At 68.2% G+C, this 57,190-nt stretch carries 54 protein-coding genes and 5 tRNA genes (2 of these 59 cut by a window edge); 9 read left to right on the plus strand and 50 right to left on the minus strand.

Annotation, left to right across the window (positions count from 1 at the left end; genetic code table 11):
* The 7 genes from rpsJ to IPL89_08895 all read right to left on the minus strand — a co-directional run.
* Positions 1-200, minus strand: partial view of a 30S ribosomal protein S10 gene (gene rpsJ, locus IPL89_08865; protein ID MBK9063294.1) — the 5' portion only. 118 nt of this gene lie to the left of the window's left edge; 200 of the gene's 318 nt are visible here — the first part of the coding sequence; the start codon lies at positions 198-200; its stop codon lies beyond the left edge, outside the window.
* 106 nt (positions 201-306) lie between these two features.
* Positions 307-1,509 (minus strand): elongation factor Tu, encoded by a 1,203-nt coding sequence (tuf, locus tag IPL89_08870; protein MBK9063295.1) that lies wholly within the window; start codon positions 1,507-1,509, stop codon positions 307-309.
* Between the two features lie 30 nt (positions 1,510-1,539).
* On the minus strand, positions 1,540-3,615 hold the full coding sequence (gene fusA, locus IPL89_08875) for an elongation factor G (protein ID MBK9063296.1): 2,076 nt from the start codon (positions 3,613-3,615) through the stop codon (positions 1,540-1,542).
* Between the two features lie 161 nt (positions 3,616-3,776).
* Complete coding sequence (gene rpsG, locus IPL89_08880; protein MBK9063297.1) at positions 3,777-4,247, minus strand: 30S ribosomal protein S7; 471 nt, start codon at positions 4,245-4,247, stop codon at positions 3,777-3,779.
* A gap of 9 nt (positions 4,248-4,256) precedes the next feature.
* Positions 4,257-4,631, minus strand: a complete 375-nt coding sequence (locus IPL89_08885; GenBank protein ID MBK9063298.1) for a 30S ribosomal protein S12 — start codon at positions 4,629-4,631, stop codon at positions 4,257-4,259.
* Positions 4,632-4,823: 192 nt separating this feature from the next.
* Positions 4,824-6,767, minus strand: coding sequence for a 1-deoxy-D-xylulose-5-phosphate synthase (locus IPL89_08890; GenBank protein ID MBK9063299.1), 1,944 nt, complete (start codon positions 6,765-6,767; stop codon positions 4,824-4,826).
* Positions 6,764-7,696, minus strand: a complete 933-nt coding sequence (locus IPL89_08895) for a squalene/phytoene synthase family protein (GenBank protein ID MBK9063300.1) — start codon at positions 7,694-7,696, stop codon at positions 6,764-6,766. Before IPL89_08895 ends, IPL89_08890 begins: the two co-directional genes overlap by 4 nt.
* 31 nt (positions 7,697-7,727) lie before the next feature.
* Here IPL89_08895 and IPL89_08900 point away from each other — a divergent pair, with 31 nt between their 5' ends.
* From IPL89_08900 to IPL89_08910, 3 genes are all read left to right on the plus strand, one after another.
* Positions 7,728-9,485 (plus strand): hypothetical protein, encoded by a 1,758-nt coding sequence (locus IPL89_08900; protein ID MBK9063301.1) that lies wholly within the window; start codon positions 7,728-7,730, stop codon positions 9,483-9,485.
* A gap of 52 nt (positions 9,486-9,537) precedes the next feature.
* Entirely contained in the window at positions 9,538-9,795 is a 258-nt protein-coding gene (locus tag IPL89_08905) for a hypothetical protein (GenBank protein ID MBK9063302.1), read from the plus strand.
* Positions 9,796-9,943: 148 nt separating this feature from the next.
* A complete protein-coding gene (locus IPL89_08910) occupies positions 9,944-10,207 on the plus strand; it encodes a type II toxin-antitoxin system VapC family toxin (protein MBK9063303.1) in 264 nt (87 codons plus the stop codon).
* A 990-nt stretch (positions 10,208-11,197) separates the two neighbouring features.
* Here the strand turns inward: IPL89_08910 and IPL89_08915 are convergent.
* The 24 genes from IPL89_08915 to rplM form a co-directional block, all read right to left on the minus strand.
* Positions 11,198-11,386: a hypothetical protein gene (locus IPL89_08915; GenBank protein ID MBK9063304.1), complete on the minus strand. Its 189-nt coding sequence runs from the start codon at positions 11,384-11,386 to the stop codon at positions 11,198-11,200.
* A 289-nt stretch (positions 11,387-11,675) separates the two neighbouring features.
* Positions 11,676-12,026, minus strand: a complete 351-nt coding sequence (locus IPL89_08920; protein MBK9063305.1) for a hypothetical protein — start codon at positions 12,024-12,026, stop codon at positions 11,676-11,678.
* 141 nt (positions 12,027-12,167) lie between these two features.
* Positions 12,168-16,391, minus strand: a complete 4,224-nt coding sequence (gene rpoC, locus IPL89_08925) for a DNA-directed RNA polymerase subunit beta' (protein ID MBK9063306.1) — start codon at positions 16,389-16,391, stop codon at positions 12,168-12,170.
* A gap of 15 nt (positions 16,392-16,406) precedes the next feature.
* Complete coding sequence (gene rpoB, locus IPL89_08930; GenBank protein MBK9063307.1) at positions 16,407-20,681, minus strand: DNA-directed RNA polymerase subunit beta; 4,275 nt, start codon at positions 20,679-20,681, stop codon at positions 16,407-16,409.
* A 132-nt stretch (positions 20,682-20,813) separates the two neighbouring features.
* Positions 20,814-21,191: a 50S ribosomal protein L7/L12 gene (gene rplL / locus IPL89_08935; protein MBK9063308.1), complete on the minus strand. Its 378-nt coding sequence runs from the start codon at positions 21,189-21,191 to the stop codon at positions 20,814-20,816.
* A gap of 24 nt (positions 21,192-21,215) precedes the next feature.
* Entirely contained in the window at positions 21,216-21,758 is a 543-nt protein-coding gene (locus IPL89_08940) for a 50S ribosomal protein L10 (GenBank protein ID MBK9063309.1), read from the minus strand.
* Complete coding sequence (locus tag IPL89_08945; protein MBK9063310.1) at positions 21,758-22,465, minus strand: 50S ribosomal protein L1; 708 nt, start codon at positions 22,463-22,465, stop codon at positions 21,758-21,760. The genes IPL89_08940 and IPL89_08945 overlap by 1 nt, the downstream gene beginning before the upstream one ends.
* Before the next feature lie 133 nt (positions 22,466-22,598).
* Positions 22,599-23,024 carry a 50S ribosomal protein L11 gene (gene rplK, locus IPL89_08950; GenBank protein ID MBK9063311.1) on the minus strand — a complete coding sequence of 142 codons (426 nt, stop codon included), beginning with the start codon at positions 23,022-23,024 and terminating at the stop codon, positions 22,599-22,601.
* Between the two features lie 9 nt (positions 23,025-23,033).
* Entirely contained in the window at positions 23,034-23,561 is a 528-nt protein-coding gene (gene nusG / locus IPL89_08955) for a transcription termination/antitermination protein NusG (GenBank protein MBK9063312.1), read from the minus strand.
* Between the two features lie 84 nt (positions 23,562-23,645).
* Positions 23,646-23,858 carry a preprotein translocase subunit SecE gene (gene secE, locus IPL89_08960; protein MBK9063313.1) on the minus strand — a complete coding sequence of 71 codons (213 nt, stop codon included), beginning with the start codon at positions 23,856-23,858 and terminating at the stop codon, positions 23,646-23,648.
* Positions 23,859-23,925: 67 nt separating this feature from the next.
* Positions 23,926-24,003: transfer RNA gene (locus IPL89_08965), tRNA-Trp, on the minus strand.
* A gap of 29 nt (positions 24,004-24,032) precedes the next feature.
* Positions 24,033-24,107: transfer RNA gene (locus IPL89_08970), tRNA-Gly, on the minus strand.
* 27 nt (positions 24,108-24,134) lie between these two features.
* Positions 24,135-24,210 (minus strand) — tRNA-Thr (locus IPL89_08975).
* A gap of 17 nt (positions 24,211-24,227) precedes the next feature.
* Positions 24,228-24,315 (minus strand) — tRNA-Tyr (locus IPL89_08980).
* Between the two features lie 47 nt (positions 24,316-24,362).
* A tRNA-Thr gene (locus tag IPL89_08985) sits at positions 24,363-24,438 on the minus strand.
* A gap of 138 nt (positions 24,439-24,576) precedes the next feature.
* Positions 24,577-25,308, minus strand: a complete 732-nt coding sequence (rlmB, locus tag IPL89_08990) for a 23S rRNA (guanosine(2251)-2'-O)-methyltransferase RlmB (protein ID MBK9063314.1) — start codon at positions 25,306-25,308, stop codon at positions 24,577-24,579.
* Between the two features lie 6 nt (positions 25,309-25,314).
* Complete coding sequence (gene ispF / locus IPL89_08995; GenBank protein MBK9063315.1) at positions 25,315-25,791, minus strand: 2-C-methyl-D-erythritol 2,4-cyclodiphosphate synthase; 477 nt, start codon at positions 25,789-25,791, stop codon at positions 25,315-25,317.
* Positions 25,792-25,795: 4 nt separating this feature from the next.
* Complete coding sequence (gene ispD, locus IPL89_09000; GenBank protein MBK9063316.1) at positions 25,796-26,488, minus strand: 2-C-methyl-D-erythritol 4-phosphate cytidylyltransferase; 693 nt, start codon at positions 26,486-26,488, stop codon at positions 25,796-25,798.
* The gene (gene frr / locus IPL89_09005; protein MBK9063317.1) at positions 26,485-27,048 is read right to left on the minus strand and encodes a ribosome recycling factor; all 564 of its coding nucleotides are present in this window, start codon (positions 27,046-27,048) and stop codon (positions 26,485-26,487) included. The genes ispD and frr overlap by 4 nt, the downstream gene beginning before the upstream one ends.
* Before the next feature lie 30 nt (positions 27,049-27,078).
* The gene (locus tag IPL89_09010) at positions 27,079-27,801 is read right to left on the minus strand and encodes a UMP kinase (GenBank protein ID MBK9063318.1); all 723 of its coding nucleotides are present in this window, start codon (positions 27,799-27,801) and stop codon (positions 27,079-27,081) included.
* Positions 27,802-27,805: 4 nt separating this feature from the next.
* Complete coding sequence (locus IPL89_09015) at positions 27,806-28,726, minus strand: elongation factor Ts (GenBank protein ID MBK9063319.1); 921 nt, start codon at positions 28,724-28,726, stop codon at positions 27,806-27,808.
* A gap of 75 nt (positions 28,727-28,801) precedes the next feature.
* Positions 28,802-29,605, minus strand: a complete 804-nt coding sequence (gene rpsB, locus IPL89_09020; protein MBK9063320.1) for a 30S ribosomal protein S2 — start codon at positions 29,603-29,605, stop codon at positions 28,802-28,804.
* A 10-nt stretch (positions 29,606-29,615) separates the two neighbouring features.
* Positions 29,616-30,008, minus strand: coding sequence for a 30S ribosomal protein S9 (rpsI, locus tag IPL89_09025; GenBank protein MBK9063321.1), 393 nt, complete (start codon positions 30,006-30,008; stop codon positions 29,616-29,618).
* Positions 30,009-30,033: 25 nt separating this feature from the next.
* Positions 30,034-30,468, minus strand: coding sequence for a 50S ribosomal protein L13 (rplM, locus tag IPL89_09030; GenBank protein MBK9063322.1), 435 nt, complete (start codon positions 30,466-30,468; stop codon positions 30,034-30,036).
* A gap of 218 nt (positions 30,469-30,686) precedes the next feature.
* Here rplM and IPL89_09035 point away from each other — a divergent pair, with 218 nt between their 5' ends.
* Both IPL89_09035 and IPL89_09040 read left to right on the plus strand, forming a co-directional pair.
* The gene (locus IPL89_09035) at positions 30,687-31,604 is read left to right on the plus strand and encodes a bifunctional 5,10-methylenetetrahydrofolate dehydrogenase/5,10-methenyltetrahydrofolate cyclohydrolase (GenBank protein MBK9063323.1); all 918 of its coding nucleotides are present in this window, start codon (positions 30,687-30,689) and stop codon (positions 31,602-31,604) included.
* Positions 31,601-32,251 (plus strand): dephospho-CoA kinase, encoded by a 651-nt coding sequence (locus tag IPL89_09040; GenBank protein MBK9063324.1) that lies wholly within the window; start codon positions 31,601-31,603, stop codon positions 32,249-32,251. The genes IPL89_09035 and IPL89_09040 overlap by 4 nt, the downstream gene beginning before the upstream one ends.
* Here the strand turns inward: IPL89_09040 and rdgB are convergent.
* Genes rdgB through IPL89_09065 form a run of 5 tightly spaced genes read right to left on the minus strand, consistent with a single transcriptional unit; the run spans position 32,238 to position 37,720 of the window.
* Complete coding sequence (rdgB, locus tag IPL89_09045) at positions 32,238-32,810, minus strand: RdgB/HAM1 family non-canonical purine NTP pyrophosphatase (GenBank protein MBK9063325.1); 573 nt, start codon at positions 32,808-32,810, stop codon at positions 32,238-32,240. The two genes, IPL89_09040 and rdgB, sit on opposite strands and share 14 nt — an antisense overlap.
* A gap of 5 nt (positions 32,811-32,815) precedes the next feature.
* Complete coding sequence (locus IPL89_09050; protein MBK9063326.1) at positions 32,816-34,444, minus strand: GAF domain-containing protein; 1,629 nt, start codon at positions 34,442-34,444, stop codon at positions 32,816-32,818.
* Positions 34,445-34,472: 28 nt separating this feature from the next.
* Entirely contained in the window at positions 34,473-35,462 is a 990-nt protein-coding gene (locus IPL89_09055) for a TonB family protein (protein ID MBK9063327.1), read from the minus strand.
* 41 nt (positions 35,463-35,503) lie between these two features.
* A complete protein-coding gene (argF, locus tag IPL89_09060) occupies positions 35,504-36,427 on the minus strand; it encodes an ornithine carbamoyltransferase (protein ID MBK9063328.1) in 924 nt (307 codons plus the stop codon).
* Between the two features lie 12 nt (positions 36,428-36,439).
* Positions 36,440-37,720 carry an arginine deiminase gene (locus IPL89_09065; protein ID MBK9063329.1) on the minus strand — a complete coding sequence of 427 codons (1,281 nt, stop codon included), beginning with the start codon at positions 37,718-37,720 and terminating at the stop codon, positions 36,440-36,442.
* A gap of 60 nt (positions 37,721-37,780) precedes the next feature.
* On the opposite strand from IPL89_09065, the gene IPL89_09070 reads away from it, so the two are divergent.
* The 4 genes from IPL89_09070 to IPL89_09085 all read left to right on the plus strand — a co-directional run bounded on the left by IPL89_09070 (position 37,781) and on the right by IPL89_09085 (position 42,117).
* On the plus strand, positions 37,781-37,945 hold the full coding sequence (locus IPL89_09070; GenBank protein ID MBK9063330.1) for a hypothetical protein: 165 nt from the start codon (positions 37,781-37,783) through the stop codon (positions 37,943-37,945).
* Positions 37,942-39,396, plus strand: coding sequence for an adenylosuccinate lyase (locus IPL89_09075; GenBank protein MBK9063331.1), 1,455 nt, complete (start codon positions 37,942-37,944; stop codon positions 39,394-39,396). The genes IPL89_09070 and IPL89_09075 overlap by 4 nt, the downstream gene beginning before the upstream one ends.
* A gap of 97 nt (positions 39,397-39,493) precedes the next feature.
* A complete protein-coding gene (locus IPL89_09080; protein MBK9063332.1) occupies positions 39,494-40,198 on the plus strand; it encodes a septal ring lytic transglycosylase RlpA family protein in 705 nt (234 codons plus the stop codon).
* A 2-nt stretch (positions 40,199-40,200) separates the two neighbouring features.
* Positions 40,201-42,117, plus strand: a complete 1,917-nt coding sequence (locus tag IPL89_09085; protein MBK9063333.1) for a hypothetical protein — start codon at positions 40,201-40,203, stop codon at positions 42,115-42,117.
* Here IPL89_09085 and IPL89_09090 read toward each other — a convergent pair whose 3' ends face one another.
* From IPL89_09090 to IPL89_09155, 14 genes are all read right to left on the minus strand, one after another.
* On the minus strand, positions 42,118-43,221 hold the full coding sequence (locus IPL89_09090) for a D-alanine--D-alanine ligase (GenBank protein MBK9063334.1): 1,104 nt from the start codon (positions 43,219-43,221) through the stop codon (positions 42,118-42,120). It lies immediately after the preceding gene.
* 19 nt (positions 43,222-43,240) lie between these two features.
* A complete protein-coding gene (locus IPL89_09095) occupies positions 43,241-44,824 on the minus strand; it encodes a phosphoglycerate dehydrogenase (protein MBK9063335.1) in 1,584 nt (527 codons plus the stop codon).
* A complete protein-coding gene (locus IPL89_09100) occupies positions 44,821-45,951 on the minus strand; it encodes an alanine--glyoxylate aminotransferase family protein (protein MBK9063336.1) in 1,131 nt (376 codons plus the stop codon). Before IPL89_09100 ends, IPL89_09095 begins: the two co-directional genes overlap by 4 nt.
* Before the next feature lie 9 nt (positions 45,952-45,960).
* Positions 45,961-46,617, minus strand: a complete 657-nt coding sequence (locus IPL89_09105; GenBank protein ID MBK9063337.1) for an HAD-IA family hydrolase — start codon at positions 46,615-46,617, stop codon at positions 45,961-45,963.
* Complete coding sequence (locus IPL89_09110; protein MBK9063338.1) at positions 46,617-47,570, minus strand: NAD(P)H-quinone oxidoreductase; 954 nt, start codon at positions 47,568-47,570, stop codon at positions 46,617-46,619. The genes IPL89_09105 and IPL89_09110 overlap by 1 nt, the downstream gene beginning before the upstream one ends.
* 22 nt (positions 47,571-47,592) lie before the next feature.
* Positions 47,593-49,263, minus strand: coding sequence for a molybdopterin-guanine dinucleotide biosynthesis protein MobB (locus IPL89_09115; GenBank protein ID MBK9063339.1), 1,671 nt, complete (start codon positions 49,261-49,263; stop codon positions 47,593-47,595).
* Positions 49,260-50,156, minus strand: coding sequence for a SpoIID/LytB domain-containing protein (locus IPL89_09120; protein MBK9063340.1), 897 nt, complete (start codon positions 50,154-50,156; stop codon positions 49,260-49,262). The genes IPL89_09115 and IPL89_09120 overlap by 4 nt, the downstream gene beginning before the upstream one ends.
* Positions 50,153-50,767, minus strand: a complete 615-nt coding sequence (locus tag IPL89_09125) for a GNAT family N-acetyltransferase (GenBank protein MBK9063341.1) — start codon at positions 50,765-50,767, stop codon at positions 50,153-50,155. Before IPL89_09125 ends, IPL89_09120 begins: the two co-directional genes overlap by 4 nt.
* Positions 50,764-51,669, minus strand: coding sequence for a ChbG/HpnK family deacetylase (locus IPL89_09130; protein MBK9063342.1), 906 nt, complete (start codon positions 51,667-51,669; stop codon positions 50,764-50,766). The genes IPL89_09125 and IPL89_09130 overlap by 4 nt, the downstream gene beginning before the upstream one ends.
* On the minus strand, positions 51,669-52,697 hold the full coding sequence (locus IPL89_09135; GenBank protein MBK9063343.1) for a FemAB family PEP-CTERM system-associated protein: 1,029 nt from the start codon (positions 52,695-52,697) through the stop codon (positions 51,669-51,671). Before IPL89_09135 ends, IPL89_09130 begins: the two co-directional genes overlap by 1 nt.
* A gap of 86 nt (positions 52,698-52,783) precedes the next feature.
* Positions 52,784-53,599, minus strand: coding sequence for a class I SAM-dependent methyltransferase (locus tag IPL89_09140; protein MBK9063344.1), 816 nt, complete (start codon positions 53,597-53,599; stop codon positions 52,784-52,786).
* Positions 53,600-53,713: 114 nt separating this feature from the next.
* Positions 53,714-54,754 (minus strand): glycosyltransferase family 2 protein, encoded by a 1,041-nt coding sequence (locus IPL89_09145; protein MBK9063345.1) that lies wholly within the window; start codon positions 54,752-54,754, stop codon positions 53,714-53,716.
* A gap of 41 nt (positions 54,755-54,795) precedes the next feature.
* Complete coding sequence (locus IPL89_09150; GenBank protein MBK9063346.1) at positions 54,796-55,158, minus strand: VCBS repeat-containing protein; 363 nt, start codon at positions 55,156-55,158, stop codon at positions 54,796-54,798.
* A gap of 8 nt (positions 55,159-55,166) precedes the next feature.
* Positions 55,167-57,190 carry the 3' portion of a hypothetical protein gene (locus IPL89_09155; protein ID MBK9063347.1) on the minus strand. It continues 685 nt past the right edge of the window, so 2,024 of the gene's 2,709 nt are visible here — the last part of the coding sequence; the start codon falls outside the window, past its right edge; the stop codon is at positions 55,167-55,169.

The raw sequence follows: 57,190 nt of genomic DNA on the forward strand, positions 1-57,190 counted from the left end.
ATCTCGAACTGCTCGCGCGACTTCTTGTCGACGTGCGGCGAGCGGTTGACCGTCCAGCGCGCGATGGTCGTCGGCAGCGGGATCGGCCCCGCGACCTTGGCGCCCGAACGGCGCGCCGTGTCGACGATCTCGGTCGTCGACTGGTCGAGGATCCGGTAGTCGTAACCCTTGAGGCGGATGCGGATTCTGTCGTTGGCCATAAAAGTCTTTTGCTTTCTTTGGAAGGGATCGGGCCCCCGGAAGAGGACCGGGGAATTTCTTAGAAGGTAAGAAACCCCGGCCCATCCGGAACCCTCTCTCTATCTCCTAAGCAAGAATCTCCGTGACGGTGCCCGCTCCGACCGTGCGGCCGCCCTCGCGGATGGCGAACTTGAGGCCCTTCTCCATTGCGATCGGCGAGATGAGCGTGATCTCGAGCTCGACGTCGTCGCCGGGCATGACCATCTCGACGCCGGCCGGCAGCGCGGCCGAGCCCGTGACGTCCGTCGTGCGGATGAAGAACTGCGGGCGGTAGTTGTTGAAGAACGGCGTGTGGCGGCCGCCCTCGTCCTTGGACAGGATGTACACCTTGCCCTTGAACTTCGTGTGCGGCTTGATCGAGCCGGGCTTGCAGAGAACCTGCCCGCGCTCGACGTCCGTCCGCTCAACGCCGCGGAGCAGGACGCCGACGTTGTCGCCCGCCTGGCCCTGGTCGAGGAGCTTCTTGAACATCTCGACGCCGGTGACCGTCTTCTTCTGCGTGTCGCGAAGGCCGACGATCTCGATTTCGTCGCCTACCTTCACGATTCCGCGCTCGACGCGGCCCGTGACGACCGTGCCGCGGCCCGAGATCGAGAACACGTCCTCGATCGGGAGGAGGAAGTCCTTGTCCGTGAGGCGCGTGGGCTCGGGAATGCTCGCGTCGAGGGCGGCGGCGAGATCCCAGATGGACTGTGCGTCCGGGCCGGTCGGATCGTTGAGGGCCTTGATGGCCGAACCGCGGATGACCGGAATCTTGTCGCCGGGGAAGCCGTACTTCGAGAGGAGCTCGCGCACCTCGAGCTCGACGAGGTCGAGGAGCTCGGGGTCTTCCATCATGTCGCACTTGTTGAGGTAGACGACCATCGCGGGCACGTTGACCTGGCGGGCGAGGAGGACGTGCTCCTTCGTCTGCGGCATCGGGCCGACCGGCGCCGAGACGACGAGGATCGCGCCGTCCATCTGCGCGGCGCCCGTGATCATGTTCTTGATGTAGTCCGCGTGGCCCGGGCAGTCGATGTGGGCGTAGTGACGCTTTTCGGTCTCGTACTCGACGTGCGCGAGGGCGACCGTGAGGATCTTGGTCGCGTCGCGCCGGAACGTCTTCGCGTCGGCCTTTGCGACGTCGTCATAGGACTTCGAGACGGCGAACCCCTTCGTCGAGAGGACCTTCGTGAGAGCCGCCGTCAGCGTCGTCTTGCCGTGGTCGACGTGACCGATCGTGCCGACGTTGACGTGGGGCTTCGTGCGCGCGAATTTCTCCTTGGCCATCTGTCTCTCCTTCGCTCCTGGCGGCTTTCTCTAGACCGAGACCTTGGCGATGATCCCCTCGGCGATCGCCTTCGGGACCTCGTCGTATCTCTCGAACTGCATCGTGTAGTTGGCACGGCCCTGGGTGAGGGACCGCAGTGTGGTGGCGTAGCCGAACATCTCGGACAGCGGCACGCTGGCCGTGATGACCTGGAAGTTCAGGCGGGGCTCCATGTGGTTGATCCGGCCGCGGCGGGAGCTCAGGTCGCCGTTGACGGGCCCGAGGAACTCGTCCGGCGTGACGACCTCGACCGCCATCATGGGCTCGAGGATGACGGGGTTCGCCTTCTTCGCGGCGTCCTGGAACGCCATCGAACCGGCGATCTTGAACGCCATTTCCGACGAGTCGACGTCGTGGAAAGAGCCGTCGTACAGCTCGACCTGGATGTTGACCGTCGGGTAGCCGGCGAGGACGCCCGTCAGGATCGCCTCGCGGATGCCCTGGTCGATCGGCTTGATGAATTCCTTGGGGATCGAGCCGCCCGAGATGGCGTTGACGAACTCGTAGTCCTTGCCTTCCGGGTGCGGGCGCAGGCGGATCTTCGCGTGGCCGTACTGACCCTTGCCGCCCGACTGGCGGATGAACTTGCCCTCGCCCGGCGTCTCGCGGCGAATCGTCTCGCGGTAGGCGACCTGGGGCTTGCCCACGTTCGCGCCCACGTTGAACTCGCGCACCATGCGGTCGACGATGATCTCGAGGTGGAGCTCGCCCATCCCGGCGATGATCGTCTGGTTCGTCTCCTTGTCCGTGTGGACGCGGAACGTCGGGTCTTCCTGCATGAGCTTCGCGAGCGCCATGCCCATCTTTTCCTGGTCGGCCTTCGTCTTCGGCTCGATCGAGAGCGTGATGACGGGCTCGGGGAACTTCATGGACTCGAGGACGACGATGTGGTCGCGCTCGCAGATCGTGTCCCCGGTCGTGACGTTCTTGAGGCCCACGGCGGCGCCGATGTCGCCCGCCCAGATCTCCTTGATCTCCTCCCGCTTGTTCGCGTGCATCTTGAGGATGCGGCCGATGCGCTCGTTCGTCTGCTTCGTGGCGTTGTAGACGCCCGAGCCCGCGTCGAGGTGGCCCGCGTAGACGCGGAAGAAGGCGAGCTGGCCGACGAAGGGGTCGGTCATGATCTTGAAGACGAGGCCCGCGAACGGCGCGTCGTCCCGCGTGTCGAGAGCGACCTCGTTGCCGTCCTCGTCCACGCCGCGGATCGCGGGAATGTCGAGCGGCGAGGGAAGGTACTCGACGACGGCGTCGAGAAGCTGCTGGACGCCCTTGTTCTTGAAAGCCGAGCCGCAGACGACCGGATGGAGCTTGCCCGTGACGGTCGCCTTGCGCAGCGCCGCACGCATCTCGTCCGGCGTCGGAATGTGCCCGTCCATGAACTTCTGCATCAGGACGTCGTCGGTCTCCGCGAGAAGCTCGATGAGCCGCTCGCGGTACTTGTCGTACATGGCCTTGTGGTCGGCCGGGACCTCGACTGTCTCGAATTCCGCGCCGAGCGCGTCGTCCTTGAAATCGTAGGCCTTGCCCTCGATGAGGTCGATCACGCCCTCGAACGTCTCGGCCGAGCCCCACGGGATCTGGACGGGCGTGGGCTTGGCGGCGAGCTTCGTGACCATCATGTCGACGCAGCGGTCGAAGTCCGCGCCGACGCGGTCCATCTTGTTGATGAACGCGATGCGCGGGACGCCGTAGCGGTCGGCCTGGCGCCACACGGTCTCGGACTGCGGCTCGACGCCGGAGACGCCGTCGAACACGGCCACGGCGCCGTCGAGAACGCGCAGCGAGCGCTCGACCTCGGCCGTGAAGTCGACGTGGCCGGGCGTGTCGATGATGTTGACGCGGATGCCCTTCCAGTGACAGGTCGTCGCGGCCGACGTGATCGTGATGCCGCGCTCCTGCTCCTGAACCATCCAGTCCATCGTCGCGGTCCCGTCGTGGACCTCGCCGATCTTGTAGTTGACGCCGGTGTAATAGAGGACGCGCTCGGTGGTCGTCGTCTTGCCCGCGTCGATGTGGGCCATGATGCCGATGTTTCGGCACATCTCGAGGGGGTGATTTCTCGGCATGAGCTTGTATCCCGTTCCGGGCTGACTGCGCCGTCAAATGAGAGGGGCGCGCGAGCGTCGCGCTCTCCCTCCATTTCGCACGCTTAAGGCGTGTTCCGGGTCTCCGAAAGGACCTGTCCGGTTCGCACCGGCCGGTTTCCCCTCACCCGGGTGTGGCAGTTCTACCAGCGGTAATGGGCGAAGGCCTTGTTGGCCTCGGCCATTTTGTGGGTGTCCTCCTTCTTCTTCACGGCGTTGCCCCGGTTGTTGGCGGCGTCGAGAAGCTCGCCCGCGAGCTTGTCCCGCATCGTCTTCTCGCCGCGCGCCTGCGCGTACGAGATGACCCAGCGGATCGCGAGCGAGGTCCGTCGGTTCGGCTTGACCTCGACAGGAACCTGGTACGTCGAGCCGCCGACGCGGCGCGACTTGACCTCGAGAACCGGCTTGACGTTCTCGAGAGCCTTCTTGAATGTCTTGAGCGGATCGTCCGACGTCTTCTGCTCGATCTGCTTCATCGCGCCGTAGAAGATCGACTCGGCGGTGGACTTTTTGCCGCGCTCCATGACGCAGTTGATGAACTTCGTCACGAGCTGGGACTGGTAGAGCGGGTCCGGGAGGACTTCGCGTTTCGGGACTTCACGGCGACGCGGCATGTCGTTTCCTTAAGCCTTCGGACGCTTCGCGCCGTACTTGGAGCGCGACTGCTTGCGGTTCGCGACGCCGACGGCGTCGAGCGTCCCGCGGATGATGTGGTAGCGCACGCCGGGAAGGTCCTTCACGCGGCCTCCGCGGATCATGACGATGGAGTGCTCCTGGAGGTTGTGCCCGATGCCGGGGATGTAGGTCGTGACCTCGATGCCGTTCGTGAGGCGCACGCGCGCGATCTTCCGGAGAGCCGAGTTCGGCTTCTTCGGGGTCGTCGTCTTCACCTGGGTGCAAACGCCGCGGCGCTGCGGGCAGGACTGCAGGGCGGGCGACTTCGTCTTGTAACGGACGGCTTCGCGGCCCTTTCTCACGAGCTGGCTGATCGTCGGCATGGGACTTTCGAGACTCCTTCGGAACGCTTGGCGAGTCGAATGACGGACTATCGAGTGGCGAACCGGCCACGAGGAGGCCGTTTTCCGGGCGCGACACGGCGGATAACGCCGGGCCGGTCCCCGGGGAAACCCGCGAATCATAGTGACCCCCCGGTGGGCTGTCAAGCGACAAACCCCTCGGCAGAGTGAGTATCAGGTCCAGTGAACGGGCTCGGCGGCCGCCTGGGAGCCGGCAGGCGCCGGAGCGGCCGAACCGTCCGCCGCCAGGAGGCCCGGATAGACCTCGCGGGCCCGGGCCACCACGCCTTCCGGGTCCAGCCGGAAGTGCTGCCGCTGAAAGGCCTGGGGGCCATGCTCGACGAACTGGTCCGGGATCGCATGCGAACGGACTCCCGAGGACGGCAGGCCGGCGGCGTGGACGGACTCGAGGACCGCGCTCCCGAAGCCTCCCTGATGGAGGTGCTCTTCCAGCGTGAGAAGACGGGGACAGGCGGCCAGTAGAGTCCCCACGAGCGCCACGTCCAAAGGCTTGACGAATCGAGCGTTAGCAACGCCGCAGTCGACGCCGAGGGTCTTCAGGGCAGCAGCGGCCTTTTCGGCTACGGGCACCATGGAGCCGTAGGCAAGGAGGTTCAGGTCCTTGCCGATCGACAGAATCTCACCCTTCCCCGCCGGAATCGTCCTCAGGACGGGGTCGAGCGGGGCGCCGAGTCCGGCGCCCCGGGGATAGCGAATCGCGAAGGGCCGGCCGGACCCGATGGCCGTGAAGAGGAGGTGCTGGAGCTCGTTCTCGTCTTTCGGCGCAGCGACCGTCATGTTCGGGATGCCCCGCGTATAGGCGATGTCGTAGATCCCCTGGTGGGTCTTGCCGTCGTCTCCGACGAGGCCGGCCCTGTCGATGCAGACGGTCACGGGCAGGTTCTGCAGGCAGACGTCGTGGATGAGCTGGTCGTAGCCGCGCTGGAGAAACGTCGAATAGATCGAGACGACGGGCTTCAGGCCGGCCTTTGCCATGCCTGCCGCCATGATGATGGCGTGCTCCTCGGCGATTCCGACGTCGAAGACCCGGCCCGGGTACACCTTCTGGACCTCGCCGAGCCCGGTGCCCTCGAGCATCGCGGCCGTGATCGCGACGATCTTCGGGTCCTTCTCCATCATCGCGAGGAGCGTCTTCGCGAAGACCTGCGAGTACGTGGGCGCCGCGCCCGTGGAGGCGGCCGGCGAGGGCGTGCCGGGCTGGTGGAAGCGCGACGGGTTCTCCTCGGCCTTGTCGTAGCCGCGCCCCTTGTGCGTGAGGGCGTGGATCACGACGGGCGTCCCGTCCTTCGAAACTTCCTTCGCCCGCGCGAGCGCCTCCTCGAGCTCCTTGAAGTCGTGGCCGTCGATCGGCCCGACGTAGTGGAAGCCGAGCTCGTCCCAGACGAGGTTCGGGAAGAAGAGCCCCTCGACGGAGTTCTTGATCTTCTTCGCAAGGCCCCAGGCTTCCTCCCCCTTCGGGAGCTTCTTGAAGAGGCCGTGCCCCTTCTCGGTCAGGCGCTTGTAGGCCGGGTGGAGCTCGAAGCGGTTGCGCCAGTGCGCGAGCCAGCCGACGTTCTCCGAGATGGACCAGCCGTTGTCGTTCAGGATGACGACGAGCCGCTTCGGCTTGATGTGGACGATGTTGTTGAGCGCCTCGTAGCTCGTCCCCGACGTCATCGCGCCGTCGCCGACCACGACGACGACGTGCGGATCGTTCGGATCCCCCTGGAGCGCGACGGCGAGGCCCATCCCGAAGGAGAGGCCAGTCCCCGCGTGCCCGGCGGCGAACGTGTCGTGGTCGCTCTCCATCGGTTCCGCGAAGCCGGAGAGGCCGCCCGGCTTGCGGATCGTCGCGAAGCCGCCCGCGCGCCCGGTGACGAGCTTGTGCGTGTAGCACTGGTTCGACGTGTCCCACACGAAGCGGTCCTTCGGGCTGTGGAACGCGCGGTGCATCGCGAGCGTGAGCTCGACGACGCCGAGATTCGAGGCGAGGTGGCCGCCCGATCTCGTGATCGTCTCGACGATCACCTCGCGACATTCGGCCGCGAGGCGGGCGAGCGATTCGTGGTCGAGGCTCCGGAGGTCGTCCGGCCCGCCGATGGTGTCGAGAAGGGTCATCGAGGCTCCCCCGAAAGCGTTCGATCATACAGGGGCGGGCGCTCGCCTCGCGCGATCGCGCTGCGCACGCCGCGCGCGATGCGGAAGACCTCCGGACGACCCACCTTCGCTCCCGGCCCCCGTTCCTCCACCTTTGCGAGGGCCGCCCAGGCGAGCGCCACCGGCAGCGCGGTGAACTCCAGGATCCCGGCCGGCGCGCCGGCGGCGTGCAACGCGTCGATGTACTCCCCCGCCGTGTCGAGGTCCCGCCGGGCGAGCGCGAAGACCTCGGCGCGCGGGACGTCCGCGGGCAGGTAGCGGCGTCCCTCGGCAGCGTCCTCGTCGGAGTCCTTCAGAATGTTCACGAGCTGGAGCGCCTCGCCGAAGGTTCGGGCTCGCGCGCGGAGATCGAATGCCGCGGGTCGAAGAGAAGATGAAGATTCTTCGAGTAGGAAGAGCTCGGTGAGAAGTTCGCCCACGATTCCGGCTACGGTGTAGCAGTAGCCCCGAAGATCCTCGAAAGACTCGAGTGTCAGGCCCTGCTCATTCGTTCGTGCGACGAACCCGGCCATTCCGTCCGCCGACCGGACCACGTGGGTGCGGAGAATCGCCGCCGCTTCCGGGCGCAGCGCGGCGAACGCGTCGAAGACGAACGGCGTCTCGGCAATCAGCTCGCGGTAACCCGCGTGACGCGAAACGCCGGCCTGCGTCCAGGCCTGCCCGAGCCGCTCCGCCTCCGCCCGTGTCCCGTTCTTCAGAAGAAATCCGAAATCTCTCAGAGCCGCGATCCGGTCCGCGGGCGCCCAGTGCGTCGCGTCCTCGAACGTGTCGGCGATCCGGAAGAGGAGGTACGCGACCGTCACCTGCCGCCGCACGGGCTCGGGCAGCGGCGGGATCGAGAGCGCGAACGTGCGGCTCGTCTTCTCGAGGAGGTCGAGGAGGTCGGCCACGCGCCCATGTTACCGGGGTACTCTCGTCCGCATGAAAGACGTCAGGCTCCCGCTGTCCCTGCTGCTGGCCCTCGGCCTTTCTACGACCGCGACGGCCGCGCCGCCGGCGTCCGTCGCGCCATCCGTCGCCCCGCTGCGATTCGCAATCTCCTATTCGAAGGATCTCTTTCCCGGCCCCCTCGACGGCCGGGTCCTCCTCATCCTCTCGAAGGACGACAAGGCCGAACCGCGCAAGCAGATCGACATCGGCTTCAAGACGCAGCAGATCTTTGGAGTGGACGTGGACGGGCTCGCCCCCGGCGCCCCGGCCGTCGTCGACTCGGCGGTCCTCGGCTACCCGCTGGAGTCCCTCGCGGCGATCCCGAAGGGCACGTACGTCGTGCAGGCGGTCTTCCACAGGTACGAAACGTTTCGCCGGGCCGACGGCCACGTCGTGAAACTGCCGATGGACCGCGGCGAGGGCCAGCACTGGAACCTCGCGCCCGGAAACTTGTTTTCGACGCCGAAAAAGGTCGAGTTGGACCCGTCCCGGGCCGCGACGGTCCCGATCCTCTTCGATCACGTGATCCCGCCGATCCCCGAGCCGAAGGCGACGAAGTTCGTCCGGCACGAGCGTATTCGGAGCGAGCGGCTGTCGAAGTTCTGGGGGCGCGACATGGTTCTCGGCGCCCATGTCCTCCTCCCGCTCGGGTTCGACGAGCACCCGGACGCCCGCTACCCGCTCGTCATCTTCCACGGGCACTTTCCGGAGACGATTTCGGGCTTCCGCGAGGAGCCGCCCGACCCGAACCTGAAGCCGGAATACAGCGACCGTTTCCGCCTCGAGGGCTACAACCGGATCCAGCAGGAGCAGGCCCACCAGCTCTTCAAGGATTGGACGTCGCCCGGCTTCCCGCGCGCGATCGTCGTCGAGATTCAGCACGCGAACCCCTACTACGACGACTCGTACGCCGTGAACTCGGCGAACCTCGGCCCGTACGGCGACGCCATCGAGTACGAGCTCCTCCCCTACCTCGAGAAGAAGTACCGCGCGCTCGGAGCCGGGTGGGCGCGCTTCGCGTACGGCGGTTCGACGGGAGGCTGGGAGGCGATGGCCGTCCAGGTCTTCTACCCCGACCACTACAACGGGATCTACGCGGCCTGCCCCGACCCGATCGACTTCCGCGCGAACACGGTCTTCGACCTCTACGCGGAGTCGAACGCGTACTTCCCCGACGCGCCGTGGAAACGGGTCCCGCGCCCCGGCCACCGCGACTCCTTCGGCCGCATTGCCGCGACGGTCGAGGACACGAACCGGCTCGAGCTCGTCCTCGGGACGAAGGGCCGCTCGGGCGAGCAGTGGGACATCTGGCAGGCCGTGTACTCCCCCGTCGGCGCGGACGGCTACCCGAAGCCGATCTGGGACAAGAGGACCGGCGTCATCGACAAGGAGGTCGCGGCGTACTGGAAGGAGCACTACGACCTGACGGCGATCCTCGCGCGCGACTGGGACAAGGGGCTCGGGAAGAAGCTCGAAGGCAAGCTGAACATCTTCGTCGGCGAGGCGGACAACTACTTCCTCAACAACGCCGTCGTCCTCGCCGAGGAGGTCCTGAAGTCCGTGAAGAACCCGCCGTCCGGCGCGTTCATCGACTACGAGCCGCGCGCGGAGCACTGCTGGAACGGCGACCACACACGCCCGAACGCGATCTCCCGCCTGAGGTACCACCAGTTCTTCCTGCCGAAGATCGTCGAGCGCATCCGGAAGACGGCGCCGCCGGGGGCGGACCTTAAGAGCTGGGATTACTAGCAGGTGCTTGCATAATGCTTGCGTTTTGCAGCCACCGGCCTAGACTTTCCGCATGGCGACGCTCCACGTCCGCGACGTTCCCGACGACGTCTACGCGAAGATCCGCGCCCTCGCCCGGTCGGAAGGGCGGTCGCTGAACGCCCAGGTCATCCGCCTCCTGGCGTCCACGGCGCGCGGCGTGGCGACCGCCCTTTCCGTCGAGGACGCGCTCGGGTCCGCCCGGAAGATCCGCGAGGCCGGGAAGACGCGCCGCGGAGCCTCGAGCCTCTCGCTCCTCCACGAAGCCCGCCGGTCCCGCGAGCGCCGATGAACTTCCCGGACACGCTCGTCGTGGACGCGAGCGTCGGCGTCAAGCTGTTCCTCGAGGAAGAGGGATCGCGGGAGGCGGAGGCGATCTTCGCTCTCCTCGCGGGCGTCTCCCCGCGGACGCTCGCCGTCCCGGACCTCTTCTTCGTCGAGTGCGCCAACGTCTTCAGGAGCCGCGTCCACCGGCGCCTCATGAAGCCCGCGGCGCGCGACGCGTCGGATCCTGGCGCGCGCCCGCCCGTGCGCCGGGGAACTGCGCGGCCGCCCTCGACCTTGCGCTCGACCACGGTCTCTCGGTCTACGACGCCGTCTACGCCGTCCTCGCCCGCACGCTCGCGGCCCCGCTCGTCACGGCCGACGGCCGCCTCCTCGCGGCGCTCCGCAAGGCCGGCATCGCCGCGCTGCCCTTGGCCTGACTCTTCGGCTTCGGCGCGGCAGCCGGCCGGCCTCGACCACTCGGCGAGCAACACAGCTCCAGCCTCGTCCGAAGTAACGCCGCGCACCTCGTGCCCCATCGACGAGCCGGTACCACCGCCGGCGGCACGCACGAGGTACGGCCATCGTCACTTCCCTCCACCCCCACGGGGGTCCTGCCGAGCTTCCGTCCGCAGCACCGATCCACATCGGCAAGGAGCTGGAGTGCGCCTCCCGTGAGCGACTCGGCATGCCCTCGGTGGGAGCACCGCGAGAAGGCGAGCGGTCAGGTCGACGTTGAGCCCATTCCCTCCACGCGCTGGAGAGCCGCCAGGCCCCCACCAGCCGACGCCTTCGAGCGACCCTTCCCGCACCGCCGACACGGGTCACGACAGAGAGCGCGAGGAGTACCGCTGGCGGAGCACCTTCTGACTTCCCGAGGGTCCCAGCGCTTCCTCGAGCGCGTCGGCCCGCGCGCGCCTCCGCGAGCCCCTGCTCGCTCGCGCTCGGCAAGTTGAAATCGGAAGACCGGAACGGAACCCGGCAGCCGCGAGCGCGAAGCCGCGGTTGCCCGCATCCGCAGGGTCGCACGCGCCGGGGCGCCACTCCGCGCGGGCAGTCGAGAAAGAGACCATGCAGCGCTTGAGGTGGTCCGGGCGTCTTCCGGCACCTGCGGAACGGAGCCGTATTCGAGAAAGAACGGCCTGACCTGGGACACCTGGAGGAGCGCCGGTCGCCGCCCCGGCGACACCGGCGCAATCGGTCGGCGAGGTTCTTCGACATCACGTCCAGACCGAGTTCCTGCCGGTAGTAGTGCAGCGATGCGGAACGGCAGACGCGCGGCAGGTTGGAGAAGAGAACGGAGGCCGCGGCGTCATTGCGAAACAGCCGGGCCCACGCGGACGCGCATGGGTCGAGTCCAGGGTGGCTGTCCCCGACCCTGCGGCGGAGCATCGGGTCGGATCGTGGGGGTGTCCCGGCGTGGGCGGCGATCAGACCCGGCAGGTCGTCGCAAGGCGGCCCTGCGGTACGCACCAGATCGTCATGGCCCTCCAGCTCGAGACCTCGAGGATTCGGAACTTCAGAGCCGTCTCCGCGAACACGGTACCGCCGGAAAGGAGGGCTTCCCAGCGGTCGGCGTCGTATTCCATCTGCCTGTTCAAGAAGGCGCTGAGAGCCACGCCGATTTGGAGTTCGACGAGAACCCACGGCACGCCGCACCAAGCGCCGCCAACGCAAGGGAGTCGAACGAGGACGGCGGGATCGTCTTCGAGGACGCCGAGAGCCGGCGTCCCACGGTCCCCTCGAGGGGCCGGTAGAACCAGCGGTTCACGCCCTCACGATCCGGAGGCGCGCCCGACCCCTGCCGGAAGTCCGAACTCGTGCGCAGACCCAAGGGCCTCCACGGGAGCCCAGCGTGAGCTCAGACGCCCTGGCGAAGGCTGAGGAGATTCAGGTGCCCGCGACGCGTTACGCCCGTGTCCGCGACATGCGATCGGGGTCTTGCCCCAGAGCCGCGCAGGCGGCGACGTACGCGAAGAGAAGCGGCTCGTCGCCGTGGAGCGCCCACCGTTCGTCCCCAAACGCACGCAAAACCGGCTTCAACAGGAAAAGAGCGACCGTGGCGCCGAACGCGACGCAGCCCAGGGCGAAGGCGAGCTCCCAGAGGCCCTTCGCGTGTGGCACCCAGAACCCGCCGAGGACCGCAACGCCGGCAAAGAAGGCGACGAGGGACATGTAGAGGGCGACAAGGACGCCCCAGGCCAACAGAACGGCGACGAGGCTCAGCAGATAGCCGAACGGCGGCCGCTGAAACGGCAATTCCAGATCGAGAGATGCAAGAATCGCCTCGGCGGAATTGATGGCCGGTCAGTCTCCGAGGCCGAAGGCATCGCCGAATTGACCACAAGAAGAAAAGGGCCGGCTTGCGCCGGCCCTTGAGGGAACGATGGGATCGAAGGATCAGACTTCGTCGTCGAGATCCGCCGCGATGACCGGCGTCTCGTCGTCGAAGTAGAGCTCCTCCGTCTCCTCGGGCGCGGGCGGGATCTCTTCCCGTTCGAGGACGACGTTGCGGTAGTAGTCCATGCCGGTGCCGGCGGGGATGAGCCGCCCGACGATGACGTTCTCCTTGAGGCCGCGGAGGAGGTCCACCCTGCCCGCGATGGACGCCTCCGTCAGGACGCGCGTCGTTTCCTGGAACGACGCGGCCGAGACGAACGAGTCCGTCGAGAGCGACGCCTTCGTGATCCCGAGGAGCAGCGGGCGGCCCTGGGCGGCCTTGCCGCCGGCGTTCAGGATGCGGTCGTTCTCCTCGTTGAACCGGAAGCGGTCGACCTGCTCGTCGACGAGGAACTCCGTGTCGCCGACCTCTTCGATGCGGACGCTCCGCATCATCTGGCGGACGATGACCTCGATGTGCTTGTCGTTGATGCCGACGCCCTGCGAGCGGTAGACCTCCTGGATCTTGTCGGTCATGTACCGCTGCAGCTCCTTCTCGCCCTTGACCGCGAGGATGTCGTGCGGCGACGGATCGCCCTCGGTGAGCGGATCGCCCGCCTCCACCCTCTCGCCGTCCTGGACCATGACGTGCGCGCCGCGCGGGACGAGCATCTCGCGCTTCTGGCCGTCCTCGGACTCGACGACGATCTTCTGCTGGCCCTTCACGGTGCCCGCGTGGTGCACGACGCCGGAGATCTCGGTGATGACGGCCGGCTCCTTCGGGCGCCGGGCCTCGAAGAGCTCGACGACGCGCGGGAGACCGCCGACGATGTCGCGGGTGCGCTTCTTCTCGACGGGCTTCTTCGCGAGGGCGTCGCCCGGGTACACCGAGTCGCCGTCGGCGATCATGAGGTGCGACGGGATCGGCAGCGCGTACTTGCGCTCCTCCCCGTTCTTGCCCGTGACGACGAGAGTCGGCGAGCGCTTCTCGGTCGTGCCGGTCGTCTCGACGACGATCTTCTGCGTGAGGCCCGTGACCTTGTCCGTCTCCTCGCGCAGGTTCTCGCCTTCGAGGATGTCCTTGTAGGCGACCTTGCCCGCGATCTCCGAGAGGATCGGCGACGCGAACGGGTCCCAGCTCACGAGGAGCTGGCCGGGCTTCACCTCTTCGCCGTCGACCACCTTGAGGGCGGAGCCGTAGGCGAGCGAGTAGCGCTCCTTCTCGCGCCCCTTGGCGTCGAGGAGGACGAGCTTCGAGTTGCGGTTGACGACGACCTTCGTGCCGTCCTTCTTGCTGACCAGGTTCGCGTTGAGCAGCTTGATGATGCCGGGGTTCTTCGCGACGTGCTTCGCCGCTTCAGACACTCGAGCCGTTCCCCCGTAGTGGAACGTACGCATCGTCAGCTGCGTGCCCGGCTCGCCGATGGACTGGGCGGCGATGACGCCCACCGCCTCGCCGATGTCGACGAGGTCGCCCGTGGCGAGGTTGCGCCCGTAGCACTTGCGGCAGACGCCGCGGCGCGTCTCGCACGTGAGGACCGAGCGGATCTTGACGCGCTCGATGCCGGCTTCCTGGATCTTGCCGGCCAGCTCCTCCGTGATCGTGTCGTTCGCGGCGACGAGGGCTTCGTCGTTCGCCGGGTCGAAGACGTCTTCCTGGACGATCCGGCCGACGATGCGGTCGCGGAGCGGCTCGAGGATCTCGCCGCCCTCGACGATGGCGGACACCACGATCCCGTCGACGGTCTCGCAGTCTTCCTGCGTGATGATGACGTCCTGGGCGACGTCGACGAGGCGGCGCGTGAGGTAGCCGGAGTCGGCCGTCTTGAGCGCCGTGTCGGCGAGGCCCTTGCGCGCGCCGTGCGTCGAGATGAAGTACTCGAGCACGGTGAGGCCTTCGCGGAAGTTCGAGATGATCGGCTGCTCCATGACCTCGCCCGAGGGCTTGGACATGGGGCCGCGCATGCCGGCGAGCTGCCGGACCTGCTCCTTCGAGCCACGCGCGCCGGAGTCGGCCATCATGTAGATGGGGTTGAACTCCCCGCCGCCGACGCCGTCCGACGCCTTCATCTCCTTGAACATGGCTTCCGCCACGGTCTCGGTGATGCGGTGCCAGATGTCGATGATCTTGTTGTGGCGCTCGCCGTCGGTGATGGCGCCCTGCTGGCGCTGGTTCTCGACCTCGAGGACTTCCTTGCGCGCGCGGTTCACGAGCTCGGTCTTGTTGCCCGGGATGCGCATGTCGTCGACGCCGATCGAAATGCCGGCCTGGGTCGCGACCGTGAAGCCGAGAGCCTTGACGATGTCGAGGATCTCGACCGTGCGCTCGAGGCCGTAGGTCACGAAACAGTAGTTGACGAGGTCCTGCAGGCCCTTCTTCTTCAGCGTGCCGTTCAGGAACGGCAGCTCGGGCGGCAGGTTCGCCGAGAGCAGGACGCGTCCGACCGTCGTCTCGATGCGCGTGCGGTTGCAGGCGATCGGGTCCGTGTGGACGATGTCCTGGTCGTTGAGGACCTGGCTCTCGAGGTCGATGAGGCTGCCCGTGAAGCGCACCGCGATCCCGGCGTGCGTGTCGACCTCGCCGGCGTCGTGCGCGAGGGTGACTTCGTCGAAGCTCGAGAAGACGCGGCCTTCGCCCTTGCACCCTTCCTTGCGGCGGGTGAGGTAGTAGAGGCCGAGCACGAGGTCCTGCGACGGCACCGTGAGGGGCTTGCCGTGCGCGGGCGACAGGATGTTGTGCGAGGACAGCATCAGGACCTGCGCCTCGACCTGCGCCTTCGGCGAGAGCGGGACGTGGACGGCCATCTGGTCGCCGTCGAAGTCCGCGTTGAACGCCGCGCAGACGAGCGGGTGGATCTTGATCGCCTTGCCCTCGATGAGGACCGGCTCGAACGCCTGGATGCCGAGGCGGTGGAGCGTGGGCGCGCGGTTCAGGAGCACCGGGTGCTCCTTGATGACCTCTTCGAGGGCGTCCCACACCTCGTTCGGCGCCTGCTCGACGAGCTCCTTGGACGCCTTGATGGTGGAGGTGATCCCCTTCTGCTCGAGCCGGTGGTAGATGAACGGCTTGAAGAGCTCGAGGGCCATCTTCTTCGGCAGGCCGCACTGGTGGAGCTTGAGCTCCGGCCCGACGACGATGACGGAGCGGCCCGAGTAGTCGACGCGCTTGCCGAGGAGGTTCTGGCGGAAGCGGCCCGACTTGCCCTTGAGCGTGTCGGACAGCGACTTGAGGGGGCGGTTGTTCGAGCCCTTCAGGACGCGGCCGCGGCGGCCGTTGTCGAACAGGGCGTCGACGGCCTCCTGGAGCATGCGCTTCTCGTTGCGCACGATGACTTCCGGAGCGCGGAGCTCGAGGAGCTTCTTGAGCCGGTTGTTGCGGTTGATGACGCGGCGATAGAGGTCGTTGAGGTCCGACGTCGCAAACCGTCCTCCGTCCAGGGGGACGAGAGGGCGAAGCTCGGGGGGAATGACCGGAATGACGTTCAGGATCATCCATTCGGGCCGGTGGCCCGAACGGCGGAACGCGTCGACGACCTTGAGACGCTTGGCCGCCTTGAGGCGCTTGAGCGCGGACGTCTCCGTCTTCATGACGAGACGCAGCTCCTCGGCCAGGTCGTCGATGTTGACGCTCTGGAGGAGCTCCTGGATCGCCTCGGCGCCCATCTTCGCGACGAACGCGTCGACGCCGTACTTGACCTTGAGCTCGCGGAACTTCTCTTCCGTGATGAGGCTCTTGACCTCGAGGTTCTCGTCCTCCGAGAGCGGGCCCGGGTCGATGACGACGTACTGCTCGAAGTAGAGGATCCGCTCGAGGTCGCGGAGCGTGAGGTCGAGCAGGTGCCCGATGCGGCTCGGCAGCCCCTTGAAGAACCACACGTGCGACACGGGAGCCGCGAGCTCGATGTGGCCCATGCGCTCGCGCCGGACCTTCGACTTCGTGACCTCGACGCCGCACTTGTCGCAGACGACGCCGCGGTGCTTCATCCGCTTGTACTTGCCGCAGAGGCATTCCCAGTCGGTGATCGGGCCGAAGATCTTCGCGCAGAACAGGCCGTCGCGTTCCGGCTTGAACGTGCGGTAGTTGATCGTCTCGGGCTTCGTCACCTCGCCGAACGACCACGAGCGGATCTTCTCGGGGCTGGCGAGGGCGATCTTGATGGCGTTGAAGTCACGGGGGCCCGGGTTGCGGAACGGAGACACCGTGCCGGCGCCGGGGAAACCGGAAGAGGGCGAAAAGGCTTCCATGTATTCCTCTTCTCCTTAAACCTTCAGCAGCTCGACGTCGAGGCAGAGCGACTGCAGCTCGCGGACGAGGACGTTGAAAGATTCGGGCAGGCCCGGCTCGTCCGGAACCTCGCCCTTGACGATCGCCTCGTACACCTTGGAGCGGCCCTCGACGTCGTCGGACTTGACGGTGAGGAGCTCCTGGAGCGTGTACGCCGCGCCGTAGGCCTCGAGGGCCCAGACCTCCATCTCGCCGAAACGCTGGCCGCCGAACTGGGCTTTGCCGCCCAGGGGCTGCTGCGTGATGAGCGAATAGGGGCCGATCGAGCGCGCGTGGATCTTGTCGTCCACGAGGTGCGAGAGCTTGAGCATGTAGATGTAGCCGACGGTGACTTCCTGCTCGAAGCGCGAGCCCGTCATGCCGTCGTAGAGCACCGTCTTGCCGCCCACGGGGAGGTCCGCCTTGCGCAGCAGGGCGCGGATCTCCTCCTCGGAGCAGCCGTCGAAGACCGGCGTCGCGATGTTCATGCCGAGCGCCCGCGCGGCCCACCCGAGGTGGGTCTCGAGGATCTGCCCGACGTTCATGCGCGAGGGAACGCCGAGGGGGTTGAGGACGATCTCGACCGGCGTGCCGTCCGGAAGGTACGGCATGTCCTCCTCGGGGAGGATCCGGCTGATGACGCCCTTGTTGCCGTGGCGTCCGGCCATCTTGTCGCCGACCTGCAGCTTGCGCTTCATCGCGACGAAGACCTTGACCGTCTTGTTGACGCCGGGCGCGAGCTCGTCGCCCTTGGCGAGGAGAGCCACGCGGTCGGCGCTGACCTTCTTGATGACGTCGATCTGCGAGTCCGTGCGCTGGAGGATGAGCCGCACCTGGTCGCGGATCTCCTCGTCCTTCAGCTTGAGCCCCTTGAGCATGCGGGGCGTCATCATCCCGATCTTCTCGACCGTGAGCTTGCCGCCCTCCTTGACGAGAACGTTGCCCTGCGAGTCGGACACGTCCTCGAGGACGGTCCGGCCGGCGAGGAGCGATTCAATCTTCTCCTTCGCCTCGGTGCGGATGATGCGGATCTCGTCGTCGGCGTTCTTCGTGAGGCGCCCGATCTCCTCGTCGAGAATCTGCTTGGCGCGCGCGTCCTTCTGCTTCTCTTCGTCCTTGCGCGTGAAGATCTTCACGTCCACGACGACGCCCTCGATGCCCGGGGGGCACTTGAGCGAGGCGTCGCGCACGTCGCCGGCCTTCTCGCCGAAGATCGCGCGGAGGAGCTTCTCCTCGGGGGTCAGCTGCGTCTCGCCCTTGGGCGTGACCTTGCCGACGAGGATGTCGCCCGGCTTGACGTTCGCGCCGATGCGCACGATGCCGGAGTCGTCCAGGTCGCGGAGCGCGTGCTCCGAGACGTTCGGGATGTCCTTCGTGATCTCCTCGGCGCCGAGCTTCGTCTCGCGCGCCTCGATCTCGAACTCCTCGATGTGGATGGAGGTGTAGTAGTCCTCCTTGACCATCTTCTCGGAGATGAGGATCGCGTCCTCGTAGTTGTAGCCGCGCCACGGCATGAACGCGACGAGGATGTTCCGGCCGAGCGCGAGCTCGCCCTGCGACGTGCAGGGGCCGTCCGCGAGGACCTGGCCCGCCACGACGCGGTCGCCTTCCTTCACGATCGGCTTCTGGTTGATGCAGGTGTTCTGGTTCGAGCGGCGGAACTTCAGGAGCGGGTAGATGTCCGCGCCGAAGTCCTTCGTCTCGCCGTCGTCCCCGGTGATCTGGACGCGCACGATGATGCGGCGGGCGTCGACGGTGTCGACGATCCCGTCGCGCTTGCACGTCACGACGGCGCCGGAGTCGCGCGCGACGATGCCCTCGAGGCCCGTGCCGACGAGCGGCGGCTCCGTGCGCAGGAGCGGCACCGACTGGCGCTGCATGTTCGAGCCCATGAGCGCGCGGTTCGCGTCGTCGTGCTCGAGGAAGGGGATGAGCGCCGCGGCGACCGAAACGAGCTGTTTCGGCGACACGTCCATGAACTCGATCTTGTCCTTCTCGATCGTGATGAACTCGCCGCCGGCGCGGGCAACGATGCGGTCCTCGGTGAACCGGCCCTTGTCGTCGACCTCGGCGTTCGCCTGGGCGATCGTGTAGTTCTCCTCTTCCCAGGCGGGCTGGAAGAACGCCGTCGGGCGGCCGACCGGCTGGCGCTTGTGGCCCTTCTTCAGGCGGTGGACCGCCTCTTCGAGCTCCTCGGCCTCGACGATCTGGCCCTTCTTCCACCCGGAGTCGCCGACCGTGACGATCTCGTAGTGGTCGAGGACGCGCCCGTTCTTGACCTTCTTGTACGGGCTCTCGATGAACCCGAACTCGGAGATGCGGGCGAAGCACGAAAGCGACGAGATGAGGCCGATGTTCGGGCCTTCCGGCGTCTCGATCGGGCAGATGCGGCCGTAGTGCGTGGCGTGGACGTCGCGCACCTCGAACCCGGCGCGCTCGCGCGAGAGGCCGCCCGGCCCGAGGGCCGAGAGACGCCGCTTGTGCGTGACCTCGGAGAGGGGGTTCGTCTGGTCCATGAACTGCGAGAGCTGCGAGGACCCGAAGAACTCCTTGATCGCCGCGATGACGGGCTTGGAGTTGATGAGGTCGTGCGGCATCGCCGAGTCGATGTCCTGGTGGACGGACATCTTCTCCTTGATCGCGCGCTCCATGCGGACGAGGCCGATCCGGAACTGGTTCTCGAGGAGCTCGCCGACGCAGCGCACGCGGCGGTTGCCGAGGTTGTCGATGTCGTCGGTCTTGCCGATGTCGCGCTTGAGCTCGAGGAGGTGCTCGATCACGACGTAGAAGTCCTCGGCCGTGAGGGTCTTCTGGTCGAGCGACGTGTGGAGGCCCGTCCGGATGTTGAACTTGAACCGGCCGACGCGCGAGAAGTCGTACTTGCGCGGGTCGAAGAACATGCCCGCGAAGAGGTTCTTCGCGCTCTCGTCCGTCGGCGGGTCGCCGGGGCGCATGCGCTTGTAGATCTCGAGAAGCGCCTCGCGCTTCGTCTTCACGCCGTCCTTGCGGAGGGTCGCGATGAGAGTCTCGCCGATGGGCTCCCAGTCCGGGAAGATCGCCTCGACGGAAGTCGCCTGCTTGCTCTCGAGCTGCGCCGCGAGATCCTCGGGGATCTCGGAGCCGGTCTCGAACAGCACCTCGCCCGAGCCGAGGTCGACGACGTCGGCGGCGAACAGGGCCCGGCCGAGCTTCGACGGGTCGACGGACACCTCGACGTTCTCGCCCTTCGCGAGCGAGGCCTTCATCTCGGCCGTCAGCTTGACGTCCGCGAAGATGCGGCCGTCCTTGCGGATGCCGCGGAGGTGCTTGATGCGGAGCTCTTCCTTCGTGAGGATTTCGGGCGGGAGGACGAGGCGCGCCTTGCCCTTCTCGAACGAGAGCTTCACCGGGGAATAGAACTTCTTGAGGATCAGCTCGTCGCTCTCGAGGCCGAGCGCCCGGAGGAACACCGTCCCCGGGAACTTGCGCTTGCGGTCGATGCGGACGCCGAAGAGGCCCTTGGGGTCGATCTCGAACTCCACCCACGAGCCGCGGTACGGAATGATCTTGCCGATGAGCGTGTGCGCGCCCTCGCGCGTGAAGAAGACGCCGGGCGAGCGGTGGAGCTGCGAGACGATGACGCGCTCCGTCCCGTTGATGACGAACGTCCCGTTGTCCGTCATGAGCGGGATTTCGCCGAAGTAGACCTCTTCCTCCTTGATGTCGCGGATCGGCCACTCCTTCGGGGCACCCTTCCCCGTCGGAGCGTTCTCCTTGTCGAACACCTTGAGGCGGAACGTCACCTTCAGCGGCACGGAGTACGTCGAGCCGCGCTCCTGGCACTCGGCCACCGAGTACGGGAGGCGCAGCTCGACCGGGGTCCCGCAGACCTCGTCGATCGTGACCTTGTTCGCGTTCGGATGGCCGCACACGCCGCACTCGACGCGCGTCGCGCGCGGATCCTTCACCTTCACGGTCGCGCCGCAGTGCTCGCACGAGAAGCGCAGGTGCTGCAGGCCTTCGAGCCGGCCGCTGCGGGACTTCCACTCGCCGATGCGGTACGACACGAACTCGAGTGCGCACGTCTCACGGAAGTCGCTGAACGGGAACACGCTCTTGAAGACGGCCTGCAGACCGACGTCCTGCCGCTCTTCGGGCAGGAGGTCCATCTGGAGAAAGTCCTCGTACGACTTGCGCTGGACGTCGATGAGGTTCGGAAGGGGCAGGAAGGAGCGGATCTTGCCGAAGCTCGTCCGTTCCTTCGCACCGGAGGCGGGGGTGCGTCCGATCATGGGGTGCTTGTCCTCTCATGGCCGCGCGCTGGCCGGGGTGTGAGGCGCGCGATGGGGCGACGACGAAGATCGAGAGAAGCGGCTGTTGGCGGGGGAAACCGAACCTCGGTTTCCCCCGCACCCCCATCCGGGTTACTTGACCTCGACCTTCGCGCCCGCGTCCTCGAACTTCTTCTTGATGGAAGCGGCCTCGTCCTTCGAAACGCCTTCCTTGATGACGCCGAGGTTCTCGACGAGATCCTTGGCTTCCTTGAGCCCGAGCGAGGCGTTGACCTCGCGGACGACCTTGATGACGTTGATCTTGTTCGAGCCGGCCTCCTTGAGCGCGACCGTGAACTCGGTCTGCTCCTCGGCGGCGGCGGCGGCCGGGGCGGCCGCTGCGGCGGCCGGAGCGGCCATCATCGCGGCGGAGACGCCGAACTTCTCCTCGAGAGCCTTGACGAGGTTGTTCAGCTCGAGGACGGACATCGATTCGATTTCCTTGACGAAAGTCTCGACGTTGAGTGCCATGGTTCTATCTCCTGATTCTTCGGCTTAAGCCGTGGTTTCTTCGGACTTTGCTTTTTGCTGAGCCACGGCCGCGAGGGTCGCGGCGACGTTGCGGTGAGGGGCGGCGAGGACCGTCACGAGGCGCCGGATCGGCGACTGCATGAGGCCCAGGAGCTTGCCGACGAGCTCGGCGCGCGACGGCAGGTTTGCGAGGGTCTCGAGCTCCTTCGCCGCGACGGGCTTGCCGTCGAGGAGGGCGGCCTTGACCTTCACGTTCGGGTTCGTCTTGCCGAAGGTGTGGAGAACCTTGGCGAGCGCGACGACGTCCGTCGTCGAGTAGGCGATGCCCGTCATCCCCGTGAAGTGCTCCTTGAGCGAACCGAGGGGCTTTCCCTCGAGGGCGCGCAGGGCGAGCGTGTTCTTCACGACGATGTAGTCGGACTTGGCGGCGCGGATCTGGCGGCGCAGGTCCGTCACGGCCGGCACCGACAGGCCCTTGTAGTCGATCAGGAACGCGTGGGAGGCCTTCCCCACCGTCGCCGCGAGCTCGGCGAGCTCTTCGGCCTTGGAAGCGCGCGTGGTCGTCATCAGACGGTCCTTCCGACGAGCTTCTCGGCGGTCGCGGGATCCACCGGGACGCCCGGGCCCATCGTCGACGAAAGGACGACGGACTTCATGTACTTGCCCTTCGCGGCGGCGGGCTTCGCCTTCTGGACCGCCGAGAGGAGCGCTTCGGTGTTCTCGACGAGCTGGATCTCGGGGAACGAGACCTTGCCGACGGGAACGTGGATGATCGCCGTCTTGTCGACGCGGAACTCGATCTTGCCCGCCTTCAGCTCCTTGACGGCCTTGGCGACGTCGAACGTGACCGTGCCGGCCTTCGGGTTCGGCATGAGGCCGCGCGGGCCGAGCACCTTGCCGAGCCGCCCGAGCGACTTCATCATGTCGGGCGTCGCGACGAGCGCCTCGAAGTCGAGCATGCCGGCCTGGATCTTCGCGACGAGGTCGTCCCCGCCCACGACGTCCGCTCCCGCAGCTTCGGCTTCCTTGATCTTCTCACCGGAAGCCACGACGGCCACGCGGGTCGTCTTCCCGAGGCCGTGCGGAAGCACGACCGTGCCGCGCACCATCTGGTCCGCGTGCTTCGGGTCGACGCCGAGGCGAAGGGCCACCTCGACCGTCTCGTTGAACTTGGCGAACGACGCGGACTTGACGAGCGCGACGGCCTGGGGCACGTCGTAGAGCTTCGCCTTGTCGACTTTCGCGGCGGACGCGGTGAATTTCTTGCCACTCATGGTGTGTTGTTCTCCGGAGTCGGTCGCATCCCCTGGGTCCGTCGGTGAGAAGCCCCGGGGCATCCCGGGCACCTGCGAACCGCGCGCCGGGAGAGGCCCGGCGCGGGAGGCTTCCGCCTCGTTGATCGCGGCGTCAGCCGACGACCTCGATTCCCATGGATCGGGCGGTCCCCTCCACCGACTTGACGGCGGCGGCGAGGTCCACGGTGTTCAGGTCGACGAGCTTGAGCTTGGCGATCTCCTCGACCTGCTTCTTCGTCACCTTGCCGACTTTCGTCTTGTTCGGGACGCCCGAGCCCTTTTCGAGCTTGGCGGCCTTCTTGAGCAGGACGGCGGCGGGGGGCGTCTTCGTGATGAACGAGTACGACCGGTCCGAATACACCGTGACGACGACGGGGATGATGAGCCCCACGTCCTTCGCGGTCTTCGCGTTGAAGGCCTTGCAGAAGTCCATGATGTTGACGCCCTGCGGACCGAGCGCGGTGCCGACGGGCGGAGCGGGCGTCGCCTTCCCGGCTTCGATCTGGAGCTTGACGTATCCCGTTACTTTCTTTGCCATGGTCGTTCCTTACAGCTTCTGGACCTGGACGAATTCGAGCTCGACCGGCGTCGGCCGGCCGAAGATGGTGACGAGGACGCGAAGTGTCGAGCGCTCGAGGTTGATGTCCTCGACCGTGCCCGTGAACTCCTTGAAGGGGCCGTCCGTGATCTTGACCTGCTCGCCGCGCTCGTAGACGTAACGCGGCTTCGGCTTTTCCTTGGACTCGGCCGTGTGGTGGAGGATCGAGTCGACCTCGTCCTGCGTGAGCGGGACGGGCGCCTTCGACGAGCCCCCGACGAATCCGGTGACCTTCGGCGTGTTGCGCACGAGATGCCAGGTTTCGTCGGACATCTCCATCTGCACGAGGACGTAGCCCGGGAAGAACTTCCGCTCGACGTTGCGGCGCTTCCCGGCCTTCATCTCGACGACGGTCTCCTTCGGCACGCGGATCTCGCCGAAGTGGACCTCCATGCCGAGGGCCTTGATGCGGTTCTGCAGCTCCGTGACGACACGGTCCTCGAAGCCCGAGTACGTGTGGACGATGAACCAGTCCATGTGCGGCGCCGCCGCGGCGGGGGCCGCGCTGCCCGTGTCCTGAGAATCGACTTCGCTCACCGCTTTGCCTTTATCGTTCCGTCTTCAGCCGCCGAAGGCGGAGAAGAGCTTGTTCACGAGCGGCGTCACCGCCGCGTCGACGAGGAAGAGGAAGATGCCCACGAGGACCGTGTAGACGATGACCACCATCGTCGTCCCCACGACCTCGTCCCGGTCCGGCCACGAGACCTTCCCGGTCTCCTTCTTCACGTCCGAAAGGAAGCCGCGGAAGGTGGTCCAACGCTCGCTGAAGTTCATGTCGTTTCGTTCGTCCTTCGTGTCGATTCGGGTCCGTCGTGTCGTCGTCTCTGGTCAAGGCCGAGGTTGGCAGGGGTGCGGGGATTCGAACCCCGAACCTACGGTTTTGGAGACCGCCGCTCTAGCCAGTTGGAGCTACACCCCTGTACGTCGTCGCGTGACAAGCTGCGTGAATGGAGCGGGAGACGGGATTCGAACCCGCGACCAACAGCTTGGAAGGCTGTGACTCTACCCCTGAGTTACTCCCGCTCAGGTACGTGATCCGCGCGGGGAAACTGGAGCCCACGAGCAGATTTGAACTGCTGACCCCGTCCTTACCAAGGACGTGCTCTACCAACTGAGCTACGTGGGCCCCCTTCTCTTCGAAGATGGTGGGCAGAGAGGGATTCGAACCCCCGTAGCACGTAAGTACGGCAGATTTACAGTCTGCTGCCATTAACCACTCGGCCATCTGCCCGTTACCGTCCTTCATGATTCCCGTGTCCGGCCCCCGGAAACGCTCCCTGGAGCTGGCGATGGGACTTGAACCCGCAACCTGCCGATTACAAATCGGCTGCTCTGCCAATTGAGCTACGCCAGCACTCGCATTCCTCCCCAGAGAGAGCTCGACCGTGCGACCCGATAACCTTGGAGACACGGAGAACGCACGGCTTCGCGCACCCGGCGAGGCGCGAACTGTGGTTTATATCAGCCAGCTCGAAACCCCGTCAAGCCATTTTCATGCCGGAACTGGCCCCGGCCCGGTTTTTCTCCGGACCCACTCGTAGAGCAGGACCCCGGCGGCCACGGAGACGTTCAGGGATCCGGCGCCCCGATTCATGGGGATCGAAATCAACCGGTCGCACGTTTCCCTCGTCAGGCGCCTGAGCCCCGCCCCTTCGGAGCCGAGACAGAGGACGGAATCGCCCGAAATATCGACTTTCCAGAGACTTTCGCCGTCCATGGCCGCCCCGTAGATCCAGAACCCGGCGGCCTTGGCCTGCTCGAGGAACCGGGCCGCATTGACGACCCGGCCCACCTTGACCCGCTCCAGGGCGCCCGCCGAGGCCTTCGAGACGGTCTCGTTCAGGCCGGCCGAGTGCCGCTCCGTCAGGACGACCGAGGCCCCCGCGGCGGCGGCCGTCCGGAGGACCGAGCCGAGGTTGCCCGGGTCCGTCACCTCGTCGAGGAAGAGGACGCACCGTCCGCCCTTCGGACCCGCGAGGCACTCCTCCACGTCGTCGTACTCGCGCTCAGCCACCCGGGCCGCCACACCGTTGTGCGCGCGGCCCGCAAAGCGGTCCAGCTCTTCTTTCGCGACGAGGCGGACGGGAACGCCCGCCCCCCGGGCGAGCTCCTCGATCTCCGCGGCGCGGGCGTCCTTGCGGCCGCGCTGAACGAGCAGCGCCTCGACGGCGCGCGGCCTCTTTTCGAGAACCTCGCGCACCGGGTGGAAGCCCGAGACGATCACAGCCCGCTACTCGGCCGCGTCGCCGCCGACGAGGAGCACCACCGTCGCGGCCACGCCCTCGCCCCGGCCGAAGTCCGTCAAGCCGTTCCCTGACGACGCCTTCACGGAGACGCGCGCCACGGGCACCCCGAGGAGGGCCGCGATGCTCGCGCGCATGGCTTCGCGGTGTTCCCCGACGCGCGGCCTCACGGCCAGGATCGTGACGTCCACGTTGAGGATTTCCGGATGGTCCGTCAGGTCCCGGACGTGCCGGACGAAGGCCTCCCCCGCCGCGCCCGCCCACTCGGGACGGTCGGTCCCGAAGATCGAGCCGAGATCGCCCATCGCGGCTGCGCCGAGGAGCGCGTCCGCGAGCGCGTGCAGGACGACGTCGCCGTCCGAGTGCCCGATGGGGCCCGAGTCCGACTTCACCACGACGCCGCCGAGCACGCACGGCCGCCCGGGCTCGAGCCGGTGGGCGTCGAATCCGTGCCCGATCCTCACGGGGTCACGCTCCCGCGCGGCCCGACTGGGCCAGCCAGGCCTCCGCCCACGCGAGGTCCTCGGGGTACGTGATCTTGATGTTCCAGCGCGACGTCAGAACGACCGTGACCTCGCCGCCCGTGCGCTCCACGAGCTCGGCGTCGTCCGTCGCGTCGGGCCCGCCTTCCTTCGCGAGTCCCTTTCGAAGGATCGCGGCGCGGAACGCCTGCGGAGTCGTGGCCCCCACGAGGTCGCCGCGCGGGACCGTCGCCTTGATCTTGCCCGCTTCGACGCGCTTGATCGTCTCGACGAGGGAGAACGCCGCGATCGCGGCGCCCGTCGCGTCCGCCGCGTCCACGACCGCCTTGACCTCCAGCGGGTCCACGAGCGGGCGCGCCGCGTCGTGGACGAGAACGATCGCGTCGTCGTCCTTCGGGTCCATGGCCGCGAAGGCCCGCGCGACGGACTCGCGGCGCGTGACGCCGCCCTCGACGAGGATGTACGGGAGGGGCGACGCCTTCAGCGCCGCGCGGAAGTCCGCCTCGCAGCCGCCCGGGATCGCGACGACGGCCGAGGAGACCCGCCTCGAGGCCGCGAGGCGCTCGAGCGCGTGGACGAGGAGCGGCTTGCCGGCGAGCAGGACGAGCGCCTTCGGCCCGCCTTCGTGAAAGCGGGTGCCGAAGCCCGCGGCCGGTACGAGAGCCGTGGCCTGGCTCACCGTGCGAGGACTTCCGCTTCCTTCGTCTTGAGGATGTGGTCGACCTCGGCGACGCTCTTGTCCGTGAGCTTCTGGATCTCGTCGAGGGCGCGCTTCTCGTCGTCCGCGGAGACGGTGGAGGCCTTCGCCTCCTTCTTGATCGCGTCGTTCGCCTCGTGGCGGTGGTGGCGGATCTCGACCTTCGCGTGCTCGGCGAAGCCGTGGGCCTTCTTGATGATCTCCTTGCGGCGCTCCTCCGTCGGCTGCGGCACGGGGATCCGGACGACCCTCCCGTCCGACGACGGGTTCAGCCCGAGGTCGCTCGTGCGGATCGCCTTCTCGATGGCCGGGCAGAGCGAGGGCTCCCACGGCGACGCGAGAAGAAGGGTCGCGTCCGGCGCGGAGAGGTTCGCGACCTGGTTCAGGGGCGTCGCCGTCCCGTAGTACTCCACGAAGATCCCTTCGAGGATGCCCACCGCGGCCCGCCCGGTGCGCAGGTGCTTCAGCTCATGCTTGAGGGCCTCGAGCGAGGCGTGCATCCGCCTCTCGGTTTCCTTCTTCGTCTCGGCAATCGTGGGCATGGCGTTCTCCTTGTTCCGGCGGCCGCGGCGTCAGGCGCGCCCCGCGTCGACCACGCTTCCAACCGGCTCGCCCATGACGACACGGCGGATGTTCCCGGGGACGAGCAGGTTGAACACGCGGATCGGCATGCGATTGTCGCGGCAGAGGGCGACCGAGGTCGCGTCCATGACGGCGAGCCGCTTCTCCAGAACGTCCTGGTAGCTGACCCGCGGGAGGAACTCGGCGTTCGGGTTCTTCTTCGGGTCGTCCGAGTAGATGCCGTCGACGCGCGTCGCCTTGAGGATCGCGTCGGCGCGCACCTCGTTCGCGCGAAGCGCCGCGGCCGAGTCCGTCGTGAAGTACGGGTTGCCCGTCCCGCCCGCGAAGATGACGCAGCGCTTCTTCTCGAGATGGCGGATCGCGCGGCGCCGGATGAACGGCTCGGCGACCGCGCGCACCTCGAACGCCGTCATGACGCGGGTGTGGATCGCCCTCTTCTCCATCGCGTCCTGAAGCGCGAGCGCGTTGATGACGGTCGCGAGCATTCCCATGTTGTCGCCCGTGACGCGGTCGATGCCCTGCGTCGCGGCGGACACGCCCCGGATGATGTTCCCGCCCCCGATCACGATCGCGAGCTCGACGCCGAGGCGCGCGACCTCGGCGACCTCGTCCGCGATGCGGGCGACGACCGCCGGCTCGATGCCGAACGGCTGATTGCCGAGGAGCGCCTCCCCGGAGAGCTTCAGCAGGACCCGGCGGTAGCAGGGTTCCACGGCGTTACTTCGTGAGCGCCGCGACTTCGGCGGCGAAATCGCCCCCGGACTTCTTCTCGACGCCCTCGCCCACCTTGTAGCGGACGAAGCGCACGACGGACGCGTCCTTGCCCCCGCGATCGGCGATGACCTGCGAGACCTTCTTGCTGTCGTCCTTGGCGAACGCCTGGTCGAGGAGGACGACCTCGCCGAACCACTTGCCGATCATGCCCTCGACCATCTTCTCGGCGACGGCCTCCGGCTTCCCGGCGGCGATCGCCTTGGCGCGCGCGATCTCCCTCTCGTCGGCGAGCGCCTTGGCGGACACGCCGTCGCGGGTCGCGAACTGCGGCGCGAGCGCGGCCACGTGCATCGCGAGATCCTTGCCGAGGTCCTCGGGCATTCCCTTCGTCTCGATCACGACGACCGTCTTGTCGCCGGGGTGGGCGTAAAGCGTCAGGTGTGAGCCGGGGCCCGCGACGAGGCGCGCGAAGCGGCGCAGCTCGGTCTTCTCGCCGAGGTCGCCGGTGAACGCCTGGAGGCACTCCGCGATCGAAGCGCCGGTGTGGGGCATCTTCGAGGGCGGGGCCGACGCCGCGAGGGCCGCCACGTCGCCGTCGACGGTGTCGCCGACGGCCGCGTGGCCGTGCACGAAGTTCGTGATCGCGTGCAGCGCCTGCTTGAACTTTTCCGTCTTCGCGACGAAGTCGGTCTCGCAGTTCAGCTCGATCAGGGCCGCGACGCCGTTCGCCACGTGGTAGCCGATCAGCCCGTCGGCCGCGACGCGGCCGGCCTTCTTGGCGGCGGCGGCGAGGCCCTTCTTGCGGAGGGTCTTCTCGGCCTCGTCGATGTTGCCATTCGTCTCTTCGAGCGCGCTCTTGCAATCGAGCATGCCGGCGCCCGTCTTGTCGCGGAGCATCTTCACCGTTACTGCGGAAATCGCCATGGGGTCCTCTCTGACATCAAAAAGGCCGGCGGGGGACGCATGTCCTCCCGCCGGCCCGAATCGCGTGGATCGGAATCAGGCCTGAACGGGGACGGCGGGGCCCTCGGGCTTGGCCGCGCCCGCCTCGGTCACCTGGAAGTTCGTGGGCATCGGCTCGTCGTCGCCGTGGACGACCTTCCCGACGAAGCGCTCTTCCTGCGCGTGCAGGCCCTCGAGCACCGCGTCGGCGATCTTGCCCGTGAAGAGCTTGATCGCGCGGATGGCGTCGTCGTTGCCGGGGATCACGAAGCTGATGTCGTCGGGGTCGCAGTTCGTGTCGACGATGGCGACGACCGGAATGCCGAGCTTCTTGGCTTCGAGGATCGCGATCGCCTCCTTCTTGGGGTCGATCACGAACAGGACGTCCGGAAGCTCTTCCATTTCCTTGATGCCGATGAGGTTCTTCGCGAGCTTCGCCTTCTCGCGGTCGAGCTGGATGCGCTCCTTCTTGGTGAGGATCGCGTCCGAGCCCTCGACGAGCATCGCCTCGACTTCCTTGAGGCGCGAGATCGACTTGCGGATCGTCACGAAGTTCGTGAGCGTGCCGCCGAGCCAGCGGTTGTTCACGTAGAACATGCCGCAGCGGTTGGCTTCCTCGTAGATCGCGTCCTGCGCCTGGCGCTTCGTCCCCACGAAGAGGATGTTCTTGCCCTGCGACGCGACGTCCGTGATGAAGGCCGCGGCCTCGCGGAAGCACTTCAGCGTCTTCTGGAGGTCGATGATGTAGATCCCGTTGCGCTTGCCGAAGATGAACTTTTTCATCTTCGGATTCCAGCGCTTGGTCTGGTGGCCGAAGTGAACGCCCGCCTCGAGCAGCTCCTTCATCGTGATCTGGCTCATTCGTCCCCCATTACCTCTTCGAGAACTGGAACCGGGCGCGGGCGCCGCGCTGGCCGTACTTCTTGCGCTCCTTCATGCGCGAGTCGCGCGTGAGGAGGCCTGCCTTCTTCAGGGCGCCGCGGAGCTCGCCGTTGAACAGGCAGAGCGCGCGGGCGATTCCGTGGCGGATCGCGCCGGCCTGGCCCGCGCTCCCGCCGCCCTCGACGAGGGCGACGACGTCGAACTTCTCGACCGTCTCGGTGAGCTGCAGGGGCTGGCGGATGACCATCTTGAGCACGTCGTTCGGGAAGTAGTCCTCGAAGGTGCGGTCGTTGACCTGGACCGCGCCCTTGCCGGGGCGGAGGAACACGCGGGCGACGGATTCCTTGCGGCGTCCGACGGCCTGAAACTGGAGGTTCGTCACGGGGTGCGCTTCTCCTTCGTCCCGGTCAGACCGCGACGGCCGCGGGGGCCTGGGCGGTGTGCGGGTGGTGCGGACCCGCGTAGACCTTGAGCTTCTTGAACATCTTCCGGCCGAGCTTCGTCTTCGGGAGCATGCCCTTGACGGCTGCTTCGATGACGCGCTCGGGCTTCGTGGCCCGGAGCTTCTCGAACTCGACCGTCTTCACGCCGCCCGGAAAGCCCGTGTGGTGGCGGTAGAGCTTCGACTGCGCCTTGGCGCCGGTCAGGGCGATCTTCTCGGCGTTCACGACGACGACGAAGTCGCCGGTGTCGATGAACGGCGTGTAGATGGCCTTGGTCTTGCCCGTGAGGTGCCGTGCGACGAGCGTCGCGAGGCGGCCGAGGACCTTCCCGTCGGCGTCGACGATGATCCAGCGGCGGGTGTGGTCGGAAATCTTCGGGAGCGGCGTGCGAGTGCTCACGGGAACGGTCGTCTCCGGCCTCTAGCGGTTGTGGGGTTATCGACCCCGTTGGAAGATGCGGGGTCGGGCTCCGATGCGGATCCGGGGAAGCATCGAAAGACCAGAGCCCCTACGGCACACGACTCGCGGGGTTCAGCCAGGGACCCGAAACCCGCGGGGCAGTGGAAAATACCCTCCCTCCACGCCCCTGTCAAGTAACTCTCGGTCACAATAGGGCCATGCAACCCCGAATTCTCGACGGCGCCGCCGTCGCAAAGGCCCTCCGTGCAGAGGCCGCGGCCGGCGCGGCCCGCCTCGCGGCCCGTGGCGTCGTCCCGGGCCTCACGGTCGTCCTCGTCGGAGAGGACGCCGCCAGCGCGACGTACGTCCGAAACAAGGAGATCGCCGCGAAAGAGGCCGGGTTCGCGGGCCGGACCCTGCGTTTTCCCGCGTCTCTCGCGGAGGCCGAGCTCCTCGCGACGATCGACGGCCTGAACCGCGACGACGCCGTGGACGGCATCCTCGTCCAGCTTCCGCTGCCGAAGCACATCGCGACCGCCCGCGTCCTCGAGGCGATCGACCCGCGGAAAGACGCCGACGGCTTTCACCCGGAAAACGCGGGCCGCCTCCTGCAGGGCAAGCCCGCGCCGGTCCCGTGCACGCCGGCCGGAGTCCTCGAGCTCCTCAAGCGCGAGGACGTGCCGCTGCGCGGAACCCGCGCCGTCGTCGTGGGCCGGAGCGACATCGTCGGAAAGCCCATGGCGCTCCTCCTTCTCCAGAACGACGCGACGGTCACGGTCGCGCACTCGAAGACGAGGGACCTCCCCGCCCTGTGCCGCGAGGCGGACCTCCTCGTCGCGGCCATCGGGCGGCCGGGCTTCGTGACCGGGGACTTCGTGAAGGAGGGCGCCGTCGTCGTGGACGTCGGGATCAACCGCGTGACGACGCGCGCGGACCTCGAGCGGTTCTTCCCGGGCGACGCGAAGCGCGCGGCCGCGTTCGAAAAGAACGGCTCGACGCTCGTCGGCGACTGCGACCCCGCGACGGCGTTCCCCAGGGCCTCCCGCTACACGCCCGTCCCCGGCGGCGTCGGCCCGCTGACGATCGCGCATCTCCTCCTGAACGCGCTCCGGCTCTGCGAGGCGCGGCGCGGATGATCCTGAAGGTCGGACTCACGGGCGGGCTCGCGTCGGGCAAGAGCACGATCGCCGAAGGCCTCGAGAAGCGCGGGATCCCCGTGCGCGACGCGGACCGGATGGTCCACGAGCTCTACGCACCGGGCGCCGCCGGCGCGCGGGCGGTCGCGGCGGCGTTCGGACCGGAGTTCCTCGCCGCCGACGGCTCGGTCGACCGTCCGAAGTTGTCGATGACCGTCTTTCACGACAAGGCCGCGCTCGCGAAGCTGAACGGCCTCATTCATCCGCTCGTGCGGCAGGAGCAGGCCGAGTGGTTCGAGGAGCTCGCGCGGAAGGGCGAGCCGATCGGCGTCATCGAGGCCACTCTCCTCGTCGAGACGGGCGGACGCGAGCGGTTCGACGTCCTCGTCGCCGTGTCGGCGCCGGCGGACATGCGCCTTCAACGCGCCGTCAAACGCAGCGGCGAGACGGACCCGAACGAGTTCGTGAAGCGGATGTCGGCGCAGTTCTCGGACGCCGCGCGCGAAGAGGTGTCCGACATCGTGATCCGCACGGACGGCACCCGCGAGGAGCTCGAGGGAAAGATCGACCGCCTCGCGGACGAGCTGCGCGCTCGCGCGTCCGACGAGGGCGCCGGCCGCCGGAGCGGGTTCTTCAGCCGGCCGTGAGCGCGGCGCGCAGCGCCGCGAACGCCCGCAATGCCTTACGGCGGTGCGAGAGGGCGTTCTTCTCCTCGAGGCTCATCTCCGCGAACGTCCGCGTCTCCCCTGCCGGGATGAACAGCACGTCCCACCCGAAGCCGTTCTCGCCGCGGGGGTGGAGGGCGATCGAACCCTTCACGCGTCCCTCGGCCACGAGCACGTCCGGCTCGCGCTGACCCGGCCGCGCGACGGCGAGGACCGAGACGGCCTCGGCGCCGCGATCCGAGAAGCCGTCCAGCATCTTCGCGAGGCCCTCCTGGCCGAGGACGCCCATCGTGATCCACTTCGTGAGCGGGCCCGGGAAGCCGCCCCAGCCCGCGACCGCGAGCCCCGAGTCTTCGACGAGGACGGGAACGCCGAGCGCGTGCGCCGCTACGATCGCCTTGGCCCTCGCCACCTCGCGGAAGTCGAGGGACTGGATCTCGGGCAGGTCCAGCGCCTGCGCCGCGACTGCGCGGCCGAGAAGGGCCGAGGCCTCGCGCGCCTTGCCGGGGTTCGACGTCACGAAGACGAGGCCGGCGAGCACGTTGGTCACGAGACGGGGACGGGACGCCCCGAGGCGTCGAGCTTGAGGCGGAACGCGGTCATCCCCTTCGAGAGGCCCTTGAGCTTCTGCTCGCCGAGGGGCTCGAACGCGTAGTCCCCGCCCGCCTGGCGCGCCGTCTCCCCGCCGACGACCACTTCGTTGGCGCCCGCCACGGCGGACTCCAGCCGCGCCGCGACGTTGACCGTGTTGCCGAGGACCGTGTAGTCGACGCGGCGGTCGGACCCGATGTCGCCGACGAACGCCCGGCCGGTGTTCACGCCGACGCGGACCGCGACGGAGGGTTCTCCGGCCGCGACGCGCTGAACGTTCCAGGCGTGGAGGCTCTCGACGAGCTTCGCGGCCGCCGCGACGGCGCGGCGGGCGTGGTCGGGCTGCGGGATCGGCGCGCCGAAGAACGCCATCACGGCGTCGCCGATGAACTTGTCGAGCGTGCCCCCCTGCTCGAAGATCGCGTCGGCCGCGAACGTGAAGACGCGCTCGAGAAAGCGCGAGACCTCCTCCGGGTCCATCGTCTCGGCCGAAGACGTGAAGCCGACGATGTCCGCGAAGAACACCGTGACCTCCCGCGTCCTCACGCTCTCGACGCCCTGGGGCCCTCCCGTCACGATCTCGTCGACGACGCCCGGCGAGTGGTAGCGCGACAGGCGCTCGCGGATGCGCTCCTCGCGCTCGATCCGGCCCTGGAGGCGCGCGCGCTCGATCGCGACGGCCGCGAAGTTGCCGAGCGCGGTCAGGAGGTCGAGGTCGTCGGCCGTGAACGTGCCCGTCTTGAGCGGCGTGTCGACGTGCAGCGCGCCGATCACGCGGTCGCGGTCCCAGAGCGGCACGCACATCGCCGAGCGGATCTGCTGGATGCGGATGGACTGCCCGGCCTCGAAGCGGTCGTCCGCGAGCGCGTCGGACGTGAGCACGGCCACGCGGTCGCGCACGACGGACTCGACGATCGTGTGCGAGAACGAGGCCTCCGGGTCGGGCCCTTCCTTGCCGCGGCGCCTGGCGAGCGTCGGGGTGAGCCGGCCGTCCTCCTCGCGCAGGACGACGACGGCGCGCTCGGCCGGGAGGAAGTCGAAGAGAAGGTCGACGACCTTCGAGAGGATCTGCCCGACCTCCCGCGCTTCGATGAGCGTGCGGGCGACCAGGACCATCGCCTCGAAAACCTTCTCGCGCGTCGCGGGCCGGCGGCCCGCCATCGTCCCCGCGAGCGAGTCTTCTTTCGGGAGGGAGGCGGCGTCGAAGCCAAAATCGCGGTTGAAGTCCGCGATGGACCTGACGAACGTCGCGCTCGAGTCGCTGATCGACACCGACGCGCGCCCGCGGAACGTCGGTTGTTCCGTCACCGTGAGCGTGAAGGTCCCCACCGTGAGCACGTCGCCAGGATGGATCAGCGCCGACGGCGTGAACTCGCCGTTGACCTTGAGGCCGTTCGTCGACTTCAGGTCCTCGATCGTCCAGGCGCCGCCGCTCTCGGACAGGAGCGCGTGCTTGCGCGAGACGGAGAAATCGTTGAGGACGATCCCGTTCTCGCTCGATCGGCCGATCGACACGTCGTTTCCCGACAGCAGGTACCGTCGGGTCTGGCCTTCGACCTCGTAGACGAGCTCCATCAGCGGCATGAAGAGCCGCGATTATAGGTGCGTCCCGTCAGTCCGGAGGCGGTTCTCGCTCGGCGTGCAGCGCGAACTTGACGCGGATCACCTTCCAGACGGCCACCGCCTGCCCGGCGACGCGCGCGGGGCGGTAGGTCCACTTCCTCACGGCGTCGGTGGCCGCCTCCGTCATCCCGAACGGAGCCCCGGTCACGACCTCGATCCGCCCGATCGAGCCGTTCGCCTCCACGACGACGCGCAGCACGACGTCGCCGCCCAGCTTCATCTTCCTGGCCGCCTCCGGGTACTGCGGGTCGACGCGCGTGACGAGGACGGGAAGTTCGGATCCTTCGGGGAGCGCGGTGAGAGGCGCGGCCGGCGCCGCGCCCGACGTCGGCGTGGCCACCGGCGCGAACCCCGCCTCAGGGATCTCGCCGGCCGGCTGCGCCGTGACGCGCGGGGTGGGCCGCGTTTCGCGGTCCGGAACGCCGAGAGCCTGGACCTCGGGCGTGACGCCCTTGCCCGGCGGCGAGCCCGGCGCGGGCGCGACCGCGGACGGCAGGAGCCGGATCGAGCGGGCCGGCACGAACGCGAGCATCTTCCCCGCGAGGCGCACGCCGAAGAAGTCGTGGTCGGCGAGGACCACGTCCACGTCGTCGCCGTCCTCGAGCGTGCCCCAGCGCGCGGCGCCGTAGTCCGGAGCGAGGAGGATCGGGCACGGCTCGACGGCGCGCCCCGGCTGGGCCTCGAAGGCCTTGACGGCCTCGGCGCGCGCCTCGCGCGCCTCGCGATCGGCGAGTCTCTCGACGGCGGCGGCGGGCACCCAGACGTCTCCGCCTGGACCCGACACGCGCAGCAGGTCGCCCTTGGCCTCGCGGATCCTCACCGGCGTTCCGCGCACGAGCGTCGAGGGGGCCGCGGACTTCGCCTCGGGCTCGGTGCGCCCGGGGACCTTGTCGAGCGTCACGACCGCGCGGTCGTCCGCCGGAGCGCCGGGGGCGCCGGGCCGCGGTTTCCGGCACCCGGGCGCGGACGACGCGAGCACCGCGATCGCCGCGGCCCCGGCGAGGAGACGGGCGCGGAGGGTCAGGGCGCTCCCATCAGCGTGACGAGGATCGACTTCTGGACGTGAAGGCGGTTCTCGGCTTCGTCGTAGATCACCGAGCGCGGTCCGTCACAGACGTCGGCGGCGACTTCCTCGCCCCGGTGCGCGGGCAGGCAGTGCATGAAGACGGCGTCCTTGTGCGCATGGGCCATGAGCGCGCTCGACACGGTCCAGCCCGCGAAGTCCTTCACGCGTTTCGCCTGCTCGGCCTCCTGCCCCATCGACGCCCAGACGTCCGTGTAGACGACGTGCGCGCCCTCTACGGCCTGCACGGCGTCGTTCGTGACGAGCAGCTTCGTCCCCGCGGCGGCCGCGTCGGCCCTCGCGTTTGCCGTGACGCCCGCGTCGGGCTCGTAGCCCTTCGGCGTCGCGATCGCGACGTCGACGCCGCACTTCGGCCCGCCGTACATGAGGGAGTGCGCCATGTTGTTGCCGTCGCCCACGTAGGCCAGCTTGAGGCCCTTCAGACTCCCGAACTTCTCCGCCATCGTGAAGTAGTCGGTCAGCGCCTGGCAGGGATGGAGAAGGTCCGTGAGGCCGTTGACCACCGGGATCGTCGCGTACGTCGCGAGGTCGAGGACCGTCTGGTGCGCGAACGTGCGCGCCATGATCCCGTCCACGTAACGCGAGAGGACGCGCGCCGTGTCGGAGACGGGCTCGCCGCGGCCGAGCTGGATGTCGCGCGACGAGAGGAACTGGGCCGCGCCGCCGAGCTGCGTCATCCCGGCCTCGAACGAGACGCGGGTCCGCGTCGAGGACTTCTCGAAGATCATCGCGAGGATCTTCCCGGAGAGGGCCGCGCGGTACTCGCGCGGCCGGGCCTTGATGTCCGCTGACTGCGTGAGGAGCGCACCGACTTCGGCGGACGAGAGGTCGTGGATCGAGATCAGGTCTTTGCGTCGCATGTCTTTCCATTCTCACACCCGGTCGCGCACGAGCGGCATCGTCATGCAGCGAGGGCCTCCCCGCGCGCGGGAGAGCTCCGGGGCCGACATGAGGATCGCCTGTTTGACCGGTTTCTTTCGCTCGAGCGTCTCGCGCCCGAGCAGGAGGTCGTCGTCCGAAAGGATGCGGTAGCCGTGCCGCGCGAGCTCGTCCGCCGTCCGGATGTTGCGGTCGTAGCCGAGCACGAGGCCCGGCGCGAGCGCGAACAGGTTCGCGCCGTCGGTCCACTGCTCGCGTTGCTGGTCGATGGGGTCGGAGCCGCCGCACGAGATCGGCTCGAGGTCGATCCCGTGGGCGCGCAGCGCCGACAGGAGGTCGTCCTTCGTCGTCCACGACACCTCACGCCCCGTGAGATCGGCCTCGTAGACGTCGACCTCCTCGGCGCCTCCGGGCAGGATCATCGGCGCGTGGCAGAGACACTCTCCTTCGGAGAGCCGCGTGAAGATCGTGTCGAGGTGCATCGTCGCGCGCTGCGGCGGAATCGCGACCACGAGGATGCGCTTCACGGGCGACCTTTCCTTGCGGAGCGCCTCGGCGAGGCGCTCGATCGTGATCTTCTCGGTGCGCTCCGAGTAGCCGATCACGAGCGTCTCGGGCGACATCACGAGGACGTCGCCGCCCTCCAGCGTCGGCCGCATGCGCGCGAGGGACAGGCTCTTCTCCTCGGCGGCGAACTCGCGGAACCAGAACGCGTCGGAACGCCGGCCGAAACGCGGGTGGAACGCGAAGATCGCCCCCGAAAGGAGCGGCTCGCGCCAGCGGGCGCGCGTCGCCATCGCGCTCCGGATCACGCGGTCTCCGAGGACGACGGCCGGGTCGCGCTGGAAGAACCAGTTCGGAAGAGGCGGCAGAAGGTAGAGCGAGTCGAGCGAGCCCGTAATTTCGGGCCGCGGGTGCTCGATCCCCTCCACGAGACCGGCTGCGAGGCGGTCGGCCGGCAGGTCGTTCAGGGCGACGAGCACGGCGGGCGGCCACGCGAGCAGCGTTGCGAGCTCCGTGAGGATCGCGTTGCGGGCGCCCGCGTCCTGGAGGACTTCTTCGAGAAGGTCGCGGGCCTCGAGGACCTCGTCCGCGACGAACTTCAGGACCTGCCGGAAGCGCCGGTGCTCCTCGCGGGCGCGGGCCCCGAAGAGGATGTCGTCGAACAGGAGGTCCTGCATCATCGCCGGGACCATCCGGTCGATCTCGCGGCCGGGCTCGTGAACGAGAACGGTGCGCAGGCGGCCGATTTCGGATTCGATGCGAAGAGTCATGTCGGGCGGCCCCGGAGCCGCCTCGGTGATGCTAACCTGAGAGGCCTTCGGGGAGAGCGCATGGAAGAGGTCGCCTTCGTCGTCTGCCTGAACTGCGACACCCCCTGCTACTCGTTCGAGTACGAGGAGAAGAAGGGCGTCTTGAGCGCGTTCTGCGCCATCTGCGGCAACGACGACGTCAAGGAGTTCCGCCTTCCGACCGACGACGAGGTGGAAGAGGAATGAACGGATCGCCCGCGGACCGCTGGGAGAACCCCCTCACGACGCGCTACGCGTCCGCCGAGATGTCCTCCCTGTTCTCGGCGCGGTCGAAGTTCACCGCGTGGCGCCGCCTCTGGCTCTGGCTCGCCGAGGCCGAGAAGCAGCTCGGCCTGCCGATCCCCGAGGCCTCGCTGGAGGCCCTGCGCGCCCACCTCGTCCCGACTGACGCCGAGCTCGACGCCGCCGACCGCTACGAGCGCGAGACCAAGCACGACGTCATGGCGCACCTCCACGCGCTGGGCGACGTCGCCCCGGCCGCCAAGGGCGTCCTCCACCTCGGCGCGACGTCGGCCTTCGTGGGCGACAACGCGGACCTGCTCCTTCTGCGCGAGGCCCTCCGCCTCCTCGCGACGCGGACCGTGCGCGTCATGGGGCGGCTGGCCCGGTTCGCGCGCGCCTACCGCGACCTCCCGTGCCTCGGCTTCACGCACTTTCAGGCCGCGCAGCCCACGACGGTCGGCAAGCGCGCGTGCCTGTGGCTGCAGGACCTCGCGCTCGACCACCGCGAGCTCGTCCGCCGCGCCGACGAGCTGCGCTTCCTCGGCTGCAAGGGCGCCACGGGAACCCAGGCCTCCTTCGTCGCGCTCTTCGACGGCGACGCGGACAAGGCCGAGAGCCTCGACAAGCTCGTCGCGGACAAGGCGGGCTTCCCGGACCGCCTCCTGATCTCGGGCCAGACGTACACGCGCAAGCAGGACGCGCTCGTCCTCTCGGCGCTCTCGGGCCTCGCGTCCTCCGCCTCGAAGTTCGCGAACGACGTCCGGCTTCTCCAGCACCTCAAGGAGGTCGAGGAGCCGTTCGGGAAGAAACAGGTCGGCTCGTCCGCGATGCCGTACAAGCGCAACCCGATGAAGTGCGAGCGCATGAACGCGCTCTCGCGCTGGCTCCTCTCGGTGTCGGACAACGGAAACTGGACGCACGCGACTCAGTGGTTCGAACGCACGCTGGACGACTCGGCGAACCGCCGCCTCGCGCTCGCCGAGGCGTTCCTCTCGGCGGACGCGATCCTCCTTCTCTGGGACTCCGTGGCGGACGGCCTCATCGTCCACCCCGGCGTCGTCCGCCGCCGCCTCGACGCCGAGATCCCGTTCCTCGCGACCGAGAACGTGCTCATGGCGGCCGCGAAGAAGGGCGGCGACCGCCAGGCGCTGCACGAGAAGATCCGCGTGCTCGCGCAGGCCGCGGGCGACCGGATGAAGAACGAGGGCGCCGAGAACGACCTGCTGTTCCGGATCGCGGCCGATCCGACCTTCGGGTTGACTCCCGCCGAAATCCAGGCCGCGTCCGATCCCGCGCGCTTCATCGGGCGCGCGCCGGAGCAGGTGGACGAGTTCCTCGAGGTCGAGATCGAACCCATCCTCGCGAGCGACCCGGCGGCCGCCTCCGGCGAGACGCACGAGGAAGTCCGGGTTTGAGGCGAAGAAGTTTTCTTTGAAGGTGAAGGGGCGCGGCGCGGCCATCGCCGCGTGGCGCCGACGGCGCCCAGCCCTATTCCCACTCAAAGAAATCTCTTTGGTTCTCTTCGGACTCGGCCTCGTGGCTTGTTCGTCCACACCGAAGGCGAAGTCTTTCGTCCCTCCGCCTACACCGACCCCCGGCGCCGTCGAGCGCGGCCTCGCGTCGTGGTACGGGAAGGAGTTCGACGGCCTGCCGACCGCATCCGGCGAGACGTTCCGCCCCGAAAAAGTCTCCGCCGCTCACCGCACGCTGCCGCTCGGCACGGTCGTCGACGTCACGAACGAGAAGAACGGCAAGTCCGTCCGCGTGAAGGTCAACGACCGCGGCCCGTTCGTGGCGGGGCGCATCGTGGACCTTTCGAAGGCCGCCGCCGCCGAGATCGGCTCCGTCGGGGACGGCGTCGTGCCCGTGACGTTGCGCGTCGTGGCGCTGGGCGACAACTCCCGGATCCGCGCGAAGAGCGACGAGCCGCCCGCCCCGACACCCGCGAACACCGCGGTGAAGGGCGAGCCCGCGGCGCCGTCCACGCGTCCCGCGGCCGCGGGCTGGGCCGTGCAGGCGGGTGCGTTCGGGTCGCAGGAGAATGCCGTGAAGCTGCGCGAGCGGCTCGCCGCGCGCTACCCGTCGCCATGGATCGAGGACGCGAGCGGCCTCAAGCGCGTGAAGTTCGGCCCCTATGCCTCGCGCGCCGAGGCCGAGGCCGCGCGCGATTCCCTGGGTGAGATCGGGCTCGCCGGCATCCTCGTCGAGGCGCGCTGAACGTGTCGCGGACGCGCTGGCTCGCGGCCGTCTGGATCGCGGCCGCGCTGTTCCCGCTCGCCTTCTTCCACCGGACCGCCGTCGCGCCCGCGACGCGGCTCGTCGCGGCCCTCCCCTCGGCGAATCCGCTCGACGATCCCGCCACGAACGCGACCGCGATCGGACGCGCGTGGGCCCGCTGGGAACGCGGCGACGTCCGCATCGCCGACGACCGCGTCTTCGCCCCGATTCCGGACGCGCTGGCGAGCGGAGAGTGGCTCCCGTTGGCTTCGATCGTCGGCGCCCCGTTTCACCTGTTCACGGGTTCGGTTCCGGCCGGCGTGAACGCGGCGTACTTTCTCGCCGTCTTCATCTTCCCGGTTCTCCTCTACGCGTTCTACGCCCGGCTCGCGGGGCCAGGCCTCGTTTCCGCCGTGGCGGCGTTCGCGGTCGCCTACGGGCCCGGACGCATGAACACCCTCGGAGTCCTCGCCGGCCTGTCCACGGGCTTCGCCCTGCTCGCGGCGATGGCGGCCTGCGACTTTCTCCGCCGCGGCCGCGGGAGGGACCTCGCGCTCTTCGGCGCGGCGCTCATCGTCCAGGGCCTCTTCAGCCTCTACGGGATCGCGCTGGGTCTCCTGTTCGCCGTCCCTGCCGTTCTCATCGTCGTCGGAAAGGAAGCCTTCCGGGCGCGCCGCGTCGCCGCTCTCGCGGGGACGGGCCTCGTCGCGTTCCTGATTCTGGCCGTCCCCTACGGCCCGTACTTCCGAATCGGAGAGTCCCTCGGCGTCGTGCCGGGCGTCCGGACGTTCGAGGCTCATTCGGCGGACCTCCTCTCGCTCCTGCACGGCGGGATCTTCGGCGGGCCGGTGCGGGACGCTCTGGAACGCCTCGTGCCGGGCTTCCCGCTCGGCGCCGCGGCGTTCTTCCCGACGCTCGCGTTCACGTTCGCGATCGGCCTGTGGGCCGCGCGGGGGCGGGGCGTCCGGTCCCCGATCCCGTGGCTCTGCCTTGCCGCCGTCCTCTTCGTCTGCTCCCTCGGGCCGACGATCCACGTCGCGGGCAGGCCGGTGGGGCCGGGGCCCTATCGCCTGCTCACGGGGCTTCCGATTCTCTCGTCGCTCCGCGGAATCCACCGGTTCGACCAGTGGTTCGACGTCGCGCTCGGGGCCGCGGCCGTCCTTTCGCTCGCCGCCGTGGCCGGACACGCGAGGGCCGCAGCCTTCCGGGCGGCCTTCACGGGGCTGGCCCTTCTGGACCTCTGGCCCGCCGACATCCCGGCCACCGCCTTCCCTGCCCCGTCCGCGTACGTCGACCGGCTGGCCGCGCTCCCGCGCGACGCGTCGGTCGCCGTGTATCCGTGGAACCGTTCCACGTCCACGCAGGCGTGGGTCGACCAGCTCCGGCACGGGCGCCGGGTCGTCAATGGTTGGTTCACGTACGCGCCGGCGACGCACACGTGGGCGGAGCGGTCGCTCGCGGCCCTGCCGGTCCCGGGCGGCATTGCGCTCCTGCGCGAGATGGGCGCTTCGGTCGTCGCGATCGACCGCCGCGCGCTCCCGGGTCCCGCGCTCGCCGACGTCGACGCCCTCGCCGCGGGAGCCGGCGGGATCGAGGCGCGGGAGGACGTCGCGGGCTTCACGCTTCTCCGGCTCGACCGCCGCGAGCCGTGCTTCGTTCAGCCGGGCGCGTTCCCGCTCGTCTTCCGGGGCCGGACGGCCGGAGCCGCCTGCCGCCCCGACGGCCTCGTCTTCCGGACCGGCCCCGAGGAGCGCGACGTTCTCCTGCGCCCGCCGGACGGTCCCGCCGTGAGCGCGTCGCTCCGGGCGCCCGTCGCGAGCCCTCCGCCGCTGAGCTTCACGCTCTCGGCAGAAGCGCCGCCGGGCACGACGGTCGAGGACGCGCGGTCCGGCCGGATCCTCGGGCGGGTGGCGCGCTGATCAGCGGCCGCGCACCGGGCGGTGGAACGCGCCGGTCACGAGGCGGTCGAGAAGGCTTCCGAGCGGCAGGCCCGAGGCCTCCCACATCTTCGGGAACATCGAGATCGGCGTGAACCCGGGCAGCGAGTTGAGCTCGCTGACCAGAATCCGCTGCGTCCCGCGCTCGACGAAGAAGTCCACGCGCGCGAAGCCCTCGCCCCCGAGGACGTCGAATGCCCGAGCCGCGAGCCGCCGGACCTCCTCGCGGGTGCTCGCCGGCAGGTCCGCGGGGACGACGCTGCGCGAGCCGGAGTCGATGTACTTGTCCTCGTAGTCGTAGAACTCGTGCCCAGGCACGATCTCGCCGGGCAGCGACGCCTCCGTCGGCCCGCCCTTTTCGCCCTCGAGGACCGAGCACTCGATTTCCCGCGCGTCGACGCCCTGCTCCACGAGAACGCGAGCGTCCACGAGGAATGCGGCCTCGACGGCCTTCGCGATCTGCGACTCGTCCTTCACCTTCGAGACGCCGACGGAAGAGCCCGCGCAGGACGGCTTCACGAAGACCGGAAAGCCGAGCCCGTCGATGCGCGTCGTGAGCGCCGCCCGCGACGCGGGCGAAGCCCACTCGGCGCGCGAGAAGCCCACGTACTTCACCTGCGGGAGCCCCGCGGCGCCGAACGCGGCCTTCATGAAGATCTTGTCCATCCCCACGGCCGACGCCGCGACGCCGCAGCCGACGTAGGGAACCCCGAGCGCTTCGAAGAGGCCCTGGACGACGCCGTCCTCCCCGAACGTGCCGTGGACGATCGGAAAGAGGACGTCGGCGCCGGCGGCGTGCCACGCCGAGAAGAACGAATCCACGATCTCCGCGGTCCGCGCCGGCCGGCTGCCGGGCTTCACGCCGTCGAGCAGCAGGTCCTTGGGCGGCCGCGCGAGCTGGCGCGCCAGCTCGGCCTTCGACGCCTGCGGCCCGTTCCAGAGCCCGTCCTTCCCGACGAAGACCGGGATCGCTTCGTATTTCTCGAACGGGAGGTTCTCGAGCAGGCACTTCGCCGAGAGGAACGAGACGCCGTGCTCGCGCGAGGGCCCGCCGAAGACGACGCCGACGCGCGTCTTCGCCTTCACCGGCGGGGCACTCACGGCCTCACCCGACCGTCACGAGGCGGGCCGACTCGACGCCCTCCAGCCCCGCGAGGCAGCCCACGAGATCGGGCGAGATGCCACCCGCCGGCGGGTCCACGCGCACGACCGCGGCCGCGCGGCCGCCGCTCCCGCGCGCGAGCGCGAAGTCGACGATGTTCACGCCCTTCTGGCCGAGGCACGTGCCGATGCGCCCGATGACGCCCGGAACGTCGCGGTTCGAGAGGACGAGCATCGTCCCCTGCGGCTTGAACTCGAGCGAGAGGCCGTCCAGCGAGACGATGCGCCCGTGCGAATCGCCGAACAGCGTCGCCGAGACGCTGCGCGACCCCTTGGGCGTGTCGACGGCGACCGTAAGCAGGTTCGCGTAGCCCGAGGCCTCCTCGCGGACGGAATCCACGAGCGCGATGCCGTGCGCCTTGGCGATCGCGGCGGCGTTCACGAGGTTGACCTCCTCGACTCCCGAGAGGACGCCTTTCACCGCGGCAACGACTGCGGCTTTGCGCGCACCCTCCGGCACGCCCGCGAGCGTGACGCTGATGCGCGTCGCCGGCGCCCCGGCGGCCTGGCCGAGGAACGAGCCCGCGAGCTCCGCGAGCCGCATCCACGGCAGCGCCGCGTGCGGGTCGCCGCCCGCCGGGAACGGGAGGTTCACCGCGGCGACGAACGGGGACCCCTTCAGGGCCTCCGAGAGCATCTCGACGGTTTCCACGGCGACGCGGTCCTGGGCCTCCACCGTCGAGGCGCCGAGGTGCGGCGTGCAGAGCACCTTCGGGTGCTTCATCAGTGCGAAGTCCTTCGGCGGCTCCACGGAGAAGACGTCCAGCGCCGCTCCGCCGAGCTTCCCGGAGTCCAGCGCCTCGACGAGCGCGGCCTCGTCCACGAGGGCCCCGCGCGCGCAGTTCACGAGGAGGGCGCCCTTCTTCATTCTTTCGAACTGCATCGGACCGAGCAGGTGTTTCGTCTCGGCGCCGCCCGGCGCGTGGAGCGAGACGACGTCCGACTGCGCGAGCAGCTCGTCCAGCGAGACCGGCTTGACGCCCAGCTCGGCCGCGCGCTCCGGCGTCACGAAGGGGTCGAAGGCCAGGAGCGTCAGGTTCCAAGGCCTGAGGCGCGCCGCCACCCGCGAGCCGACTTGTCCGAGGCCGACGAGGCCGACCGTTTTGCCCTGCAGCTCCGTCCCGACGAACTTCGTGCGCTTCCATTCCCCGGCCTTGAGCGAAGCCTGTGCCTCGGGGATCCTCCGCAGGAGCGAGAGGAGGAGGGCGATCGCGTGCTCCGCCGCGGAGACGACGTTTCCGGACGGAGCGTTCACGACGAGGACGCCGCGCTCGGTCGCGGCCTTGACGTCCACGTTGTCGAGGCCGACACCCGCGCGCCCGACGACGCGCAGCTTCTTCCCCGCCGCCAGGAGCTCCTTGTCGACCTGCGTGGCCGACCGCACGACGAGGGCGTCGTAGTCGCCGATCGCCGCGAGCAGGGCTTCGCGCGAGAGGTCGGTCTTCACGTCGGCGGCGAGCCCCGCCGCCTTCAGGACGGCGAGGCCCGTCTCCGACAGGGGCTCGGCGACGAGAACGCGGGCGGTCACGCCGGGACCGGCGCCTTGGCGCGGAGAGCGGCGACGACCTCCTCGTGCGCCTTCAAGTAGTTCTGCACGGAGAGGACGTCCACGTCGCCCATGTGCCCGATGCGGACGTTCGTGGCCTTGAGCTTTCCGTAGCCCGAGCCCGTCGTCCACTTCGCCGCCTTGAGCGCCTTGTTCAGCTCCTCGGCGTTGACGCCCGCGGGCGGCGCCATCGACGTGACCGTCGGCGACTCGGCGCCCTTCTCGGCGAAGATCGAGAAGCCGTTCTTCGCGGCCCAGTCGGCGACCGTGCTGCGCATCGCCTCGTGGCGGGCCCAGCGGTTCTCGATTCCCTCGGCGAGGATGTGGTCGAGCTGCAAGTCGAGCGCGTAGAGGAGCGACAGGCACGGCGTCGTCGGCGTCTGCTTCTTCTGGGCGAAGGCGTCGATGTCGACGAGGTCGAGGTAGAGCCCTCGGAACTTCTTCTTCTTCGCGGCGGCGAGCGTGCGCTCGGACATCGCGAAGAGCGCGAGGCCCGGCGGGAGCGCGAACGCCTTCTGGGAGCCCGTGAGGACGACGTCGAGGCCCCAGGCGTCCGTCTCGACCTTCGTGCCGGCGACCGAGGTCACGCAGTCGGCGAAGACGAGGGCGTCGGAGTTCTCGCGGACGACCTTCGCGATCGCCGGGAGGTCGTTCAGGACACCCGTGGACGTCTCGCTGTGGACGACCGTCACGGCGGCGTACTTCTTCGCCGCGAGCTTCGCCTTCACGTCGTCGGGCGAGATCGGCTTGCCCCACTCGGCCTTGAGCGTGTCGGTCTCCAGTCCGAGGCGCTGGGACATCTCGCCCCACTTCTCGGAGAAGGCGCCGTTGCCGAGGGAGAGGACCGGGCCCTCGACGCAGGACACGAGGGCGGCCTCCCACACGCCCGTCGCCGAGGCGGCGAGGGTGTGGGCGCGGCCGGGAGCCGTCCGGAAGACCTTCGGGAGCTTGTCGAGGATGCGCCCGTAGAGGTCCATGAAGGCCTGGGAGCGGTGGGAGAGCATGGGGCCGGTGAGCGCCTGCAGCACCTGCGGCCGGACCCACACGGGGCCCGGGTTGAAGAAGCGCACCTGGCCAGCGGAGCCGGTGGTCGAATCGAAGTTGCTCATGGCGGGATTCTACGAAAGCAGAAGGGCAGGAAGTTCGTTGAGATCCCTTATCAGGAGATCGGGCGAAACGGCCCGCAATTCCGCCTCCGTGGCGCTCCCGGTGGGGACCACGACGACAGGGATCTCCGCCGCCCGGGCCGTGGCCACGTCGACCGGCATGTCCCCTACGTAAACGCTCTCGCTCCCCTTCGCGCCCATCGTCGAGAGCGCCATGAAGACCATGTGGGGGGCCGGCTTCGGGGGGAATCCGTCGTCCGGGCCGCCGACGAACGCGAAGCGCGACAGGATGCCGAGCTGCTCCAGAATCTCGCGCGAAAACCGCGCGGGCTTGTTCGACGCGATCGCGATCGGGATGCCCGCCTCGACGAGCCGCCGCGTGACGGCGTCCGCCCCGGGGAGAAGCGTCGAGCTCTCCGGGCCAACCCGCTCGTAGCGGTCGCGGAAGATCTTCACCCCGGCTGCGACGTTCTCCGCGCCGACCGCACGCGCGATGAGGACCTCCAGCCCGTGGCCGACCATGCGGCGCGTCTCGTCGGGCGTCACGGGGGCCTTGCCGAACGCCGCGAGGACGAGGGAGAGGCACTCGTGGATCGCGGCGTACGAGTCGAGCAGCGTGCCGTCGAGGTCGAAGACGACCGCGCGCGGAGGCGCCGGAATGGGCGCCATCAATCCACGAGGAGGACGATCTTGCCGACGTTCTCGTTCGCCGCCATCCGGCGGTGCGCCTCGGCGGCGTTCCGGAGGGGGTACGCGCAATCGATGACGGGCGCGAGGCTCCCGTCGGCGAAGGCGGGCAGGACGTCGCGGACGAACGCCGCGGTCAGCGCGGCCTTCTCCTCGAGCGGCCGCGCGCGGAGCGTGGACCCGATGATCCGGAGGCGCTTGGACAGCACGGCGCGCAGGTCGATCTCGGCGCCCGGGCCGGCCATGCTCGCGATGAGGACGATGCGGCCGCCGCGGCGCAGCGAGCGGATGTTCGGCGAGAAGAGCGGCCCACCCACCGAGTCGAGGACGAGGTCCACGGACTCCTTCCCGAACTTCGCTTCGATCCTGCTGAGAAACTCCTGGCGAGACGTGTCGACGACGAGATCCGCGCCGAGCGCCGAGAGGGCCTCGCACTTCTTCTCCGAGCGCGCGGTCGCCACGACGGAGCAGCCGGCACGCTTGGCGAGCTGGATCGCGGCCGTCCCGACGCCGGAGGCGGCGGCATGGACGAGCAGCCGCTCGCCGGCCCTGAGCCCGCCCTCGTGGAAGAGGTTCAGGTACGCCGTGAACCACGCCTCGGGAATCGCCGCGGCCTCGGCGAGCGAGAGGCGCGCCGGCACGGGCATGAGCATCGCGCGGGGAACGGCGACCCTCTCGGCGTAACCGCCGCCGGAGAGGAGGAAGAACACCTTTTCTCCCGTGCCCTCGACTTCCCCCGCGGCCTCGAGGCCGAGGATCTCCGGCGCGCCTGGGGGCGGCGGGTACTTCCCCTCGGCCTGCAGGAGGTCGGCGCGGTTCACGGCCGTCGCGCGGACGCGGACGACGACCTCCCCCGGCCCCGGGACGGGATCTGGAGCGTCGCCATAGACGAGTGCGTCGGGACCGCCGGGCTTTGGGACGAGGATGGCTTTCATGGGTTGAACACCTGGGATTCTCTTAGAAAGAGGAGAAGAGAAGAGGGGATTTCTGAGAATGTGAATCGGGGGATCGAAGAGGAGTGCTGCGTCGGGTGGTCGGTGACGACGGCGAGGACGTTGGGGTCGGCTTCGCACAGCGGGGCGCGGCCGGTCGCGGCCCGGCAGACCTCGATCTTCGGGTACGCCTCGCTCCGGAACCCTCGACGATCACGACGTCGCAAGAACCCAGCCCATATTCACCTTCTAAGAAATCCGAAAGCGCCGGTCGTTCGGGCGCCTGCCGGTGGACCGCACTCCTGCCTCCAGCCACCAGCGCGGCCGGGTTCGCGCCCGCCGCCTTGTGGCGCTGCGAGTCCTTTCCCTCGACATCCGTCTCGTACTCGTGGTCCGTGTGCTTGAGCGAGCCGACCCTCAGGCCCTGCTTCACGAGCGACTCGATGATCTGAACGGCCACCGTCGTCTTGCCCGATTCGTGCGCGCCGGTGACGAGGAGGACTCTCGGAGAATTTCTTCGAGTGGAATAGAGCAGGTAGGGCCGCCGCTGCTCGACGAATCGTGCCTCGTCGCCTCGGAAGGTCGCGATCCAGCCGTCCAGCGATTCCCCGGCCGCAACAAGCCGCCGGTAGGTCGCCGTGCCGGTCAGGAGGTCGATCGCGGGGACGTCGTCGCGATACTCGTACTTCTCCGTCCGCCAGCGGAAGCGGTCCGGGTCCATGTCGAAGAGCGCCTTGAGGAGGCGCAGGTACGTCTCGTACGGGCGGAACGCGGCCGCGTCCGTCACGTGCACCTGCACGCCGCCGCACGTCTTGCCCGCGTGCTTCTGGAACGTGGGCTTGAAGACGTGCGGGCGGAACGCGACGCCGGGCATCCCGAGCGCGTTCGCGCGCTCCGCCGCTTCGTCCGCGTCGAGCCACGGCGCGCCGAGGAGCTCGAACGGCCGCGTCGTGCCGCGCCCTTCGGAGAGGTTCGTGCCCTCGAGGAGACAGGCACCGGGATAGACGAGCGCCGTCTCCGGCGTCGGCATGTTCGGAGACGGGAGGACCCACGCGGGCGTCTCGGCGATCTCGCGGCGCGTCGGCGCGCGGCCGCCCTTGCGCATCGGCACGACCGTGAGATCGCAACCGAAACCCTGCGACGCGTTCGTCCAGCGCGCGATCTCGCCAGGCGTCATCCCGTGCCGCACGGGCACCGGGTAGAGGCCGACGAAGGAGAGGTTTTTCTCCTCGGGGAGGTTCCCCTCGACGACCTCGCCGCCGAGAGGGTTCGGCCGGTCGAGAACCCAGACGGGGATCTTCCGCTTCGCGCACTCCTTCATGACGAGCGCGATCGTCCAGACGAACGTGTAGTAGCGGCTCCCGACGTCCGGCAGGTCGCAGACGACGGCGTCGAGGCCTTCGAGGTGCTCGTCCCTCGGCGAGAGGTCGTCGAACGTCTCGCCGTAGAGCGAGATCACGGGCAGGCGCGACGGCTCCCCCGCCGCAACGGCTTCCATGTCCTGGGCCGCGCCCGTCAGCCCGTGCTCGGGGCCGAACAGGACCCGTACGTCGAGACCGGCCGCGAGAAGGGCCTGCGGCGCCGGCACGAAGTCGAGCGTGACGGAGGCGGGGTTGCAGAGAAGGCCGAGGCGCCCGCGCGGATGCGGGGCGCCTCCCCCAAGGAGGACGTCGAGACCGGACTCGAGGCGGCTCACGCCCGCGAGTCTAGCCGGATGACGGATGCCCCGCGGTAGTAGAGCGCGAGGATCGCGTCGCGCGTTTCCCCACGCTTGGCGCGCGCGATCGCGCCCGCCTGGCAGAGGCCCGCGCCGTGGCCCGTGCCACGGCCGCGGAGGAGATACGCCGCGCGGGACTCCTCCACCTCGAAGTCCGTCGACCGCACGGACGCCCATCCCCAGAGGCCGGACGCCGCCTTCCGGAATTCGAACCCGCGCACGATCCTCGAGGCGCCTCCCGGCGCGGCGAAGCGCACCATCGAGACGCGCCGGCTCGAGTCGTGCCCGTAGATCTCGAAAAGCCGTCCTTCCGGAAACCCTACGGTCGCAGCGAGCGGCGGCAGGTCCCGGCGCGCCAGCGAAAACGTCCAGACGGCTCCCGGCGCCGAGAGGCACGCGTCGTCGTCGACCGGCTCGAGATCCGGCGTCTCCTCGTCGTCCCACACGTCGCGAGGGCGCGCCGTGCGCCCGCCGCACACCGCGTGGAACGGCGCCGCGATCACGCGGCTCCCCTGCGCGAGGACGAGACCGGCCGTGGCCTCCGCGGCCGCGCGCGACGCCGGCGTCGCGGCTCCGAGGCCCGTGTAGACCTGACAGTGTGTCCCGTCGCACAGGTCGGCTCCGCCCTCGGCGTGGCGCTCGGCCCGCGCGACCGCGTAAGAACGCGCCGCGACGGCCTGCGCTTCGAGAGCCGCCGCCGGCGCGCGCCCGCCGATCTCGGGCGGAAGCACCGCCGCGACGTAGTCCTCGAGCGGGATCTCTTCGACGCGGCCCGTCCTCAGGCGGAGGATGCGCCGCACGGGCACAGCGCCGGGCGCGCGCGTGGACGCGGCCAGGCCGAAGAGCGTCACGAGGAAGTGCCGCCGGTTCACGTGCTCACGATTCGGTCAGTCGAGGGCAGCGCCGTCTGCAGAAGGTACCTACGGTGCAGCGCGCCGAACTCGCGATAGCGCCCAATCAGCCTGAATCCCCGCCCCTCGTAAAAGGCGATCGCCCCCTCGTTGTCGTCGTCGACGCTCAGTTCGTACGCGGGAATGCCAGCATCGCGCATGGCAAGGGTGAACGCGTCGACAAGACGCTTCCCGATCCCGCTCCCACGGCCCTCGGGCGCGACAGCAAGATAGGTCAACTCCGGGGCCCGAGGGTCGTAGCCGCCCTCGTCCGGGCCTTTGAAACTTCTTAAGAGCCATGCCAGCCCCGCGGGCTTCCTGAGAATACCGACGAGCATGCCCGCCAGCGTCCCGACCGGGTTCTTTCGTACGACGGCCTGCTTCAGCATGTCGGGGCGCGTGGATCCAAGAACGAAGCCGCGAACCTCCCCTTCAAACACGTACACGAAGGCGGCGGCCGTTCCCGCCCTGGCGCAACCGGCGTAGAAGGCGCGAGCGGCCGCTCCCCCCAACTTCGAAAGCAAGCCGGTGAGCGTAGCGCAGTGAAGCCTCGCGACCTGATTCACGTGCTCCGGGCCGAAGGGAACGATCATCGCCGGTTCGACCGTTCCCGCGCGAGCTGCCCGAAGGTCGTGAGCGTCCACCCGCTAAGCAGGCCGCGGGACGCGATGCACGCCTCCATTTCCCGGCGGCGTCCTTCCGACACGAGGTAACGCTCCAGCTCGCGGTTTCCCAGCGACACGTTCCGGCTCTCCTCCGGCACGCCCGGGTGCACCATGATCTCGAGCGCTCCGTCCGGCGGCGGGTTCTTCAGAACAGTCGCCAACAGCAGATCGAGCCGGCCCGAGTACAGATAGCTTGCGACGTGCTCCGCGTAGAAGACTCCACCGCCGAGTCGCCGCCGATCCAGCGCCGTCAGTCGGGACAGGAGCCAGGACTTCACGAACCCGCCCGCGAGCGCGAGCCCGGCCGCCCGGGCGGGGCTGACATGGTCCCATCCGGCGTCCCGCCCCAGGCGCACGAACGGGATGCCGTGCCGCCTGGCCGCCGCGACGACCCGCTCGAAGATGGCGGGGATGAGATGAATGTGCCGTTCGCCGTCAATGTGATCGGGTTTGACGCCGTCGCCGATCAGGCGCTGGAGCTGGGCTTCCAGCTCGATCTCCACCTGCTCGAGCAGGCCCGGAGGCACGCGCACAGAGGAAGCGCGAAGCAAAGAGAGGAACCGCCAGCGGAAAAACCCGTTCCCATCGACGAGCAAGGGAACGTGGCGGACGGGGCTCACCGGTCGTCCCGAAGTCAGTGTGAAATGCAGCCCGACTCCCAGGTCTGGGCACTCCCGAACGCAGGACTCGATGGCGTGCTCATAGAAGGGCGTGGTCGCCACCAGGCTGGCGCTCGTCACAACACCCTCGCGGTGCGCCCTGACGACGCCGAGGGTGGCGCCCCTCGAGACGCCAAGGTCGTCGGCGTTGACGACCAGGACGCCCACCATCAGATCAGCCCGCTCATGAGCGAGGGCCCGAGCTGTTTGCTCAAGAACACCGGTAGCCGTTGCCAGATTGCGATCGGAATTCGATAGCGGGGGTTGCGCGGATCGACGTACGGGATCTCCTTCAGCTTCCGCAAATAGTAGTTGTAGTAAAGCGGCAACGGCTCGGGACCCCAGTGCATCTTGAACTTGAGGTTCGGGCTCTCCTCTTCCGACCGGCCCATGTCGAAACGGAGACAGCCGCGCTCGATGCTCGCCTCGATCATCTTCCAATAGAGCAGGTAGTTGGGACAGCGGGAATTGTATTTTCGGAGGGCCACGGTGTGATAGTTCATTGCGATCGCGTTCGTCCAGAGAAGCAGGCCTCCCGCCACGAGAGCATCGCCTTCCATGACCACGAAGAACTCCGCCTTCTCGCCCAGGTGCTTGACGACGGATTCATAGAACCGAATTCGGTGCGCTGGCGAGCCCAGATCGCGCATGTGCTCGTGGAAGACATCAAAGAACGGTCGCATCTGACGGTGACCGACCTCGACCGAGAACCCTTCCTTCATCCCCTTCCGGACCTGGTTACGAGTCTTTGCCGGCAGGATGTTGTTCCAGACATTCTTCGCTCCACCGGCGAGGTCGATGACGGCGGTTCGATAATGGCGATCCACGCGGAATCCGTCCAGCGGCCCACCCCGGGTCCGCACGAGGAGGTAGTCAACGTCCCGGCGGTCCGCGACGCTTCTCGCCTCCGCGAGAAGCGCGTCTCTCGCCGTCTCGTCTTCGAAGTGCAGACCGCCGTCGTTCCCGTAGGCGGCCGTCGCAAGATAGTGGCCAAAGATGGGGTGACGCACCTCGAACAGGCCCAGGGCTCCGACGAGGCGATCCCCTTCGGTCGCGGTCAGGAACGTGGACCGCAATCCATAGGTTTCGCGAACCACGCGGCGCCAGGCGGCCAGGTCGGTAACGGTGGTCGTCCGCGGACCCACGTAGGCGTCCCAGCGGTCCTCGTCCTCGCCCGTGCCGATTTGACTGATGTTCACGCTCGTCGAACCTGCCAATCGGGACGCATGCCCCGGCAACCTGCGCTCAAGAATCCGTCGGCCTTGCCATCGTCTCCCGCGAAGCGTTACGGCTTCTCGGCCAGCACCGTCATCTGCGCCTGGCGGTTGAGAAGATGAGCCGCACCATAGAACCCCTTAAGAATCCAGCGCTCCACGAGGCTGGTCTTTATCTTCTCGAGTGGATACTCCACCTTCTCGAATGTGGTCATACGCAGACCGCAGGATTCGAGCGCGCCTCGAAAGGTCTTCTCCGTGAAATACGACCGGTTGGGCTCGATGAAGACCCGCTCCATCGGGTATCGAAACCTTCCGAGGCTCAGCCGGTACGCCAAGCGGGAGACGTCGCCCACGAGGCAATCGAAGTTGTCCGTCGACAGGAGCATCAGGCCTCCGGGGCGGAGCAGTCGGGCCGCCGTTTGCAGATTTTCCCTGGGACGGGTGACATGCTCGATCGAATCCCAGAAGGTAACGACGTCAAATTCCCCGTCTTCACCCGCGAAGTCTTGCAGGTCGCCGTTGAAGACGGTCAATCCGAGCTTTTCGCGTGCAAACTCGGCGGCGAAACGGCTGATCTCGACGCCCTGGGGCTTCCAGCCGCGGCCCGCGGCGATCTTGAGGAAAGTTCCCAGCGCCGACCCGACATCGAGGATTTTCCCGGGCGGAACTCGTTCCTCGATCTTCTGGAGCCACCGGCGGTAAACCGGGGCGCTGGGATCCCGCTCATAATCGTCGAACTGCGCTTCGAACGCCTCCTGCTGCAGCACGCGGTAGTAGTGCTGTGAGAACACGCCCTCTTCGCCGCCTCCGCCGCGAAAACCGGGCTGGTACTCGAATCCGCATTCGCGACACGCAGCAATACGGTAGCCGTTGAGTTCGAACATGATCTGGCAGCGATCCGACGTACAGAGCGGGCACGCCTCGGACATCTTGGCAATATACAGTGGTTCACACGACCGTCAACGTGCGGAACACGGCTTCTCGTGGGCCCGGCCGGGTCAGCCGGGATTCTCCGCTTCGTCGGGCGGCGCCGGGCCGATCGCCGCCGGCCGTCTCGCTTGGCGCGGTTCCTGCTTGAGCAGATAGATAGGCCGCCCCTTGACCTGCTCGAACACGCGAGCGAGGTACTCCCCGATCAGCCCAATGAACACGAGCTGGCAGCCGCCCAGGATCATCGTCACGCCGATCAGAGAGGAGTACCCGGGGACGAGCGCGTGGAGCAAGAAGCCCTTGATCAGAGTCCAGGCCAGATAGGCGAAACCCAGGACGGTAACCGTGAGGCCCACCCGAAGCGCAAGACGGAGCGGCTGGGCAGAAAAGGAGAACACGGCGTCGAGGGCGAGAGCGACCATCTTGACGGGGCCGTACTTCGTCCGTCCCGCGGCCCGTCGCGGAGCCTGGTACGCGACGAACGCCCTGCGAAAACCCGCCCAGGAGATAAGCCCCCGAACGAAGCGATGGCGCTCGGGCATGTCCCGCATCGACCCGGCGACCCGGCGCGAGATCAGGCAGAAATCCGCCGCTCCCTCGGGAACCTTCGTGCTGCTGAGAAAGTTCAGCAGCATGTAGAACCCCCGCGAGGTCAGGTTCTTGAACCACGTCTCCCCCTCGGTCCGCTCCCGTATGGCCGAAACGATGTCGTAGCCTTCTCGCCACTGGCGGACCATCTCCGGGATCAGGGATGGCGGGTGCTGGAGATCGGCATCCATCGTGATCACCGCATCGCCCGCCGCGGCGTCAAGGCCTGCCGTGAGCGCGATCTGGTGACCGAAGTTTCGCGAGAGCGAATAGACACGCACGGCAGGGTCTTTTTCCGCGATGCGGTTGAGCTGATCCAGCGTGGAGTCGCTGCTTCCGTCGTCGACGAAAATCAGCTCGAAATCCAGATGCTCCAATGCTGCGAGGACCGGCCGGATCTCCCCGTAGAACAGTCCGATGACTTCCGACTCGTTGTAGCAGGGTACGACCACGGAAATGAAGCCACTCTGGTCGCTCTGCGCTTCCTCAGCGGGGCGCGTTTGCTCTGGATGCCGGTGCATGGACTAACCGAACCTCCTCCTTGGTATCGCCATCAGGATACTCAGTACATGTTGACAAAGGCCGGAATGGAGTGCGGTGGGACTTGCACGATCCGGTCCACGGACCGGCCTAGGCTGAAGGAAACGTAAATCTTCCCCTCACGCGGCTCCCAGTAGGCCAGGTCGAGGCGCCCATCGTGATTGTAGTCATATGGAACGGGAATGCCCGTCCTCGATCCAAACGCCGCCGTCGAAATGGGACCGTCCGGCGCTTGGCGCCAGTACCACGCGAGATCGCCCCGGTTGAACACCCCGATTTCATCATAGCCGTCGCCATCGTAGTCGCCGGGCACGAGGATGAAGCCACGGGAGCCGCCCCACCTGAAGACGACGCTCTTGCCGGTGGCGATGGTCTGCAGCGTCACCGTCCCGTTCATGATGGACCAGACGCCGAGGTCACCTCTCGATCCGGCGAGGAATCGTCCTCCAAAAGGCACCGGCAGAAGCTCCTTGGCCACCTTGGGCCCGGCGAGGCTCTGATAGGGGGCAAGCATCCATTCGCCGCTCTCCGGCCGATAGGCGAGATGACTGTCGAAACCACCGTGATCGAGGTCGGCGAGAAAGGGTATGTCCAGGTCCCAACACCAGCGGTCATACTCGGGCCGCCAGCCCGCGCCTTTGAGTCGCGATAGTTCCAGGCCCAGTCGTTCAGCTCGACGACGTCTTCGATACGCTTCCCCAACCGAAAGCGCGTGTCTTTCATCCGGCCGACGAGAAACTCCGCCTTCACCTCGCCGGGAAACCGGCCGACGTAAAGGTTCACGAATTCCCCGCGCAACGAGTCCGGCAGGTCGACCACGGTCCGGCCGCAGAGAATTCTCTTTGCGACGTAGTCGAAGAAGATGAGATCGCCCTTCCCATCCCCGTCGCAGTCTGCGTGCGCCGGAGTCACGAGGTTGGGGCTCCAATAGCGCTCGATGTCCCCATCGAGGTCGGCCGTCGGCTTCTCGATGGCATAGAGCGCGCGTTCCCCCGCCCCGAACTTGTGGACGAAGTTCCCCTCGGCAAGAAGCTTGCCCAGCCGGCTGCGGACGATCACGGGCGCGAGCGCCAGGTCGTTGAAGGGACGCGAGTAGTACCAGCCGCAGCCCGCCTCCTCGGCGGCCCCGGGCAGGAGGCGCGCGATGCGGCTGTTCTGCACGAAGCGCCGAGCGACCACCTCCTCAGAGAGGCGGAATCCAACACCGGTGCGCTCAAAGCGGCTTGGGGTCATGGTGAACATGCTGCCGCCGAAGATGAGCATCTCGCTGAGATGGTGGTGGCGGCGCTCGTCGGCAGACGCGTCGAAGTAGACGTCGTGATTGGTCTTCTTCAAGCGGCCCAACGCCTTCCCCATTTGCTCCTCGATTGAATTCGAAAAGTACGGAGAATGGTAGAAGCCGAGCCACTTGCCCTTCGCATCGACGGAATTCACCCAGCAGAAGGCCACGGGAGTTATCGCCGCCAGAAGGCACGCAGCGATGACCGGCAACCGTCCGATGCGCCTCAGATACGCGACGCCGAAGGCGGAAAGCAGGGCCAGCGCGAAGTGAGCGGTGAAGAAGAACTTGCTGATCTCGGTGAACTGCTCGACGCCGCTTGTCTCCGAGGAGTAGAAGACGAGCTGGGGAACGAGATAGGAGAAGACGCCAAGAACGGTCAGCGCCGTGAAGAGGACGTTTCGCTCGACAGCCGCGGAGTCGCGACGGCGGCGGTGGAGGCACCACGCAAGAATCGCCAGAGCGAGGGGCAGGCCGAAGCCCGCGATGTTCCAGTGGAGAAAGCCCGAGAGCCCGCCCACCGAATATCCGAATCCCCGGCGTACACTCGTGAAGCCCGCTCCCGCACCGTATTGCGCTCCTCTTGCCAGCATCCCCCCGTGCAGGGACGCAAGCGCGGCGACGCCGGGGACGAAGAGCAGCCCGTCCATGAACGCCGCCCTGGCTTTCTCGCGGCGAGTGTTGCTCGCCTCTTTCCTCGCCTGGAGGCTATCAGCGCCAGCGTCTTCGACCTCGATGAAAAATGCCTGCCGCACCCACGAGAGGAGCAGACACGTGCCCGCGGTGGCGGCGGCAACCGTCCCGAACACGGCATGGCCAAGGAACACCGCGCTGAACGCGACAATGTTGGCCGCGAGAAGCGGCCGCTGAAGATCGCCGCGCTTCCGCCAGGTCGTGAAGAGATAGAGCGCGAACAGAGTCATCGCAATCCCGAGGGAGACGGCGTGCTGCTGGAACTGCGCGGCTATGTCCCACGGCAGGTTCGAGATGCTTCCGTCCGCGTTGCGCAGGTGCAAGCTCGGAACCTGCCCCATGCCCTTCAGGTTGGCGAGCCAGCTCTTCGCGGCGTCGTAGCGGTACAGCAGGTCAGAGGCCGGTGGAACCTTCAAGACACCGCTGTAGGCCTCGGTGCGCGGCA

The organism is Acidobacteriota bacterium (assembly GCA_016716715.1).
Taxonomy (GTDB): domain Bacteria; phylum Acidobacteriota; class Thermoanaerobaculia; order UBA5066; family UBA5066; genus Fen-183.

Excerpts from the sequence above, each read along its gene's own strand:
- IPL89_09065 (MBK9063329.1), bottom strand. The coding sequence starts at position 37,720 with ATGACTCTTCGCATCGAATCCGAAATCGGCCGCCTGCGCACCGTTCTC.
- rpoC (MBK9063306.1), bottom strand. The coding sequence starts at position 16,391 with ATGGAAGCCTTTTCGCCCTCTTCCGGTTTCCCCGGCGCCGGCACGGTG.
- IPL89_08890 (MBK9063299.1), bottom strand. The coding sequence starts at position 6,767 with ATGACCCTTCTCGACACCATCGGCGGGCCGGACGACCTCCGGAGCCTC.
- rpoB (MBK9063307.1), bottom strand. The coding sequence starts at position 20,681 with ATGATCGGACGCACCCCCGCCTCCGGTGCGAAGGAACGGACGAGCTTC.
- IPL89_09145 (MBK9063345.1), bottom strand. The coding sequence starts at position 54,754 with ATGCACCGGCATCCAGAGCAAACGCGCCCCGCTGAGGAAGCGCAGAGC.
- argF (MBK9063328.1), bottom strand. The coding sequence starts at position 36,427 with ATGCGACGCAAAGACCTGATCTCGATCCACGACCTCTCGTCCGCCGAA.
- IPL89_09075 (MBK9063331.1), top strand. The coding sequence starts at position 37,942 with ATGAACGGATCGCCCGCGGACCGCTGGGAGAACCCCCTCACGACGCGC.
- IPL89_08945 (MBK9063310.1), bottom strand. The coding sequence starts at position 22,465 with ATGAGTGGCAAGAAATTCACCGCGTCCGCCGCGAAAGTCGACAAGGCG.
- IPL89_09050 (MBK9063326.1), bottom strand. The coding sequence starts at position 34,444 with ATGCCGCTGATGGAGCTCGTCTACGAGGTCGAAGGCCAGACCCGACGG.
- IPL89_08885 (MBK9063298.1), bottom strand. The coding sequence starts at position 4,631 with ATGCCGACGATCAGCCAGCTCGTGAGAAAGGGCCGCGAAGCCGTCCGT.
- tuf (MBK9063295.1), bottom strand. The coding sequence starts at position 1,509 with ATGGCCAAGGAGAAATTCGCGCGCACGAAGCCCCACGTCAACGTCGGC.
- rpsG (MBK9063297.1), bottom strand. The coding sequence starts at position 4,247 with ATGCCGCGTCGCCGTGAAGTCCCGAAACGCGAAGTCCTCCCGGACCCG.
- IPL89_08900 (MBK9063301.1), top strand. The coding sequence starts at position 7,728 with ATGAAAGACGTCAGGCTCCCGCTGTCCCTGCTGCTGGCCCTCGGCCTT.
- IPL89_09035 (MBK9063323.1), top strand. The coding sequence starts at position 30,687 with ATGCAACCCCGAATTCTCGACGGCGCCGCCGTCGCAAAGGCCCTCCGT.
- rpsB (MBK9063320.1), bottom strand. The coding sequence starts at position 29,605 with ATGAGCCAGATCACGATGAAGGAGCTGCTCGAGGCGGGCGTTCACTTC.
- IPL89_09110 (MBK9063338.1), bottom strand. The coding sequence starts at position 47,570 with ATGAAAGCCATCCTCGTCCCAAAGCCCGGCGGTCCCGACGCACTCGTC.
- IPL89_09125 (MBK9063341.1), bottom strand. The coding sequence starts at position 50,767 with ATGATCGTTCCCTTCGGCCCGGAGCACGTGAATCAGGTCGCGAGGCTT.
- frr (MBK9063317.1), bottom strand. The coding sequence starts at position 27,048 with ATGCCCACGATTGCCGAGACGAAGAAGGAAACCGAGAGGCGGATGCAC.
- IPL89_08905 (MBK9063302.1), top strand. The coding sequence starts at position 9,538 with ATGGCGACGCTCCACGTCCGCGACGTTCCCGACGACGTCTACGCGAAG.
- fusA (MBK9063296.1), bottom strand. The coding sequence starts at position 3,615 with ATGCCGAGAAATCACCCCCTCGAGATGTGCCGAAACATCGGCATCATG.
- IPL89_09015 (MBK9063319.1), bottom strand. The coding sequence starts at position 28,726 with ATGGCGATTTCCGCAGTAACGGTGAAGATGCTCCGCGACAAGACGGGC.
- IPL89_09070 (MBK9063330.1), top strand. The coding sequence starts at position 37,781 with ATGGAAGAGGTCGCCTTCGTCGTCTGCCTGAACTGCGACACCCCCTGC.
- IPL89_09130 (MBK9063342.1), bottom strand. The coding sequence starts at position 51,669 with ATGGTGGGCGTCCTGGTCGTCAACGCCGACGACCTTGGCGTCTCGAGG.
- nusG (MBK9063312.1), bottom strand. The coding sequence starts at position 23,561 with ATGGACTGGTTCATCGTCCACACGTACTCGGGCTTCGAGGACCGTGTC.
- secE (MBK9063313.1), bottom strand. The coding sequence starts at position 23,858 with ATGAACTTCAGCGAGCGTTGGACCACCTTCCGCGGCTTCCTTTCGGAC.
- IPL89_09040 (MBK9063324.1), top strand. The coding sequence starts at position 31,601 with ATGATCCTGAAGGTCGGACTCACGGGCGGGCTCGCGTCGGGCAAGAGC.
- IPL89_08940 (MBK9063309.1), bottom strand. The coding sequence starts at position 21,758 with ATGACGACCACGCGCGCTTCCAAGGCCGAAGAGCTCGCCGAGCTCGCG.
- IPL89_09105 (MBK9063337.1), bottom strand. The coding sequence starts at position 46,617 with ATGGCGCCCATTCCGGCGCCTCCGCGCGCGGTCGTCTTCGACCTCGAC.
- IPL89_09140 (MBK9063344.1), bottom strand. The coding sequence starts at position 53,599 with ATGTTCGAACTCAACGGCTACCGTATTGCTGCGTGTCGCGAATGCGGA.
- IPL89_09100 (MBK9063336.1), bottom strand. The coding sequence starts at position 45,951 with ATGAGCAACTTCGATTCGACCACCGGCTCCGCTGGCCAGGTGCGCTTC.
- rplK (MBK9063311.1), bottom strand. The coding sequence starts at position 23,024 with ATGGCAAAGAAAGTAACGGGATACGTCAAGCTCCAGATCGAAGCCGGG.
- rplL (MBK9063308.1), bottom strand. The coding sequence starts at position 21,191 with ATGGCACTCAACGTCGAGACTTTCGTCAAGGAAATCGAATCGATGTCC.